The sequence below is a fragment of the Sunxiuqinia sp. genome (assembly GCF_055140945.1).
Map to the genome: position 1 here is coordinate 1 of NZ_JBSQYS010000041.1, position 42941 is coordinate 42941.

General features: G+C 40.0%; 38 protein-coding genes. 17 read left to right on the top strand and 21 right to left on the bottom strand.

All coding sequences use genetic code 11. The annotated features are described in order from the left end of the window. The 3 genes from ACTB00_RS16210 to purE form a co-directional block, all read right to left on the bottom strand. Positions 1-700, bottom strand: a 700-nt coding sequence (locus ACTB00_RS16210; protein ID WP_463300956.1) for a ComEA family DNA-binding protein, incomplete at its 3' end; no start/stop codon positions are given. Beyond that, a complete protein-coding gene (locus tag ACTB00_RS16215) occupies positions 697-1512 on the bottom strand; it encodes a hypothetical protein (RefSeq protein ID WP_463300957.1) in 816 nt (271 codons plus the stop codon). The genes ACTB00_RS16210 and ACTB00_RS16215, both read right to left, overlap by 4 nt. A gap of 75 nt (positions 1513-1587) precedes the next feature. Continuing rightward, positions 1588-2103 (bottom strand): 5-(carboxyamino)imidazole ribonucleotide mutase, encoded by a 516-nt coding sequence (gene purE / locus ACTB00_RS16220; RefSeq protein ID WP_449655404.1) that lies wholly within the window; start codon positions 2101-2103, stop codon positions 1588-1590. A 99-nt stretch (positions 2104-2202) separates the two neighbouring features. Here purE and hpt point away from each other — a divergent pair, with 99 nt between their 5' ends. From hpt to ACTB00_RS16245, 5 genes are all read left to right on the top strand, one after another. After that, on the top strand, positions 2203-2742 hold the full coding sequence (gene hpt / locus ACTB00_RS16225) for a hypoxanthine phosphoribosyltransferase (RefSeq protein ID WP_463300958.1): 540 nt from the start codon (positions 2203-2205) through the stop codon (positions 2740-2742). A 44-nt stretch (positions 2743-2786) separates the two neighbouring features. Beyond that, positions 2787-3359 carry an adenylate kinase gene (locus ACTB00_RS16230; protein WP_463300959.1) on the top strand — a complete coding sequence of 191 codons (573 nt, stop codon included), beginning with the start codon at positions 2787-2789 and terminating at the stop codon, positions 3357-3359. Between the two features lie 84 nt (positions 3360-3443). Continuing rightward, on the top strand, positions 3444-4436 hold the full coding sequence (gene obgE, locus ACTB00_RS16235) for a GTPase ObgE (RefSeq protein WP_321288531.1): 993 nt from the start codon (positions 3444-3446) through the stop codon (positions 4434-4436). Further along, positions 4436-5122 carry a phosphatase PAP2 family protein gene (locus ACTB00_RS16240; RefSeq protein ID WP_463300960.1) on the top strand — a complete coding sequence of 229 codons (687 nt, stop codon included), beginning with the start codon at positions 4436-4438 and terminating at the stop codon, positions 5120-5122. Before obgE ends, ACTB00_RS16240 begins: the two co-directional genes overlap by 1 nt. 7 nt (positions 5123-5129) lie before the next feature. Continuing rightward, positions 5130-6923 (top strand): MutS-related protein, encoded by a 1794-nt coding sequence (locus tag ACTB00_RS16245; protein WP_463300961.1) that lies wholly within the window; start codon positions 5130-5132, stop codon positions 6921-6923. Positions 6924-6926: 3 nt separating this feature from the next. Here ACTB00_RS16245 and thiL read toward each other — a convergent pair whose 3' ends face one another. Beyond that, positions 6927-7976, bottom strand: a complete 1050-nt coding sequence (gene thiL, locus ACTB00_RS16250) for a thiamine-phosphate kinase (RefSeq protein ID WP_463300962.1) — start codon at positions 7974-7976, stop codon at positions 6927-6929. A gap of 147 nt (positions 7977-8123) precedes the next feature. Here thiL and sufB point away from each other — a divergent pair, with 147 nt between their 5' ends. From sufB to sufD, 3 genes are all read left to right on the top strand, one after another. Then, a complete protein-coding gene (gene sufB / locus ACTB00_RS16255; RefSeq protein WP_463300963.1) occupies positions 8124-9569 on the top strand; it encodes a Fe-S cluster assembly protein SufB in 1446 nt (481 codons plus the stop codon). A 76-nt stretch (positions 9570-9645) separates the two neighbouring features. After that, positions 9646-10395 (top strand): Fe-S cluster assembly ATPase SufC, encoded by a 750-nt coding sequence (sufC, locus tag ACTB00_RS16260; RefSeq protein WP_463300964.1) that lies wholly within the window; start codon positions 9646-9648, stop codon positions 10393-10395. Continuing rightward, on the top strand, positions 10392-11753 hold the full coding sequence (gene sufD / locus ACTB00_RS16265; RefSeq protein ID WP_463300965.1) for a Fe-S cluster assembly protein SufD: 1362 nt from the start codon (positions 10392-10394) through the stop codon (positions 11751-11753). Before sufC ends, sufD begins: the two co-directional genes overlap by 4 nt. Before the next feature lie 62 nt (positions 11754-11815). Here the strand turns inward: sufD and ACTB00_RS16270 are convergent, their stop codons facing one another. Beyond that, the gene (locus ACTB00_RS16270) at positions 11816-12430 is read right to left on the bottom strand and encodes a transposase (protein WP_463300966.1); all 615 of its coding nucleotides are present in this window, start codon (positions 12428-12430) and stop codon (positions 11816-11818) included. A 192-nt stretch (positions 12431-12622) separates the two neighbouring features. Here ACTB00_RS16270 and ACTB00_RS16275 point away from each other — a divergent pair, with 192 nt between their 5' ends. From ACTB00_RS16275 to ACTB00_RS16290, 4 genes are all read left to right on the top strand, one after another. After that, positions 12623-13843 carry a cysteine desulfurase gene (locus ACTB00_RS16275; RefSeq protein WP_463300967.1) on the top strand — a complete coding sequence of 407 codons (1221 nt, stop codon included), beginning with the start codon at positions 12623-12625 and terminating at the stop codon, positions 13841-13843. Between the two features lie 129 nt (positions 13844-13972). Beyond that, a complete protein-coding gene (locus ACTB00_RS16280) occupies positions 13973-14173 on the top strand; it encodes a hypothetical protein (protein WP_463300968.1) in 201 nt (66 codons plus the stop codon). Then, on the top strand, positions 14170-14442 hold the full coding sequence (locus tag ACTB00_RS16285; protein ID WP_463300969.1) for a type II toxin-antitoxin system RelE family toxin: 273 nt from the start codon (positions 14170-14172) through the stop codon (positions 14440-14442). Before ACTB00_RS16280 ends, ACTB00_RS16285 begins: the two co-directional genes overlap by 4 nt. Positions 14443-14453: 11 nt before the next feature. After that, positions 14454-14627 (top strand): aminotransferase class V-fold PLP-dependent enzyme, encoded by a 174-nt coding sequence (locus ACTB00_RS16290; protein ID WP_463300970.1) that lies wholly within the window; start codon positions 14454-14456, stop codon positions 14625-14627. Positions 14628-14646: 19 nt separating this feature from the next. Here ACTB00_RS16290 and ACTB00_RS16295 read toward each other — a convergent pair whose 3' ends face one another. The 5 genes from ACTB00_RS16295 to ACTB00_RS16315 all read right to left on the bottom strand — a co-directional run bounded on the left by ACTB00_RS16295 (position 14647) and on the right by ACTB00_RS16315 (position 20999). Further along, positions 14647-16713 (bottom strand): ArnT family glycosyltransferase, encoded by a 2067-nt coding sequence (locus ACTB00_RS16295; protein ID WP_463300971.1) that lies wholly within the window; start codon positions 16711-16713, stop codon positions 14647-14649. A 22-nt stretch (positions 16714-16735) separates the two neighbouring features. Then, positions 16736-17791 (bottom strand): hypothetical protein, encoded by a 1056-nt coding sequence (locus ACTB00_RS16300; RefSeq protein ID WP_463300972.1) that lies wholly within the window; start codon positions 17789-17791, stop codon positions 16736-16738. Between the two features lie 3 nt (positions 17792-17794). Next, positions 17795-19219, bottom strand: coding sequence for an MBOAT family O-acyltransferase (locus ACTB00_RS16305; RefSeq protein ID WP_463300973.1), 1425 nt, complete (start codon positions 19217-19219; stop codon positions 17795-17797). 3 nt (positions 19220-19222) lie between these two features. Further along, positions 19223-20056 (bottom strand): polysaccharide lyase, encoded by an 834-nt coding sequence (locus tag ACTB00_RS16310; RefSeq protein ID WP_463300974.1) that lies wholly within the window; start codon positions 20054-20056, stop codon positions 19223-19225. A gap of 205 nt (positions 20057-20261) precedes the next feature. After that, positions 20262-20999, bottom strand: a complete 738-nt coding sequence (locus ACTB00_RS16315) for a hypothetical protein (protein WP_463300975.1) — start codon at positions 20997-20999, stop codon at positions 20262-20264. Between the two features lie 375 nt (positions 21000-21374). On the opposite strand from ACTB00_RS16315, the gene ACTB00_RS16320 reads away from it, so the two are divergent. The 3 genes from ACTB00_RS16320 to ACTB00_RS16330 are packed head-to-tail and all read left to right on the top strand — an operon-like array spanning position 21375 to position 24434. Then, the gene (locus tag ACTB00_RS16320) at positions 21375-22007 is read left to right on the top strand and encodes a hypothetical protein (protein ID WP_463300976.1); all 633 of its coding nucleotides are present in this window, start codon (positions 21375-21377) and stop codon (positions 22005-22007) included. 7 nt (positions 22008-22014) lie between these two features. Next, positions 22015-23961, top strand: a complete 1947-nt coding sequence (locus tag ACTB00_RS16325; protein WP_463300977.1) for a thiol protease/hemagglutinin PrtT — start codon at positions 22015-22017, stop codon at positions 23959-23961. Between the two features lie 2 nt (positions 23962-23963). Continuing rightward, a complete protein-coding gene (locus ACTB00_RS16330; RefSeq protein ID WP_463300978.1) occupies positions 23964-24434 on the top strand; it encodes a hypothetical protein in 471 nt (156 codons plus the stop codon). 280 nt (positions 24435-24714) lie between these two features. On the opposite strand, the gene trxA is transcribed toward ACTB00_RS16330, so the two are convergent. The 3 genes from trxA to ACTB00_RS16345 form a co-directional block, all read right to left on the bottom strand. Then, positions 24715-25020 carry a thioredoxin gene (trxA, locus tag ACTB00_RS16335; protein WP_463300979.1) on the bottom strand — a complete coding sequence of 102 codons (306 nt, stop codon included), beginning with the start codon at positions 25018-25020 and terminating at the stop codon, positions 24715-24717. Continuing rightward, on the bottom strand, positions 25007-25234 hold the full coding sequence (locus ACTB00_RS16340; RefSeq protein ID WP_463300980.1) for a DUF6132 family protein: 228 nt from the start codon (positions 25232-25234) through the stop codon (positions 25007-25009). Before ACTB00_RS16340 ends, trxA begins: the two co-directional genes overlap by 14 nt. An 83-nt stretch (positions 25235-25317) precedes the next feature. Continuing rightward, entirely contained in the window at positions 25318-25971 is a 654-nt protein-coding gene (locus tag ACTB00_RS16345) for a Crp/Fnr family transcriptional regulator (protein ID WP_463300981.1), read from the bottom strand. Positions 25972-26121: 150 nt separating this feature from the next. On the opposite strand from ACTB00_RS16345, the gene ACTB00_RS16350 reads away from it, so the two are divergent. After that, positions 26122-27375: a metallophosphoesterase gene (locus ACTB00_RS16350; RefSeq protein ID WP_463300982.1), complete on the top strand. Its 1254-nt coding sequence runs from the start codon at positions 26122-26124 to the stop codon at positions 27373-27375. Here the strand turns inward: ACTB00_RS16350 and ACTB00_RS16355 are convergent. Next, complete coding sequence (locus ACTB00_RS16355) at positions 27353-28027, bottom strand: VOC family protein (protein WP_463300983.1); 675 nt, start codon at positions 28025-28027, stop codon at positions 27353-27355. The genes ACTB00_RS16350 and ACTB00_RS16355 overlap by 23 nt on opposite strands. A 152-nt stretch (positions 28028-28179) precedes the next feature. After that, positions 28180-28779 (bottom strand): superoxide dismutase, encoded by a 600-nt coding sequence (locus ACTB00_RS16360; RefSeq protein WP_463300984.1) that lies wholly within the window; start codon positions 28777-28779, stop codon positions 28180-28182. 196 nt (positions 28780-28975) lie between these two features. Here ACTB00_RS16360 and ACTB00_RS16365 point away from each other — a divergent pair, with 196 nt between their 5' ends. After that, complete coding sequence (locus ACTB00_RS16365; protein WP_463300985.1) at positions 28976-30274, top strand: MATE family efflux transporter; 1299 nt, start codon at positions 28976-28978, stop codon at positions 30272-30274. A gap of 15 nt (positions 30275-30289) precedes the next feature. Here ACTB00_RS16365 and ACTB00_RS16370 read toward each other — a convergent pair whose 3' ends face one another. From ACTB00_RS16370 to ACTB00_RS16395, 6 genes are all read right to left on the bottom strand, one after another. Next, positions 30290-31954, bottom strand: coding sequence for a uridine kinase family protein (locus tag ACTB00_RS16370; RefSeq protein WP_463300986.1), 1665 nt, complete (start codon positions 31952-31954; stop codon positions 30290-30292). Between the two features lie 87 nt (positions 31955-32041). Beyond that, entirely contained in the window at positions 32042-34915 is a 2874-nt protein-coding gene (uvrA, locus tag ACTB00_RS16375; RefSeq protein WP_463300987.1) for an excinuclease ABC subunit UvrA, read from the bottom strand. Beyond that, positions 34902-35852 carry a lytic transglycosylase domain-containing protein gene (locus ACTB00_RS16380; protein WP_463300988.1) on the bottom strand — a complete coding sequence of 317 codons (951 nt, stop codon included), beginning with the start codon at positions 35850-35852 and terminating at the stop codon, positions 34902-34904. The genes uvrA and ACTB00_RS16380 overlap by 14 nt, the downstream gene beginning before the upstream one ends. A 285-nt stretch (positions 35853-36137) precedes the next feature. Continuing rightward, on the bottom strand, positions 36138-37979 hold the full coding sequence (locus ACTB00_RS16385; protein ID WP_463300989.1) for an OmpA family protein: 1842 nt from the start codon (positions 37977-37979) through the stop codon (positions 36138-36140). 21 nt (positions 37980-38000) lie between these two features. After that, positions 38001-38948, bottom strand: coding sequence for a PorP/SprF family type IX secretion system membrane protein (locus ACTB00_RS16390; protein ID WP_463300990.1), 948 nt, complete (start codon positions 38946-38948; stop codon positions 38001-38003). A gap of 11 nt (positions 38949-38959) precedes the next feature. Further along, the coding region (locus ACTB00_RS16395; protein WP_463300991.1) for an Ig-like domain-containing protein at positions 38960-42941 on the bottom strand (3982 nt) is incomplete at its 5' end.

A 42941-nucleotide genomic window follows, 5' to 3' on the forward strand; every position in this document is an offset into this window, starting at 1 on the left:
CTTGCCAGGCTGTTAATCCTTGCCCAAACCGAACCAGATAGTCGCCCAAATAAAGACGATGCTTTCCGTCCTGAAAGTCGAAATTCAGATAGCCGCTGTAGTAATCAAACCCGACGGGATTCGCTTCACAAAAAAAAGATTCGCCGGCATCCTTCTCCGCAGTTAAGCCAGCATGTAATCCGGTCCCCGAGTACCGATACCGGAGATACAACTTTTCAGGTGAGCCTAGGTATTTTCGCGGTTCTTTATACCCCTTTTGCTTTTCTAAAAGCCGAATCGCTCTTAGCATCACTTCCTGTCTTGGACGAAATCGAAAACGCTTTTTATCTGACTCTCCAAACGACACAAAAGCCTGCAACACCCGAATTAAATCCGGGTCAAATCCATCAATGCTGTTTAATTCGAATGGTGAATAAATCTGACCATATCTTTTGCGGTAATCCAGCAAATTGGCGATTTGTAGTCCCGATAAGAAATAGAGCCTTTCGAAATCTTCACGAGTAGCTTGATTAATGTTGAACGGCTGTTCCCTAATCAATTGCAATTCTTCAGTCAACTGTGCTACATCGGCATTTTCGTTCTCCGCAACGACCGCCTCTATCATGCTTTCCAATGCAGCTTGAAATTCATAATCGGGAACCTGCCCTAAAGCCAAAGTCTGGACAACTGAAAAGGCGATATAAAGAATCAGTCTTTTCATGGCAATTGGTAATAAATTGAAAATGACGGCGTGTATCCCAAAACCTGATGATAAGTAAAGGTTAAGTCGGTTTGAAAGTGCTGTAGAGAATAACCCACTCCCATTGCGAATTGTCGTTGACGGCTGTCAGCCCCAAGACGTAACTGAAATTGATCTTTCAGCTGGATCTCCATTCCGGCACAAAACCCGACAGCCTGCTTTTCCCATTGCTTCATCTCGATAGTAAAAAGCACCGTCTTCTCAAAAAGTTTGTGCGCTCCTACTCGCCAAATCAAAGGGAAATCATAACTCATGGCCAAGTGCTGAAGACTCACTTCCGAAGGATTGAACAGTTGAGCACCAAGCCAAAAATCTTCCGATAGTTGAAATTGAATACCCAGATCGACAAGCAGGGCTCCTGATCGCAGATCATTTTCAGCCAGAGATAGCTGATGATAATGAAATTGAGCCCCTCCAAGTAAGCGTTCAGCCAATCGTTTGGACACCGAGGCGGACCACTTATTCTCGCGATAAGCGTGATAGCCAAACTGATAAAATGAAAATCCGAAGTTGGTCTTTGCTATGGGAATTACAAGAAAAGCAGAAGTTGTTTGAAGTTCGTCCAGTAAAAATCGCCTTTCGTAGTTTAAACCGACCGATGTTAATTTTACCAAGGCAATTCCCGCAGGGTTGGACCACACGGCAAGCGGCGATTGCAAACTTACACTGGCATTGCCTACTGCTTTAAATCTCGCCGGAGTATGAAAGACTTCCTGCCCTTCGGCGTCAACACACAACAATACAAAAATAACAAAAACGACTTTTTTAATCATAACAAAAGGGTGTAACAGGTACACCCTTAAGCACAAAAGCAACGTTAAGTTACAATATTTTAGCTTAACAAAAAACTAATTTGTTTTGAATTTAAACTTTACCTCTGACAAATCTTTATTGGCCTTTACAATTTTGTCTTTTAACTCCTCTTTAAAATTCTCCAATTTGCCCATCAACTCTTTGTCGCCCAGCGACATCATCTGAACAGCTAAAATTCCGGCATTGCGGGCTCCGTTTATGGCCACCGTAGCAACCGGAATTCCCGGAGGCATTTGCAAAATGGCTAACATCGAGTCCCAGCCATCCAAACTTGCTTTTATGGGGACACCTATAACCGGCAGCGTTGTCATTGCTGCAATTACTCCAGGCAAGTGGGCAGCCATTCCTGCTCCTGCAATAATCACTTGAATTCCCCGCTCCTTTGCACCCTTTGCAAAACGCTCCACTTCTTCCGGGGTGCGGTGCGCCGACAAGGCATTAATTTCAAAAGGAATTTCAAACTCGTCTAAAATTTTTGCAGCACCTTCCATCACACTCAAATCAGAAGTGCTTCCCATTATGATACTTACTTTCGCTTCCATCTTTTCAATTAATTTTTGTTTCTTTGTAACTTTTTAAAATCAGAGCTAAAATAATCGAAAATAAACAGATTAAAAACTCTTCTTTCCAATAACAAAAAAATCGGGGCAATGAGTAACATTAAAATATTAGATAAAGAGTTCGAATTATTTATCCCTTACGAGAAAATTCGTTCGGTAATTGAGGAAATGGCTGATAAAATGAATGAAGAGCTGGAAGGAAAAAACCCACTGTTCCTCTGCATTTTAAACGGATCGTTTATGTTTGCAGCCGAAATTTTTAAACGAATTACCTTACTCGATGCTGAGATTTCTTTCGTGAAACTCGCTTCATACTCCGGAACTCAATCAACCGGAAAAATAAAAGAATTAATTGGCTTGAATGAAAGTCTGGAAGGAAGAACGGTTGTTATTTTAGAAGACATTGTGGATTCGGGGATAACAATTGACAATACGATTAAACAGCTTCAGGATCACAAGCCGGCAGAGGTTCAAGTTGCCACTCTGCTACTAAAGCCCGATGCACTTGTAAAAGAAGTAAACCTGGACTACATCGGCCTCGAAATCCCAAACGATTTTATTGTTGGATATGGGCTGGATTACGACGGACGTGGTCGCAATCTGATCGATATTTTCAAAGCAGTAGAGTAGTTAAAGAAGGATACTCAAAAAAAACCAAAATAGATATTACCAACATGTTAAATTTAGTTTTATTCGGTCCGCCGGGTGCAGGAAAAGGAACCCAGGCCGAGTTTTTAATTGAAAGTTTCGGGCTTATTCATTTGTCAACCGGAGATATATTACGCAATGAAATTGCCGCACAAACCGAGCTTGGCCTACAGGCCAAAAAGTTTATGGATAAAGGAGAACTTGTAACCGATGAGGTCGTAATTGGTATGATCAAAAATAAACTGACAGCCAATTCAGAAGCTAAAGGTTTTATCTTCGACGGATTTCCAAGAACGGTAGCGCAAGCAAATGCACTGGATGCAATGCTTGACGAAAATAAAACTCCGATTTCTGCCATGCTATGCCTGGAGGTTGAAAAACAAGAGTTGATTAACCGACTGCTCAACCGAGGCAAAACATCTGGACGTTCCGACGACCAGGACGAATCGATTATTGAAAACCGAATTTCAGTTTATCACGAAAAAACAGCCCCCATCAAAGATTACTATGCTGCACAAAACAAGCATTTTGATATTGACGGAATGGGATCTGTTGAAGAAATTGCAGCGCGCCTGAAAGAGACCGTAAAAACACTTTAATAGAAACAACACAACTTATAAGACGAATGTATTATAATACGTTCGTCTTTTTTTGTTTATTTTGCACTGTAACAAAATGATACCATGGCTGAAAATAACTTTGTTGATTACGTAAAAATATTCTGTCGCTCTGGAAATGGTGGCTCAGGATCAACTCACCTGCGAAGAGAAAAGTTTGTCCCTAAAGGTGGCCCTGACGGTGGTGACGGAGGACGTGGCGGCCATGTAATTGTAAGAGGCAATGCTCAAATGTGGACACTGCTTCACATGAGGTACAAAAGACACATTTTTGCCGGACACGGTGCATCTGGCGGAGGGCACGGCAGCTTTGGCGCTGATGGTGAGGATATTACCATAGAAGTTCCGTTAGGAACTGTTGCGAAAGATGGTGAAACCGGTGAATTTCTTTTTGAGATTACGAAAGATGGCGAAACCCAATACCTGGTGAAAGGAGGACGAGGTGGCTTGGGAAACACCCACTTTAAATCGTCGACAAACCAAACACCACGCTATGCTCAACCGGGCGAAGACGGTGCTGAAGGCTGGAAGATTTTGGAGCTTAAAATTTTGGCTGACGTTGGACTTGTTGGGTTTCCGAGTGCAGGAAAATCAACACTCCTGTCGGTTGTTTCGGCGGCCAAACCTAAAATTGCTGACTATCCGTTTACCACGCTTGTTCCAAATCTGGGGATCGTTTCATACCGCGATCAGCAATCGTTTGTTATGGCCGACATTCCCGGAATTATTGAAGGGGCACATGAAGGAAAAGGCCTGGGACTAAGATTCCTTCGGCACATCGAACGAAATTCTATGCTTTTATTTATGGTTCCGGCCGATAGCAAAGACCACCGGAACGAATATGGTGTTCTATTAAATGAACTTGAAAAGTACAACCCGGAGTTGCTGGACAAAGAACGCTACCTGGTAATCAGCAAATCGGATTTTCTGGATGAAGAACTGAAACAGGAAATTAGTTCCGAATTGAAAGATATTCCGCATCACTTTATTTCGTCGGTAGCCAATCAGGGAATTATAGAGTTGAAAGATAAAATCTGGCAAATTTTGAATCCTTCGTAATGGCATTTATCGAATCCATAAAACAACTTGATCAATCCATATTCTTTTTTTTCAATGGAATGCACAATTCGTTTTGGGATATTGTCATGTCACTGCTGACCAAAACCGGAACCTGGGCTATTTTTTATCTTACGCTAATTATTTTCATTGTTCGCAAGTACAAAATGAAGGCACTTGTAATCCTCATATTACTTGCGCTCACAATTGTCATTAGCGATCAGGTGTCTGTTTTTTTTAAGGAAACTGTTAAGCGGTTTCGCCCTACTCACGAACCTGCTATTCAGGATTTGGTGTACTATGTGCACAGCAGAGGCGGCTTATTTGGTTTTTTCTCATCGCACGCCACCAACTCGTTTGCAGTTGCTGTTTTTACGGCTCGGCTGTTCAAAAATACTCGTTACCAGTTTTTAATCTACTTTTGGGCTATTCTGGTGAGTTATACCCGCATCTATCTTGGAGTTCATTATCCTTTCGACATCCTGACAGGAATGTTGGTTGGCATTTTAATCGGTCATTTTATCTACAAGTTGCTCGTTATTGTCGAAAATCGGTTTTTACTGCTTAAACTCCCCAAGCTGGAACACACCGGACTCACCAACGAGGAAAGCTATATCATCATGCTGGTCTTTTCAATTTTCATTACCACGATATTATTGTCGGCAAGCCAGCTGGTCCGACTTCAATAAATAAAACATGAACCAAGACCTTTTTCATGAATACGAGAAATTTTTGACCTACGACCAGCAAAAGCTGGCAACTCTAAAAAAGCAAATCAGACAATTGGCGCTCTTTCGCTTTTTAGCATTTGTTGGAATTATTCTATCCCTGATTTACCTACCTAAAGTTTCAGGCTGGATTGCCTACCCGCTCGCAACAGCCGGCACCATATTATTTTTTTATTGGATTAAAGTTTTTCTGAAAAAGGAAAAAGAAAAAAAGCTCTTCACCAATCTGGTCGATATTAACCAAAAAGAATTACTGGCTCTGGGTGAAGAATATAGTCAGTTCGAAAGTGGAAAAGAATTTATCGATCCACATCATCATTTTACTTTTGACTTGGACATTTTTGGCCCGGGATCATTGTTTCAATTTATTAACCGGACAGTTACTCAACTAGGGAAAAAGAAACTGGCAGCATTTTTAGGTCAACCGGAAAGAGACATTACGACTCTGCAAGAAAGACAAGCGGCTCTGGTCGACTTGGCGAAACACACAAGATGGCGCCAGTTTTTTGCCGCCAAAGGGCATAGCCACGATGAGGAAGACTTTTTCCTGCTGCAAAAAATTACTCAAAAGTCAACCATTCAGAACCCGAAAACGATCAAACGTTTGCTCATAATTCTCCCGATACTTTCGTCCGTTTCGTTTTTGGTTTGTCAGTTCACAACCATTCCATGGGCACTGTTTATTTTATCATTAGTCATTAATGGCGGCGTATTGGTTTATCATCGAAAAACAATACAGTCATTTTACAAGCTATTTGGCAGTCAGTCTAAGTTATTGGCCAGATATCAGGAATTGTTAATTCTTATCGAAGACAAAGAGTTCAGTTCTCCAAGGCTGAAAGAGTTGCAAAACAAGCTATCCTGCGAAAACAAAAAAGCGAGCACTCTAATCGACAAGCTTCAGCGCACAATGGCTCGATTCGACTATCGCCAGAATATTATAGTGGGGCTTGCATTAAACGCCATTTTACTTTGGGATTTACGCTGCAGTTATCAGCTTTACCAATGGCAAGCGCACTATAAAAATTCAATCAATCTTTGGTTTGATGTGATTGCAGAATTTGACGCTTTATCAAGCTTTGCCAACTTAAATCATAATCATCCGGAGTGGACGATTCCCAAGTTTGAAGATGGCGAATTTCATGTCACAGCCAACGACCTGAAGCATCCGCTAATTAAGTCGGCAAAATGCATTGGTAATGATTTTCGGCAAAACGGGTTGGGGCAAATTGCGATAATCACCGGAGCCAACATGGCCGGAAAAAGTACGTTCCTGCGCACCATCGGCGTCAACATGATTCTTGCAATGAACGGCTGCCGGGTTAATGCCAGCTGGCTGAGCTTAAAACCCATTCAGCTTTTCACCAACATGCGAACGACCGACAACTTGCAAAACGATGAATCATACTTCTTCGCCGAACTACTGCGGCTGAAAGCCATCTTGGATGAAATCAAGTCGGGGCAGGAAGTTTTTGTTATTATTGATGAAATGCTGAAAGGAACCAATTCCGAGGATAAGCTTTCCGGCTCCATCAAATTAATTGAGCAACTCATCAGTTTAAATGCTGTTGGCATTGTTGCAACACACGACCTTAAATTAACTTCGTTAGCAGAGAAGTACTCAAAAAACGTCAGCAACAAGTGCTTCGAAATTCAACTAAATAACGACGAATTAATTTTTGACTACAAACTAACCGATGGAGTTACGTCAACCATGAATGCCAACTTCCTGATGAAAAAAATGGGAATTATTCCAAACTAAGTTTTATTTCTCTTCTTCTCCAATCGGATTCCATCCTTGCGCTTGCAGTGGAATCGCAGCACCGGCTCCTGTTACCAGGTTCGTGCCTGAGCTTTCTTCAACAATATGCCCAATAATGGTAATGTCGGGGTCATTTTTAATCCGATCGTGATCAGTTAGTGGAACCGTAAAAAGTAGTTCGTAATCTTCGCCACCATTCAACGCCGAAACCAGTGGGTTGATGCTCAACTCATCGGCAAACTTCCGGGTTTGATAGTCCAACGGAATTTTCTCCTCATAAACACTACACCCAACTTTTGATGCTTTGCAAATATGAATCAGCTCCGACGACAGACCATCTGAGATATCAATCATGGCGGTTGGTTTTACACCAATATTCTTCAGCGCACGAATCACGTCGCCACGGGCTTCAGGTTTCAACTGACGTTGTAAAATATAGTCGTAACCTTCGAGCTTGGGTTGCTCTTTCGGATTCACTTTAAATACCTCATTTTCGCGTTCCAGCAATTGCAGTCCCATGTAGGCACCACCCAAGTCACCCGACACACATACCAGGTCGTTTAATTGAGCTCCGTTCCGGTAAATCAAATCCTCCTCTTTGGCAACACCAATCGCCGTTACACTAATGGTAAGTCCGGTTAACGAGCTGGTCGTATCGCCACCAACCAAGTCAACTTTATATTGCTCACAGGCCAAGTGAATTCCGGCATAAAGTTCATCCACTGCCTCAACCGAAAATTTATTGGAAATAGCAACCGAAACCGTAATTTGGGTTGGCGTTGCATTCATCGCAAAAACATCAGACAAATTCACAATCACCGCTTTGTATCCTAAATGCCTCAACGGCACATACATCAAATTAAAATGAATGCCTTCGGTCAGCAAGTCGGTCGTTACAACAGTATGTTGGTTTTCAAAGTGAAGAACAGCAGCATCATCGCCAACTCCTTTCATCGTGCTTGGTTGGCGAAGCTGAATATCCTTCGTCAACCGTTCAATTAATCCAAATTCTCCTAATGTCGACAGTGCTGTTTGTGTGCTTGTATTATCCATGTTTTAAATATCAGACCTTTGGGTGTGTATATATTGTTTTCAACTGCAAAAATAGCTTTACTTGCTTATCTTTGCAATTAATTTAAACAGTCTATTTTATCGTTTGTTAATACAAGCGTACAATTAGAACGAACTAAATAGAGGGATATGGAAGAACAAGATAAGATTTTACACGAGGTAACCTCGCAAGAATATAAATTTGGATTCGTCTCGGATTTTGAGTCGGACTCCATTCCTAAAGGACTGAGCGAAGATGTAATACGACTAATTTCGGCCAAAAAAAATGAACCGGAGTTTATGTTGAATTTTCGGTTGGATGCTTATCGGAAATGGTTGGAAATGCCAATGCCAGACTGGGCATATTTAAAAGTTCCACCAATCGATTTTCAGGAGATCATTTACTATTCAGCTCCAAAGAAAAAACCACAGTATGAAAGTTTGGATGAAGTCGATCCTGATTTGTTAGAGACATTTAGCAAATTGGGTATTCCTTTGGAAGAACAAAAAGTGTTGGCCGGAGTTGCCGTTGATGCTGTAATCGACAGTGTTTCAGTAAAAACAACATTTAAGGAAACATTGGCCGAAAAGGGAGTCATCTTCTGTTCATTCAGTGAAGCAGTGTTGGAACACCCTGATCTGGTTAAGAAATATCTGGGAATGTCAGTTCCTACATCAGATAATTTCTTTGCAGCATTGAACTCAGCGGTTTTCTCTGATGGGTCATTCTGCTACATCCCAAAAGGAGTTCGCTGTCCGATGGAGCTTTCAACTTATTTCCGTATAAATGCTGCCGGAACCGGACAGTTTGAGCGTACCTTGATTATTGCTGAAGACTCCAGCTACGTGAGCTATCTGGAAGGATGTACAGCACCAATGCGCGATGAGAACCAGCTTCATGCAGCAGTAGTTGAAATTATTGCACTCGACAGAGCCGAAGTAAAATACTCAACCGTACAAAACTGGTATCCGGGAAATAAAGAAGGAAAAGGCGGAGTTTACAACTTTGTAACCAAACGTGGCATTTGCCGTGGTGAGTCTTCAAAAATTAGCTGGACACAAGTCGAAACCGGTTCAGCCATCACCTGGAAATATCCAAGTTGTATTTTGATGGGTGATAATTCGGTTGGCGAGTTTAACTCGGTTGCTTTAACCAACAACCACCAACAAGCCGACACCGGAACCAAAATGGTGCACATTGGTAAAAACACCAAAAGTACCATCATCTCTAAAGGTATTTCAGCCGGCGTTAGCGACAACTCTTATCGTGGTTTGGTAAAAGTATTGCCCGGCGCTATCAATTCGCGAAATTTCAGCCAGTGCGACTCCTTGCTTTTAGGTTCAACTTGTGGTGCACATACTTTTCCCTACATCGAAGTGGGTAATAAATCATCCATCGTTGAGCACGAGGCGACCACTTCTAAAATTGGTGAAGATCAGATTTTTTATTGCAACCAGCGAGGCATTTCAACTGAAGATGCTATTGGAATGATTGTGAATGGATATGCAAAAGAGGTGCTGAATAAATTGCCAATGGAGTTTGCTGTTGAAGCGCAAAAGCTACTGGCTATCAGCCTTGAGGGAAGTGTTGGATAATCTTGAATATTAATATAAAATTTTGAGTTTGTTCCGGAGAGGAGCTCAAAACTCAGAACTCGAAACTACAAATAATATGCTTACAATAAAGAATTTAAGAGTTGCTGTTGAAGGGAAAGAAATCCTGAAGGGAATCAACCTTGAAATTAAAGCTGGCGAAGTACATGCCATTATGGGACCAAACGGTTCCGGGAAAAGTACGCTCGGCAATGTGCTGGCCGGAAAAGAAGAGTACGAAGTTTTAGACGGAGAAGTGATATACGAAGGCGAAGACTTGTTGGAACGCTCGGCTGAAGACCGTGCCCGCATGGGAGTGTTCTTAGGTTTTCAATATCCTGTTGAAATTCCGGGAGTGCCAATGGTCAACTTCATAAAAACATCGGTTAACGAACACCGCAAGTACAAGGGTTTAGAGCCCCTAACAGCGGGAGAGTTCCTGAAGCTGATGCGTGAAAAGAAAGAACTGGTACATCTTGATTCTCAGTTGACGAACCGCTCGGTAAACGAAGGATTCTCGGGTGGAGAGAAAAAGAAAAATGAAATCTTCCAAATGGCGATGCTGGAACCCAAATTAGCGATTTTGGACGAGACCGATTCCGGTTTGGATATTGATGCCTTGAAAGTTGTTTCAGACGGTGTTAATGCCTTGAAAGATCCAAGTCGTTCAACCATTGTTATTACTCACTACCAGCGTTTGCTCGACTACATTGTACCCGACTTTGTTCATGTATTGTACCAAGGGAGAATTGTAAAATCAGCCGGAAAAGAACTGGCGTTGGAATTGGAAGAAAAAGGATACGATTGGCTTAAAACAGAAAATGTATGACATTGACCGCAAAAAAGATAGCACTTAGCGAAAAATACACGGAGCTGTTTTATGCAAACCAAAATAAGTTGGATGAAGGTTCATCGAACTTGTTTAACCGAATGCGTGAAATTGCTTTCAAGCGTTTTGAAAAAGCCGGAATTCCCGGATTCAAAAACGAAAACTACAAATACACCAACCTCGAACGAGTATTTGGCAAAAATTATCGACATGTTTTCGAATACGAGAAAGTTGATGTTGATCTGAATGAAGCATTTCGTTGCGACGTTCCTCAACTGGATACGCATGTTGTGCTTTTAGTAAACGGATGGTATTACGCTAAAAATCAGCCTTTGGAGAACTTACCAAAAGGGGTGGTGGTTGGAAGCATTAAACAGATTGCCAACGAAAAACCCGAATTGGTAGAAAGCTACCTAAACCGTCAGGCTGGTTTGTCTGACGACCCGATGGTGACCTTAAACACCGCTTTTGCACAGGATGGTTTTTTCATGTACGTGCCCGATCATGTTGTTTTCGAAAAACCGATTCAGGTCATCAACATTATGCGATCTGAAGATCCTGTTTTTACGACGCAGCGAAATTTGATTGTTGCCGAAAAAAATAGTCAGACCAAAGTCGTTTTCTGTGATCACACCATGAGTGATTGTGAGTTTTTGGCAAACAATGTTACGGAAGTATTTGTCGGGGATGATGCAGTTGTTGATGTTTACACCATTCAGAACCAAAACAATAAAGCGAACTCGGTCAACTCGTCGTTTTTCAAACAAGGAACAAATTCAAACTTGTTAACGAGTGTTGCAACCCTGCATGGAGGTTTGATCCGCAACAACCTGAAAGTTGAATTTGCAGGAGAACATGCCGAAGCCAACGTTTATGGCATCTCGTTTACCGATAAAAAACAGCATGTTGACAATTATACCAACATTGAGCATGCTCAGCCAAATTGCTTGAGTAATCAGGTGTATAAAAATGTGTTGGATGAAGATTCTGTTGGAGCTTTCACCGGACGGATTCATGTGGTTCGCGATGCGCAAAAGACCAATGCGTTTCAGCGAAACAATAATGTGTTGCTAACCGACTCGGCTCAAATGAACACGAAACCTCAGCTGATTATTGATGCTGATGATGTGAAATGTAGCCACGGTGCCACTATCGGACAAATTGATGAAGATGCTTTGTTTTACCTGCGCGCCCGGGGAATCGGTGAAGACGATGCCCGAATGATGCTGATGAATGCCTTTGCACACGAAGTGGTGCAAAAAATCCGCATCGAACCACTTCGCGATCGTATTGACGAACTGGTTGAAAAGCGACTAAAAGGTGAATTGGCGAAATGCCACTCTTGCGATAAAAATTAATTCGATCTATTTTAACAGATGAGGGTCTCACTCAAAGTGAGACTCTCATTTTTTGTCTCCATCTATATCAATCCAAACTCTTCTGCCCTCTGTCTATTTACCAACTTTCCATTTCGACCGTCACAATAATCTGGAACAGAGCAAAATTCCCAACTTGTCGACTCATCACATAGATTTGCAGCAACCGGATTTTGATGAATATACTTGAAGCAGACTGCCGGATATTCTTTTTCAGAACTAGACTGACTAATAATCGTTCCATATTCCATATCGAACCAAGCTTTGTCAATACCATCGTGCCGGGTAAGGCAGATAGCTTTGGTATGCTCTTGAAAAAGTGATCCATTCGTTTTTTCTTGCTTCTGAATCGCTCTTGTATAAGTTCGAAGCATGATTCCAATAGATTCATTAAATGTTCTGTTTTTAGCTGAACTTTTATTGAGAATTTCACTTCGAGTGAGCCTCTCAATAAAAGCGGGAAGCTCAACATGATTCACATACACCATTAAGTGAAAATGATTTGGCATTAAACACCAAGCTAAAATATCACCATACGGTGTGACGTATTGCTTAATCTTTTTTAAAAAGAAAAGGTAATTATCGCGTTGATAAAATATCTTTTGTGAGATATTACCTCGATTATAAATATGATAGAGGTGGTTCTTTTCAAAGTGCATCTTAATTTTAAAGTTATGAAAATATTAGTAATAGTACCTTTCTCATAAATGATCCGCTTCAATAAAGACTTTCGCAAAATAGATTACCTAAAAACATTAGTTTTGTACGACTGTTAATTTATAAAACACATTAAGAGCCTCACTTAAAGTGAGACCCTTAGTTGCAGACGCTTTCATTTTAATCCAACAATTATGACACTCGATATTGCCAACATACGGAAAGATTTTCCCATACTCGACCAAAAAGTTTACAATAAACCATTGATTTATTTCGACAGCGCAGCATCCTCACAAAAGCCTTTGTGTGTTCTGAAAAAAGAGGAACAGTTGCATGTAGAGTATTATGGAAATATTCATCGGGGAGCTCATTATTTAGCCGACCAGGCAACGAACGATTACGAAGCGGTTCGCGACTCGGTAAAAGATTTTATTCATGCTGAATCCAGAGAAGAAATCATTTTCACCAAAGGAACAACTGAAAGCATTAACCTGGTTGCCTTTTCGTTTGGCGAAGCTTTTGTAAGCAAAGGCGACGAGATTATTGTTACCGAAATGGAGCATCATGCCAATATTGTTCCGTGGCAAATGATGGCTGAACGCAAAGGAGCCAAAATTGTCAAATTACCTTTTGCAGATGATGGCCGGTTAGAGATTGAGAAACTAAACGAACTGATCAGTGAAAAAACGAAACTAATCGCACTAGCTCATGTGTCAAACACATTGGGAACGGTCAATCCTGTGAAAGAAATCATTAGCAGAGCTCATGCAAAGGGAATAAAAGTATTGGTTGATGGCGCACAGGCAATGTCTCATCTTAAAGTTGATGTGCAGAAACTGGATGCTGATTTTTACGTTTTCTCGGCACACAAGATTTATGGCCCCAATGGCGTTGGCATAATGTATGGCAAAAAGGAACTGCTCTACAAAATGCCACCCTACCAAGGTGGAGGAGAAATGATTTCGGAAGTGACCTTTGAAAAAACAACCTACAACGAACTTCCTTATAAGTTTGAAGCCGGCACGCCGCACATTACCGGAGTAATTGCCTTTGGAGAAGCAATCAGCTATCTCCGGAACTTAACCATTGAAGCGGTTGCTGCTCACGAACATCGGCTATTGGAATATGCCACAACGAAAATGCAAGAAATTGCCGGCATGCAGATTTACGGCACCCAAAAAGAAAAGTCGGGCGCAATCACCTTTAATATTGATGGGATTCATCCATTCGACCTGGGGACGATGCTGGATAAAATGGGCATTGCCGTTCGCACTGGCCGCCTCTGCGCCGACCCGGTTATGGACCACTACCAACAGCCAGCCATGATCCGAATTTCATTTGCGGTTTACAATACAATGGAAGAAATTGATCAGTTTATTACTGCTTTGAAAAAACTGGTGGTGATGTTGGGGTAAAATAACCATTCTCACTCTCCCTTTCTGTCCAAAGTTACTTCCGGTGCTGAAATCCATAAAACATTTGCAGCCATAGAATTTCGCCTTTTCCGGGTTAAAATTTGTAAGTTTGTTGAAAACAAAATATAGATGAAAACAATCGTGATAAATATCAAGGAAGGATCCAATGCAAAACGCATACTAGAAGCGATCCAACTTTTAAAAGGGGTTGAAAACGCGACAATTGCCACTGATGAAGAATTGGAGAATATCTCCATGTTGAAAGCATTGAAAGCAGGTCGCAAAACCAGAAAGGTCAGCAAAGAAGAAGTGTTAAATGCCTTGAAATGAAAGTGGAATTCCGCAATTCTTTTTTAAAGGATATCAAAAAAGTAAAACAAACCGCGATCAAATCCCTGATCAAAAAGGTTATTGAAGATTGCGAACAAGCTGACACAATTAGCGACATTCCTCATTGTGAGCCGCTTCATAGCAGGGGTAAATTTTTCAAAATTAAACACGGACAATACCGACTTGGGGTATATATCGACAAAGGAACTGTTGAATTTCTAAAATTTGGCACCCGGCAAAATTTCTACAAAGACTTCCCTCCTTTTTAAGCCTATCCTCCATGCCCGACAAAATGGGAATCGCCGTACGTACCGGTCGACTGTGTGCCGATCCGGTGATGGACCACTACCAACAGCCAGCCATGATCCGAATTTCATTTGCGGTTTACAATACGATGGAAGAAATTGATCAGTTTATCGCTGCACTGAAAAAGTTAGTGACCATGTTGGGATAGCATAAAATTTCAACAAAGTCTAGTCAGAAAAAACCATCAATTTAACAGCGAAGTCGTCCAGGTACATTTCAGCTTGCTCCGGGTTGAAAATATAAATCTTCAGCACCGACCCGGACTCTATTTTGTCCAGATCAATTTGCTCGTTGATATAAACAGGCATCCAATTACCAAATGATTTGATCTGATTTTTGAACGAAATTCCCTTCCAGAGTGAGTGTTCTTCTTCTCGTTCAACCGAAATAACGATAGATGGATCAGCATCATCAATCATATTGATGTAGAAAGCTGATTCGATGATCAACTGATGTATATTTTCTAAACCTAAAGAATCCAACTTGATTGCTATCGTTGATGAATATTCGCCGACCCGGGAAGAAAAACTGCCTGAATAAACATGCTGCTCATCCTTTTGAAAACCGGACCAAACTGAATTAGCCGATTCAAAATTGTTAGTCGACTGAAAGATCACCTCAGGTTCACTGAATTCTTCAATTCGGAAAAGCTGAATGTTTAAAACTGAATCTTCAAAAACAACTTCTCCTACCTGGTTTTCTTGTGCATAGAAAGGTAAGTTTTGTTTTGTCAAATTACTCAGATAGCTGGTGTACCAGTTCTTCAATACAAAAACAGGAACTCCAGGAACGGTATCCGCCGGTTCAAATTCAGAATAAGTATAAAACTTACAAACTGAATTGTTATTAAAACCGTCAAGGTATTTAGCCAGATTTTTCTGTACCTGATCTGTAATGACGACACAAGGTTCTGTTTTGGATAGAAGCTGCTCCTTAACGATTCTTTCTTGCTTGCTGAAGTTTACTTTCCGGGCATAAACAACCATTTTTATTGGAGCTATTAATAAAGCAACAAGCAATAAACAGGTAAATCCAACTGCTTTCCATTTCGATTTATTGAACACAAACCAAATCAACAAAACAATGAGTAGTGGAAAATAGAGCGTCCAACTTATTTCGTATTTCATCAAAACAGAGATGCCAAAAATTACCAAAGTGATCAGGATTAAGCGCAAAGGTGCTCTCTGCTCCAGGAACAGTTCTTTCATTGCCAAGGCGGCAGCAATAGCAGCAATTGGGACAATAAACAAATAGTGGCGCGGATCGAGACACATTGGCGAGTAACTTGTTGCTGAAATACTCAAAAAATTAGAAGACAACAGTAAAACAATTGCCGAACCAGTAAAAAAACTAGCCTTATCATGCTGTAAAAAAAATCGCCTATTGAACAGCTTTCTGGGCATGGCAAACAGAAAGATAAACGGCACAAGCATCGATTGCTTAATCAACAAGAGCACAAATTCGTATGAAATTCGCTTTAAAGTAAACATTAAAGGCTGCTCTGAGTAACTGCATAAATTGAGGTAACTGTTTTGAAAAATGGACTGAAACCGAACGAGAGCTTGCCCGGCATAAATCTGCCAAAAAGCAAGGTACAAGCCGATAAGTAATATTGTTGATAATGAAAAAAAAATCCAGAATCTAACATGTCTTTTATTTAGCAGGTCAGTGAGGATAAAGTAGGTAAACAGCGGTAAAAGCAAGATGATGGTTCCCTTAGTGTTAAAACCCAAAAACAAACTAAACGCAGCTGCAAACGCATACCACCCCAAAGAAATGCTACTTTTTCGGAACTTAAATTGATAGACAAAAAAGACCGCCGAAAGAGAAAACAATGCTACAAATGAGTCCGGCATCAATTTATCTGAATAAAACAATGTCCACGAACTCAAACTAAAAAGTGCCAGTCCGATCGTAATAATTGCAGGTTTCTCCTTCTTTAAAATGAAGAATATAAGCAGCAAGCTTACAATTGTTACCAACAATGCAGGAAGTGCTGAAGCAAAATCATTAATCCCAAAGAATTGATAAGACAAACTTGTCAGTCCAATTAAGGTAATTCGAAATGAAAAATGATCTTCAGCGTTGAAAATGCCATTTGACAAATCGTTGGCCAGCTTCGCGTAGTGCAAATCATCGTAACCGAAATGTCCTAAGTAACCCAAAAAATGGTGTAGAATCAGAATTCCCACGAATCCAAGTAATATCGGCAATTTTATAGTTTGATCTTTCACTCTCCTGTAGTTTCAAATATTATTATTGATTTTGCTTGAAAACATCCTCAAGCACTTCTGGTTTCAGATGTACACCATCATAAAAATCAGCCGCTGATAAATTCAATTTACTCGGGTTAGTAGCTCCAGCAACTTTCAGTTGATAATTTTTTGCTACTCTCAACAAATAATCATCAACCTTAAAAACACCCTTGTATTTTGGCGATTGCTGCATCAGCCTGTATGTTTCGGGGTGGTAGGGTGGAATATAAAGAATCACCTCACATTTTTTAGCTTTCAAGTGGTTGACAAAATCTTCAAATAACTGGCATTGCAATACCGATAGTTTATTGAAATGCTCGTCACCACTGGAGTAAAAATAGTCAGTTGCCCTTTGTTTTATTTCATCTTCGGAAGCGTTAACCACATCCTTCGGAAGCAAACGCACACCGCTTGGCAAAAACATCATCTTATTGTCAGCAATAGAATTGCAAATCTCAAAGGTTTCTGTTTTTCCCCGTTGCCTGAACGATCGAACCAAGTAGCGAACTGAAAAAAGCTCCTTTATCCATTCTTTTTGAAGCACCCATTTTGATGGGAATTGACTTGCAGATAGATCTCCTGTTGTCTGAAGCATTTCCACAAAATCTCCCCGATAATTCAGCCAGCGCTTTTCTGAAAAAGAACTGCCAAACAACCATTGGTCGGCACAAATAATAATGGTTTGGGGCATTATTGGCTTTTGCTTTTTCTCAAACAGGTTCAGAAAAGCATACATATCCTGAAAAGTGCAATTGCTAACCGAAGCGTTAAAAAAAGTTTTTCCCGGAAAAGCTTCTTTTGAAAGCCCCAATGTACGACTTGAGCCCAGTACCAAAACTTCAGGATTTCCCGGCAATGTTTCAATCCAATATTTTTTGAGCAACCTGGAATTAATATTCACCGGCCCACTTATCATCTTTCCATTTGAAAGCGCTTCAACCAACTTAGGAATATAGTCCCTTCGCAGTGTATAATCAGGATCAAGCAAATAGTTTGTTCCTCCAATAAGAACCAAAGGAAGCAAAAGAATGATGAATATTTTTTTGGCAACTTGCATACGTTAAAACTGGAAATAAATAAAAATTCGATCGGTTTGAAAAGCAAATAATATCGATAAAATTACAAAATAATAAGCCACGTATCGCACCAAAGGTCTTGCAGATCCGATATCGAGCCCATGTCTTTTATCTCGCTGAATCCATTCTCCACAAAACAAGATGGCAGAAAAGAAAACTCCAACTAAAACATGTTTAGTTTCAACAATCCGATTTAAGCTAATTCCATCTTCGATACGAATGATCCGTGCAATAAATTGAAAAGCCTGGCTGATATTTTCGGCTCTGAAAAATATAAAAGCGAAACATACCAAAGCAAAAGTTAGAAAAATTACTGGCAACTGATTAATTCTAATTGGCGTGTCCTTTTTTTCTTTTGAGAATGGCTTCGTTATTAAATAGAGCAGTCCGTGTATCGCTCCCCAAACAAGAAAAGTCCAGTTGGCTCCATGCCACAATCCGCTAATAATGAAAGTTGTCATCACGTTTAGTCCCTGCCTGATTTTTGAACAACGATTTCCGCCTAAAGGAATGTACACATAATCGCGAAACCATGTTGACAGGCTAATGTGCCAACGCGTCCAAAATTCTCGAATATTTCGAGAAAAATAGGGTGAGTTAAAATTCTGCATTAAGTCGAAGCCCAACAAGGAAGCAGTACCAATAGCAATATTGGAATAGCCTGAAAAATCGCCATAAATCTGAACAGCAAAAAAAATAGCTCCCATGCACAACCAAGCGGAGCTCATCGTTTCTGAATTCGCAAAAATTTGATCAACTATAGGGGCTATACTATCGGCCACAGCCACTTTAGCAAAGAAACCCCATAAGAGCTGACGAAAACCATTGCTGGCCAGTTCGTAGTTAAATTGATGACGTTTTGCAAATTGAGGGAGCAGGTGTTTTGCCCGCTCAATAGGACCGGCAACCAACTGAGGGAAAAAGGCCACAAAAGTAAAAAAAGCGACCGCATCGTGTGTTGGCTGCAACCTTTTACGGTAAATATCAATGGTGTAACTGAGTGTTTGAAAAGTATAAAAGCTAATGCCAACCGGAAGAATAATATTTAGCGTTGAAGGATGAACAATATACCCGAACTGCTCCAGTAAGCTGGCTAGCTCAGCCGCAAAAAAACCGTAATATTTAAAAAAGAATAAAACGCCAAGATTAGCTCCCAGACTTATTCCCATAAATAATCGTTTCCGAACCTGAGTATTGGCTCTGAAAATAGAAATGCCGCAGAAATAATCGACCACTGAACTCAAAATAATTAAACCCAAGAAACGATAATCCCACCAGCCATAAAACAGGTAGCTAGCGGTTAAGAGAAACAAATTGCGAAGCTTTCCGGAATAACGGTTGAAAATTCCCCAATAAAGGATCAGTACAAGAGGGAAGAAAAGTACAAATTCAATCGAATTAAAAAGCATGCGTTATGGATTGGTCATTTGAGTAGAAACGCGAAAATCATCAAAACAAATATATTGATCTTTTGCCGAAGTCCAGCTTAAATCATCACCTCCCATAAAGACACTATAAAAGACTTGATCGATTTGAAGTTTTATGTCACGTCTAAAAAGTAAAGTGTCTTGAGAATAGGCTTTTTGCCCATCAAACCATGCTTCAATAATTCCATCCTTCTTTCCGGGAGTATTCATCTTGATGTGCTGTGTAATGGTATGCCATTTACCACGAGCAACCTGCAACGTATCTTTATCTGAGTTTTTCAAAAATAATCGTTCTCCCCATTTTGAAGATTGGTCAGGATAATAAAGATAAAAACTAAGCTTTCCCTCATCCCAAAACATCATTCGGGCGCTCCATCCGTCATATCCATCAGGGACATCTCCTCCACAGTTAGCCTTACCCCCAGCCAAACCAGGGAGTTTCCCACCTTTAATAAAGTCAAAGTCTTTCTCAAATTTGACCCGGTAACTAAAATAGTATTCATCTTGGGGAACAAGCGGGATTTTCCATTGGGCACCGACGATCGGATCATAACATCTGGCAGGAATCATCACCTGTAAAAAACGATTCCCGTCTTCCTCCTTGATAAAATGAGGATGAGGGGTAATTCCCAATTTGTAAAAAACAAAATCCTTTTTGCCACATACCAAGCTGGCTCCGAGCCAGATATCCTTAGTCGCTTTGTCTGTTAGTTTTCCGGTATCTAGTTGGCTAAAATCAATATTGAAATTAGTGTCATTTACTTTTTGCTCGGAACACGATGTTGCAATTAATAGTATATATAAAAATAGTCGTTTCATTCCTACCACATATTGATAATCAAAAAGATAGAAGCATTAAATCTATTTACATGTGTGAATCATTGCACATGTAAATGTACAAACATAATAGATTACATTTGACTTTCCCATTCTATTATAATTATGTAAGCATAAAACGTTAATTTTATCCCAATTACCTGTACGACAATTTCAAGAATATTGAATTTATGAAAAAAATCAAAGTTTATTCTCCAAACCGATTTCGAATGTACTCCCAATCTCTAATCTCTTCAAATTTACAAAAGCTCTCAATGGTGGAAGGATGTTGCAACAATGACTCAACGGTTACTTCAGGGATTTCACCACTGACCAGATCATTTCTTACAAAAATAAAGTTAAACCCCATTTCGTTCGCTCCCACAAGTCTGTAACCTTTCTGACGAGCCAAATTTCTCATTGCTACTGGAGAAGCTCCATGATAAACCGGATGTTTCCCGGGGAAGAAATAACCCGGATCATAAGGAACAACAATATCCTCATAGCCAAATTCATTGTGTGTTTCAATAATCACAACTTGAGGACTGACAACCTCCAAAGCATCCCAAATCCAATAGTCATTTCCGTCAATATCAATAGACAATAAGCCTATCTCTCCTTCAAATCCAGCCTCTTTGATAAGCTGATTAATATTTTCCCGTTTTACTTTATCACATACAAATTTTGGTGAGTAGTTCCATGGATGTGGATATTTTGAATAGAACTTTTTGCCTCGTTTTATTGCCTTTGCATTCCCGTCAATAAAAAGACCATGCCAACCAAAGTTAAAATGCAGGTTTGCGCTATTACTATTCACTCCATCATCTGACCCAATCTCAACAAAAGTTTTATTCGTCATTCCGATTATTGAAAATACAAATAACAGCTTCCCATCTTCTTCGAATTGAGAAAAAACACGAAACCCGGTTTCGTGCAGCTTTGGCATATTATTACTTTTCATACAGTCTTGGTAATAATGATATAATTGCCGTTGGCTGATTTGTGTTGAAGGATAGAACCGGTTTCTAATCTTTGTGATTAGAAAAATGTCTTTAAGTAGATTCCTTATTAAGCCCATCGTCTTTACTTGTTTTTGCGCAAACATATTTATGCAGTAAAGATAACAATCCTAATCTCTTTTTTTGAGACTATAATCTCATTTACCAAAGAAACACCCAGCGACGCATATATATGACATAATAAAATTCTATGAATATTAAAATCACATCGAAATATTAGATATGTTAAAACTAACAATTGAGGATTACTTCTTATTTCTATCCAGAATAAAGAGTACATAATAATCCTAAAATTTTATCGTATGAAAATTAAATTGTTATCCTTAGTTATTTTATTGTTTGTTTTTTCTCAACAAGTATTTTGTCAATGGACGGACAGTGGAAGCTCCATCTATACCTATGACAGAGTTGGAATAGGTACCAATTCACCCCAATCAACTCTTTCAGTTGTTGGAACTGCGAGATTCGATCTATCGAATCAGGTACGTTTTAAAATTACTGACTGGACCTTAGCAGGCCCAAATAGCCTTACTATTTCTACTGCAAACTTTGCCGAAACAGAACATACCCCATTGACACTTGCCGCATCATTATTCTATTTCCATAGCGGAGATGTCGGAATTGGAACAAATGACACTAAAGGTTACAAACTTGCTGTTGCTGGGAGTATGGTTGCAGAAGAGGTAAATGTAAAACTGCAAAGCAATTGGCCTGACTTTGTGTTCAACGACAATCACAATCTGATGTCCTTAACAGAACTGGATAGTTTTATAAAAACAAACAACCACCTCCCCGACATCCCCTCTGAAACAGAAGTTAAAGAAAACGGCCTCAACCTAGCCGATATGAATGCCAAACTTTTACAAAAAGTGGAAGAACTCACCCTTTATGTTATTGAGCAGCAAAAGCAGATTGATGAATTGAAAAGTAAATAATGGCATAATGAGAAGAATATACATTTGTTTAATATTTCTCATCGGTTTTGGCCTCTACTCTGTTGCTAGTGATGTTAATAAACAAACGGCACAGGTAGTTGCACAAGGCTTTATGAAATCTTCGAACCCTACCTTTTCTACCTCTATCATGGATTCTTATGAAGTAAAAGATAATGGAGACATTATGTTTTATATTATCAATTTTACAGAAGGTGGATGGGCTATTATATCAGGGACAGAGTCTACAATTCCTGTTTTGGGTTTTTCTTATGAAGGATCTATTAGTGAATCATCTCAATTCACTGAGTCATTTGAATATTTGCTAAATGGATATAAAAATCAAATTAAGAAAGCTAAAAAAATTACTACCCCTAGTGAAAAGGCGAAAAGTAAATGGAATGAGCTATTAAAAGGAGCAAAATTAAGCCTAAAATCCTACTCTCCAGGCACATATTTATTAAACACAACAAGAGGTCATGTAAAATGGTTCCAAGAAGAAAACAATGATGGGGGCTGTTCCCCAACATACAATAAATTCTCGCTTTCGGGAGATATCGATGATACTGACTGTGATGATAAGAAACCAGTAGGATGTGCTGCGGTTGCAATGGGCCAAATCATGTGGTATTGGCAGTATCCAAACTTTTCGGAATATAACACGTATGATTGGAAAATTATGCCACCAGAACTTAGAAATTCGACAGATATTGATTCAGGTGATGAAGTAGCAAAGCTTTTGAGAGATTGCGGCAAGGCTGCAAAGATGAATTATACATCTATTCTAACTGATTTCTCCTGGGCAACAACAAATAATGTTAATGACGGTTTTCATGATTATCTAGGTTATAAAGGTACCGCGAAGATAGTACGGACACACTACCCTTACGGGAATGTTTGGAATGATCTAATTAGAGCTGAAATAGATGCAGGACGGCCAGTTCTAATTCGAGGTGATAAATCAGACTTAAATGATGAGAAACATATGTTTGTTTGTGATGGATATCATCCAACATATGCAGATTACTTTCATTTTAATTTTGGATGGGGTTATCCTGGAAATTCCTATAATACTTCTTATCAATATTTTAATGATTTAAATCCAGGTAATCACGAATACAATGAAAATCAACAAGCAATCATAGGAATTTCCCCTTCTCTTTCCAATATTGCGTCAAGTGTAAATGATGTTACTTACAACTCCGTTTCTGACACAAGAAATATTGAAGCTAGGAGTTCAGTTTCGTTGCCTGCCAATGGAAAGTCCCTTAACGTAACTAACAGCGGAAGCCTTAATCTTTTTGCAGGAGATGCTATTGTGTTAAAACCAGGCTTCAGTATACAAAATGGAGGAAACTTTAAAGCAATGACTACCCAAAATGATTTTAGTGATGATTGCGGAATTTCTATTGATGATGCAAATTATTCTAATGGCATTCTTAGTTTCGAGCCCCACAATGCAAACACATTTGAATTTGAGGTTTACACTGCGGCGGCTCAATTGGTTTTTCAGAGTGCTGGCACAATTGATCAAACCCCTTTAGATGTCTGGGATGGAACAGGAGCATACGTCGCTGGTTACTACATTGCTAAGATCACCTTTAGGAATAATTGCGGTGAGCTATTAAGCGACTCCTATAACATATTCTCAGCAGGTAAAAAGTCAATATCAATTTCACAGGGAGTGTTAACAGACACCGAGGAATTTGAGCTTGATGAAGAATGTGTTTTCGATGTGTATCCCAACCCCAGCGAAGGATGTTTCTCTATTCGAACAAATTATCAAAATACTTGGAAAATTGAAATTTATGATACTGGAGGGCACAAGGTTTACAATAAAAATAATCTTTCTTCGTTAAATGAAGAATTCAATACGATTAAATTAGCTGCAGGAATTTACTATATCAAAGTAACAACAAAAGAAAAAATCTTTTCGGAGAAACTCGTTATTCAATAAATATGAAAAATAAAATTCGGATCTCATCAGTCATCTTTTTATTATTTACCATGCAATCCTGCTGGTGGTCTGGTAGTGAAGATGATACAATATGGGTATACAAAACGAAGGAGGATTATTCGGACAAAGTTACCATAGAGCTTTCCAAAGATAAAACGCGGATCACGTCTTTTTATGGGCCACCTGATGTTCAACTTAGGTGGCCCGAGAAACTGGCCGATGGTTATTATTTAAACGGGACGTTGGGGGTTAATTCAGCGATCCTGTCTGTTACCAAAGAGGAATATATGAAACAGAAGCTTCCTTTTAGTATCGACAGCATGTTTAGCTTAATAATTGACAAAGACCCTTTTCTTGAGTTTTATCAATACCAGGGAAATGAATTTGTCATAGAAGGAGGGTTTGACACAGTCCGGATTAACACGCTAATCAAAAACAAAGAACTGACAAGGTATTTTCACCGGATAAAATAATTACACGTCACCTCTGCCATTGCACAAAATGCACCTAAGTTTCCTCTATAGAACGAAGGAAGTTTGGCTTTTTACAGCGAAACAAGATTAAAATAAAAACAGGAACTTTGGATTGTTCCTGTTTTTTTCTTCCCTCTTTTTGTATAGTTCTCAGCTTCGGCTTTCCCCAAAAAGCCTGTGAAAAAACGCCTGTCACCCTGAATTTGGTTCAGGGCCTACTCGTGTTACCTTTTCCTTATTTTATTAAGATCCTGAAACGAGTTATGGATGACTTGAGATGCTAAATTACCTTTACAACTGACCGAATGACCGATGACAACTGATCAGCCTGCATGACTCCACTCCCCGTCCATTTTTGCTGTCCGTTTTGAAAAATCATCATGGTGGGAACGTTGCGTATTTGGTACTTCATCGCAATTTCCTGATTCCGATCCACATCAATTTTAAGAATCCGAACCTGGTTACCCAGTTGTTCTTTTACCTGTTTCAAAATGGGAGCCATCATTTTGCAAGGGCCGCACCATTCAGCTGAAAAATCAATCAAAACAGGTGTTTCTCCTTGAATAATTTGATTAAACTTCTCCATGTTCTTCTGATTTTTTCGGTTTCTTTTTCAAGTCACTAACCAAATAGCCCATCAGTCCGCCATACAAGGAACTAGTATGCCAATTCGATTGAATCGGACACGTTCCCGATGTGCAACCAATATAATACCAATACAGGTATCCGGCTATACCACCAATAAAAACGCCAACTAATCGCCACTTATATTTCAGAATAAACTCTTTCACTTTTTCCATAGTACAAAAAAACAATTCAGAATAGTTTTTCCAAGTGACCCAGGTCACACAGCTTCAATTTTAAATACAACTTTAGTTAGATTTTATGAATTGAGGGAGCTCAAATTGGAAAAGTCCACTTTATTGCGACTAAGTTTCACCATGCCATTTTGCTCCATTTTTTTAAGCAGGCGCGAAATGACTTCGCGTGAAGTGTTCAATTGATAGGCAATATCCTGATGTTTGCCATGAAACAGCTTTTCTCCTGTCGCTTGAAATCGTGCTTTAAAAAAACGTTCCAAACGCTGATCCAAATCCATAAAAGCAATGGCATCGATGGTATCGAGCAATTCATCGAACCGCTTGCGGTAGGCGTACATCATGTATGATTTCCACTCCGGATAATGAATCATCCATTCATCCAACAGCTCAACCGGAATGCGAACAATCAAACTATCCTGCTCGGCCAATGCGCTGATATTACTTTGCTGCTGCCCCATGCAGCAGGTTAATGCCATACTGCAAGCCTCTCCCGGGTTTAAAAAATAGAGTAGTAACTCACGAGCTTCATCATCGTGGCGAATAACCCGCAGACTCCCTTCTAAAACCAAAGGGAACGATTTTATGAACTGACCTTCCCGAATCAGCTGTTCACCGATTTTGATTTCCTGAACAAATCCTTTTTGCTCAATTTCGCCCAACAATTCGTTGGAAAAAAAGGGGAAACGTTCATTTAATATGCTGCGAAGTTCTAACATGATAGTCTTCAAAAATAGCAAGAAAGTCGCATTTGCAGCAACGAATCACACAAAATCATCGGAACTCCGGCTCTCTATTCAACGGACGAAAACCTTAATCGGGCGCAAAGTGTTTGTATAAAGAGCGCTTAAAATTGAAAACAGAAAACAATGATTAGTAAACAACTCTTATTTTTCGGACTGTTTGTTCTTGCAGTCGAATATTATGCTTTTACAGCCATTAAAACCGTTCTGAAAAACACATCAGGATCTTGGGCCTGGGTACTTTTCGGATTTTACTTTGTACTTGCTTTAGGAGCAGTGTGGAGTTTGTATGCGTTTCCACACTGGGCTAAAACAAGTTGGCCTTCAACAAGCATGAAATATGTCGTAAACATTTTTATTGGTGTTTTCTTAGGCCAGGTACTGATGGCTGTCATCATGTTTCTGGGCGACATTCTGATTGCTGTCCCAAACCTGTTTAAGTACCTGACTTCGTTTCGGTCGGCATCACCGGAAGCAACAAGTGGTGAGCGATTCATCAGCCGATTTACATTCATTGCTCAAACAGCTCTGCTCCTTGGAGGAGCACTTACCGCAGGATTGGCGTATGGCATGACAAACCGTTACAGCTATAAAATCAGACGAAAAAACGTTTCCATCGATAATTTACCTGAATCATTAAAAGGGTTGAAAATTGCGCAGATTTCGGACATTCATTCAGGCAGTTTCGATGATCCGGAGGCTGTAGCCGAAGGAGTAGCAACCATTATGCGTGAAAAACCTGACCTGATTTTATTTACCGGCGATTTGGTGAATGATAAAGCAGAGGAAATAAAACCTTACCTCGACATCTTTAAAAAACTTGAAGCCCCAATGGGTGTCTATTCGATTTTGGGAAACCACGATTACGGTGATTACCATAAATGGCCATCAGAAGAAGCGAAGCAAGAAAACCTAAAACAATTGAAACAGCACCATGCCGAAATGGGATGGCGGCTTTTACTTGATGAGCATTTGATTTTAACTAAAGGAGACCAAAAACTGGCATTAATTGGGGTAGAAAATTGGGGAGCCAAGGGTTTTACGCAATATGGCGATTTAGATCGTGCCATGCAGGGACTGGAAGAATCTGAAGTTCAATTGAAGATTCTCATGAGTCATGATCCATCGCACTGGGAGGCGCAGGTTCGAGAAAAATACCGAGACATTAATCTGACCTTGAGTGGACACACGCACGGCATGCAGTTTGGGATCGAAATCCCCGGATTGAAATGGAGCCCGGTTCAATACATGTACAAGCAATGGGCAGGTTTATACCAGCAAGAGAATCAATATCTGTACGTTAACCGCGGATTTGGCTTCATTGGCTATCAGGGGCGTTTGGGAATATTACCCGAAATTACGATACTGGAATTGGCTTAACCTCTTCGTTCAAAAACTGAAACGCAATCGATTCACCATCGTTTTCAAACTTAATTTCGAACGCTGAAGAAAAAGCATCATCGTCGGTAGGAAACCATTTCTTTGTGTTTTTATCGATCAGAATAAACAAGCCATTTTCGTCTCCCACTGCGCAAAATCGGTTAAAATCACCATCATAAATTGGGAAATTTCCTAGCTGCTGAATTTGTCGGTAACACTTTTCAATATTCGATGTTGGCATTCCAACTTCGCTGATACTCAAAAAAGCATGATGGTCAAAAGTATCGAGACTTTGGATGCTTAAACTTTTACGCGCAATCAGTTCAATGATATTTTGGTCGGCATCGTAAAAGTAGATAGCTCGGGCGTTCCAATTGACAAAATCAACCAGCCCCTTTCCCTCATGCTTTATTACCGGAATTCGCTTTCGCAACCAAGCCAACGCTTCCGGATCTTGATACGATGGAATATTGATTGCAATATGGTAAGGAGTAACGTTCTCGCGGTATTTTAATATCAGAATTGAAGTTCCCACCGCCAATGAAAAAGAGGTACCGCTTTCGTTGAGCAGCGGTAATTTTAGAGTCTCGCAATAAAACTCTTTTTGGGTCTGTAATTGAGAAGTGTAAATAGTAAGCTCTTTAATATTCATAGTCAAAAGTTTAGAAGTAAGCTTTTTTGAAATCTATAATAAAAAACAGCTGAAGTATTCAGAAGTTCGCCTCTTAATATTATGTTTTACAGATAAAAAAAGGCAATAAAAACCCCGAAGCCTCTGCTTCGGGGAAAAAAACCAAAAATCAACTAACCTTTAAACCGTTTGGCTACTTCATCCCAATTAATGACTTTCCAAAAAGCATCAATGTAATCGGGTCGTTTGTTCTGATACTTTAAATAATAAGCATGTTCCCAAACGTCAATTCCAAGAATTGGAGTCCCTTTTACATCAGCGACATCCATTAACGGATTATCCTGATTGGGTGTTGATGAAACAACCAAACTATCACCCTGCTTTACCAACCAAGCCCAACCTGAACCAAATCGGGTTGCAGCTGCATTGGCAAAAGCTTCTTTAAATTTATCAACAGACCCTAACGAGTCGTTTATAGCTTTTAATAAATCTCCTTCTGGCTGGGAAGCACCACCGGGTGCCATAATTTCCCAATATAAATTGTGGTTGTAAAAACCACCACCGTTATTTCTAACTGCTGTAGAATGGTTAGACACGTTGGCTAACAATTCTTCTATCGATTTTCCTTCGAGCCCCGAACCTTCAATAGCACCGTTTAACTTGCTGGTGTATGCTGCATGATGCTTGCTATGGTGAATCTCCATAGTCTGTGCATCAATGTATGGTTCTAAAGCGTCGTATGCGTAACTTAATTTTGGTAATTCAAATGACATAATCTGTTATCGTTTTATATGATTTTAAGATTCGTTTATCTTTAATACAAATCTAAGGGCAAAATTGTTTCAATCCAAATCGTATTAATTCATTTTTTATTGATTTTATTGATTGCTAATAGGAGTAATCAATAGCTTTAAGGCACGCTGGTTCGGCATTCAGTGATTATTTTAGTTTCTTTGCGAAAAAAATACCGTGAATCGAGAAATACTCCGTTTAGCCATTCCCAATATTATCAGCAATGTGACCATTCCCTTATTAGGATTGGTGGATATCGCATTAATGGGGCATTTGGATTCAGCGGTTTTTATTGGGGCTGTATCACTCGGAACGGTCATTTTCAATTTTATTTACTGGGGCTTTAGCTTCCTGCGAATGGGAACCAGCGGATTTACGGCTCAAGCTTACGGCGAAAAAAATGAAGGAGAGAGTTTTCATATTCTTTCGCGAGCCATGCTAATTTCCACCTTGATTAGTGTTGTCATCATCGTACTGCAATTTCCCATTGAATGGATCAGTTTTAAATTGATTAACGGAAGTCAGGAGGTAGAATCGCTGGCTCGTGAATATTTCAGAATTCGGATTTGGGCTGCACCTGCCACACTCGGCCTTTACGTTCTAAATGGTTGGTTTTTGGGAATGCAGAATGCGAAATTCCCCATGATTACGTCAATTGCTGCAAACGTTTTCAACATCGGATTAAGCTTTTTCTTTGTGAAATCGTTGCACATGAATTCGGCAGGAGTAGCACTGGGAACTGTTCTAGCTCAATATCTTGGAGTTGTTGTTGGACTGATATTTCTTTTCAAGAGCTACCGACATCTCACGATTCACTGGAACTGGCAATCCATCATCAATCCGACTAACTTAAAAAGTTTCTTCCAGGTAAACACCGATATTTTTATCCGTACTTTTTGTGTCATTTTTGTATTTACCTTTTTTACTTCGAAATCAGCCGGAATCAACGACCACATCCTGGCTGTCAATTCCATTCTGATTCAATTTTTATTGTTCTTCGCCTTTTTTATTGATGGCTTTGCCTATGCCGGCGAAGCAATTACCGGACGTTTTGTTGGTGAAAAAAACCGAAGCCAGTTTCTTAAAGTTACCCGTTTGCTTTTTTATTGGGGAAGTATATTAGCACTTGCTTTTGGAGTATTTTACTTGTTTGCCAACCGAATCGTCTTAAGCGTGCTCACCAATCAACAGAGTATCATTGAAACAGCATTGAATTTCAAATTATGGGTGGTCATCACTCCTATCGTTTCTTTCGCCTCCTTTATTTGGGATGGCGTTTACATTGGAGCCACGGCTTCGAAAGAAATGCGAAACAGCATGATTGGAGCAAGTATATTGGTGTTTCTTCCCTCCTACTTCCTGCTACAGCCAATCATCGGGAACCATGCTCTTTGGCTGGCCATGATGCTGTTTATGCTGAGTCGTGGAGTGATTCAAACGTTCTTGTTTCCACGAATTATCAGTCGTAATTTCTAGTTGCCACTTATTCATTTAGTACAGAAAGCTACTGCCTCCTAAAAATTCCCGAATAAGCGAAGTTGGCGGAATCTCAAGATCATCGATACTTTTGATGTAGCTGAAAAATTTCAATAATCGATTGGCCTCGCAATATTCAACTTGATTTTCCGGTACATTTTTCAAGAGCGGTTCTGCATACTTTTTCAAAACAGCCAACTCATATACCAAGGCCGAATTAAACATTACATCAGCATTGCCCTGATACGGGAAAATATTTTTCTCTTCGCCTTGTTTAACACTCGGCCAGCGTTTTATGGTTTCTGCTGCCGAATAGCCGCGATATAAACTGTCCCGGATCATTCTTCGAATTAAGCGATTGTCGGTTGTTGAAATGTGATTATGATCGTCAAATGAAACCTGGGTCAGCGCTGACAAGAAGATTTTAAAGCTTTGTTTTGGGACGATATGTGGAGTAAGTCCGGGATTGTTACCGTGAATTCCTTCAACAATCAGCAGGTGACCTTCTCCCAATTTCAGTTTTTTACCCGCCTTAACCCGTTTGCCAATTGCAAAATTGAATTTCGGTAAATCCACTTCCTCTCCATTAAAAAGCTGCACCAGCTGCTTATTGAAAAAACCGATATCAATCGCTTCCAGTGATTCAAAATCATATTCACCATGCTCATCCAAAGGTGTTTTTTCCCGGTCAACAAAATAGTCATCCAACGAAATCATGTGCGGAACCAACCCATTAACAGCCAATTGAACAGCCAATCGTTTACTAAATGTTGTTTTACCGGAGGCTGACGGACCTGCAATAAGGATGATTTTCACCTCATCTCGCAAAGCGTCAACTTGGTTCGCAATTTCCGCAATCTGTTTTTCATGTAAAGCCTCCGAAATTTTAATAATGTCTCCGCTTTTCCCCATTGCGGTGTACTCATTCAATTTTCCCAAATCGGGAACATCTAAAATACTGACTCGCCTTTTATGCTCTTTAAAAACATCGAAGAGTTTATCCTGCTTGACGACCGGATAGAGATTGTCGAAATCATCGGGCTGTGGAATTTGAACCAAAAGACCGTCAAAATAAGGAACTAATCCGAAATTAGTTAAATAACCGGTTGACGGCACATGATGCCCGTAAAAATAATTGGCATAGCCATTGATGAAGTACAAATAAGAAAACAGTGTACCCTGTTGCTCAAACAAACGAGCTTTTTCCTCCATTCCCTGTTGTATAAGAATATCGACCGCTTCGTTCGTTGGGATTCCTTTTTTCTCGAACGGAATATTTTGCTTAACCCACTGATGCATTTCATTCTTCAACTCAAAAATATCAGAATCGGTAATTTGTCTTTCCAGCCCGACCAATTCACAATAATACCCTTGAGAAATGCCATTCATAATTTTCAACTTCACCTGTGGAAAAGTCTCCCGAACAGCCACATAAACCAGGAATAATAAAGATCGGGTATACAAGCGGCGTCCGTCCGGATGCGAATAATCGATAAAACGAATGCGCTTAGCTTTAACAACTGAAAAGGACAATTCCTTAACTTTGTGATTGACTAACGCTCCGCAAACGGGATTTTTAAGATCAATTTGCAGATCTTCTTTTATTTGATCGAGAGTAGTTCCTAATGGGTAAGCTTTTGTTACCTGATTATTCTCGCAATAGATTTCAACTGTTTTCATGATTATCAAAGTCAAAATCAATCGTTTGATCATTCACCAATAAAACAATTGATCTTGTAATTTCTTTAGCCTGCTATTTGAAATAAGTTATTCTGACGATAAAGCTAACTCTTTTTTCAGATACCTGGCAGTATGAGACTTTTTGATTTTTGCTACTTCCTCCGGAGTTCCCGCGCAAAGCAGCTTTCCGCCTCCCTTTCCACCTTCCGGCCCAAGATCAATGACGTGATCTGCAACTTTAATCACATCCAGGTTGTGCTCAATTACAATTACCGTATTACCACGATCGACAAGTTTATTGAGCACTTCCAGCAAAACACGAATATCTTCAAAATGTAACCCTGTTGTTGGCTCATCCAAAATATACAAGGTTTTGCCCGTGTCCTTTTTGGCAAGCTCAGATGCTAACTTTACCCGCTGCGATTCGCCGCCCGACAAGGTTGTAGACGATTGGCCCAATGTAATATACCCTAAGCCAACTTCCTGCAACATTTTCAATTTGTGAACAATAGAAGGGATGCTTTCAAAAAACTCAACCCCCTGATTGATGGTCATGTCGAGCACATCACCAATTGATTTTCCTTTGAAACGAACCTCAAGGGTTTCGCGGTTATAACGTTTACCGTTGCAGGTATCACAATGCACATAAACATCAGGCAGAAAATTCATCTCGATGAGTTTCAATCCACCCCCCTGGCAATCTTCGCAACGACCGCCTTTTACATTGAATGAAAACCGACCCGGTTTGTATCCTCTTATTTTCGCCTCTGGTAATTGGGCAAACAGTGCGCGGATATCAGAAAAAACGCCGGTATAAGTCACCGGATTTGACCGCGGAGTGCGCCCAAGTGGAGACTGATCGACCTGAACAACTTTATCAATATTATCCAGTCCTTCAATTTTTTTGTATTCCAACGGATCTTTAACCGATTTGTAAAAATACTGGCTTAAAATGGGTTGTAAGGTTCCGTTAATCAAGCTTGACTTACCGCTCCCTGACACCCCTGTCACACAAATCAGTTTTCCCAACGGAAAATCAGCATTGACTCCTTTTAAGTTATTCCCGCTACATCCTTTCAATTTAATTGACTTTCCATTTCCGGGTCTTCTAATTTCGGGAATTGCAATTTGATGTTCACCAGTCAGGTATTTTGAAGTAAGTGTATGCTGTTTCAGCATGAATTCCGGAGTTCCTGCTGCTACAACTTCGCCACCATGACGACCGGCATAAGGACCCATGTCCACAATATAATCCGCCGAAAGCATCATATCTTTATCGTGCTCGACCACAATGACCGAATTACCGGTATCGCGTAATTTTTGCAGGGAGTGTATGAGGCGAATATTGTCGCGATGATGCAAGCCAATACTTGGTTCATCCAAAATATAAAGCACATTAACCAATTGCGAGCCAATTTGTGTTGCGAGACGAATACGCTGCGATTCTCCTCCTGACAAGGTTCTCGACGTCCGATCAAGTGACAAATATTCCAAGCCTACATCAATTAAAAAACTAACCCGGTCACGAATTTCCTTAATAACTTCCGTTCCAATTTTACGTTGACGCTCAGTCAATCGATCTTCCAAATCAATCAGCCATTTGCTCAATTCAGAAACATCCATTTTGGCGACTTCCGAAATATTGAAATCATCAATCTTAAAGTGAAGCGACTCCTTTTTCAACCGTTGTCCGTTGCACTCGGGACAAGTCCGTTCTTTTACAAACTGGTTTGCCCATTTCTTCGCCTTTTTTGATGGATTTTCATCGCGCTGACTATCGATGTATTTAATCACCCCTTCGTAAGTCATCATGTAATTGACCGAACTTCCGAGAGGCGAATTTTTCAACTGAATGCGTTCATTCGTTCCATTCAGCACGACACTCAATCCATCTTCAGGAATATCCTTTATAGGTGTTTTTAAGTCGAATCCGTATTTTTCGCCTAAAGCTTCAATCTGCCAAAATATCAAGGTGTTTTTCTGAGTTCCAAGAGGTGCAATTCCACCTTTGGAAATGCTCTTTCCCGGATCCGGAATAATTTTTTCCAGATCAATTTCAGCGACCTGCCCCAGGCCATTGCATCTCGGGCAAGCTCCTTGTGGTGAGTTGAATGAAAAATTATGGGGTGCCGGCTCAGCATACGATATTCCGGTAGACGGACACATTAATTGCCGACTATAATACTTCATATTATCCGAATCGTGTTCCATAACCAAGGTAATCCCATGGCTCTGTTTCATAGCCGTTTGCAACGATTCTTTCAATCGCTTTAGACTTCCCGCTTCCACTTCCAAGCGATCGATCACAATTTCAATGAAGTGATTCTTATAACGATCCACTTTCATGTTAGGAACCAACTCCTTCACTTCTCCATCAATTCGGGCATATAAAAATCCCTTTCTCCGAAACTGCTCAAACAGCTCTCGATAATGACCTTTTCGGCCACGAACAATTGGAGCCATCACCAAAATACGTTGGTCTGCGAATTTTTCCTGAATCAGCTTTAAGATTTGATCATCGGTGTATTTCACCATCTTTTCTCCCGTCTCGTAGGAAAATGCCTCTCCTGCTCTGGCATAAAGCAATCGCAGAAAATCATAAATCTCAGTAACCGTTCCAACGGTTGATCGGGGATTTTTATTGGTGGTTTTTTGCTCGATGGAAATCACCGGGCTCAAACCCGTAATTTTATCGACATCCGGACGCTCCATATTTCCCAGAAAAGAGCGTGCATAAGCCGAAAACGTTTCAATATAACGACGTTGCCCTTCTGCATAAATTGTGTCGAATGCCAATGACGATTTTCCACTACCACTCAAGCCGGTAATTACCGTCAATTGGTTTCGTGGAATCTCCACATTTATATTTTGAAGATTATGCACCCGTGCACCGTGCACAACTACCTTTTCTTCATTTTCAATCAGCTCTTCATCAAGAACTGCTGTATCAGTTTTCTGCATTTTCTTGTTTTCTTAATAACCTAAACCCCTCTGCCGGAAGTTTAATCTCGTAAGTTTTACTCGCATTGTTCGTTAGGTAAGCTTCGCGCAACCACGGATTCAACATTTTCAGAATTTTGTAGTTGGTATTATGCTCCTGGGCAAAATCAGCAAAATTGGAAACCGGCTCCGAAATTTTTATCGTTTTGGTTTCCCACAAGGGGTAAAATTCATCTTCCGGAATATCAAACCCATACTTACGAGGATTCTCCATCACCAATTTGAGTGCCAAAATTCGGAAAACATATCGGCTGGTTTCTTCTCCCAATAGCAAGTCGTAATAATTGGTCTCTTGTTGCCGCTCAATTTGGGATGCAATAAAGTTTCGCCCGGCATTGTAGGTAGCTGCAACCATCGTCCAACTGCCATACTTTTCGTATGATTCATGCAGGTATGCACATGCCGCGTGAGTCGATTTTTCAATATTATAGCGCTCATCGATTTCGCCACTCACTTCCAAGCCATAATCGCGGGCAGTTCCTTTCATAAACTGCCAAAAACCAACTGCCCCTGCCGGTGAAACAGCACGTGGATCAAAACCACTCTCAGCCAGGGCCAGATATTTAAAATCAGAAGGGATACTGTCCTGTTTTAAAATTGGTTCGATGATGGCAAAGAAACGCGGAGCCATTTTTATAAAACGAAGTGTTTGAGAGTGAAAGTACGAATTGACCAACAACTCCCGATCAAGACTCTCAAAGACGTCGAAATATTCAAGTGGTACCTCCTCGCCGGCAAAAACTAATGAATCAGGCACTTCTACTGAAGTGTAAAAATGCCTTTTTACTAGCTCTGGAGCTTGTTCCGGATAAGCTGATGATTCCAAAAGCTGGTAACCACCAAGTACTAATGCAACTATAAATACGGTGTAAACTATTCGCCTCAAATTCCTCTTCATATTCCCTTATTCAAATTCATCAAACGGCAAAAATAAGTGTTTTGTATTTGGCTTTCAACTTAATTAATAATAAAAGCAAATCAACCCACTATTTGTTTACACTGAATTTATGAATGTCTTACTTGCACTTTCTTTTGCTTTATGACCTGAGATTAGTTTTCTCTTAAAAAAGTACACTTATTTTCTTCGGTAAATCATAAAACGAAAAAAAGCGGGCTGAAAGTTAATTCAGCCCGCTTTTTTCAACAACCAATATATTAGAACATGCTAAGAGAAAATCCTCGATTAGAAGTAGAAGATATTCCCCTTACTTCTTCGTGTAACTTTAGCTTTCAGGATTTCAACAACTGTACGACGGTTTTCGGCGTGTTCCGCTTCCGTGCAGCTTACCCCATCGTCACATTTATTCACTAACTGAGATTCACCAAATCCAACGTGTTCAACCCGGCTAGGATCAATTCCTCGTGATATCAGATAATCAAACGCTGATTTGGAACGTTTTCGGGACAGTTCCATGTTAAACTCATCTCCACCACGGGAGTCAGTATGCGACTCTAAACGAATTTGCAAGTCAGGATATTCTTCCAGTACGGAAACCAACTTATCCAGTTCCTGCGCCGCATCAGGACGAATATTCCATTTTGCCAAGTCGTAGTAGATGTTTTCAAGCTCGATTCGAGTTCCTGCATCCAGTGAGTACAATTGTACCAGGTAATCAATAAGTCCCGGTTTCATTCCAACAGTATTGAAATCGATATCAGTTCCAAAGAAATTATAAGCCGTTACATTCACTTTATAGTCTTTTTCTGGCTCAATATTATGCTTAAACTGACCTTGATAATCGGCATAAATCGTGTCAATGTCGGTACCGTCATTAATTGTTAACATCGCATCAGGAATTGGAATATTCCCCAGGATATCGACCACTTGCCCTTGAAATACAAATTCCGGATCCAGATAAACCTTGTAGTTCTTATCAACAAAATTTCCTTCATCGGTCAAATCCAAATCAACTACCTGATCCAGATAATTATCAATAGAAGCAATTAACGTATATTTTTTATCGACATCCAGTTTAACTAACATTTTACCATCGCTGTCCGACTGCCCGGTTGCGGCAACCTGTCCATCCCCGTCAATAATATTTACATTCGCACCAATTAAAGCACGTTTGGTATAATTTGAAAGCGTCATGATATTAAATCGGTAATCTTCCATTTTCAGATAATAAATATCATCATCGCCAACTCCACCCTCACGATTGGATGAAAAATAACCGGAACGTTGATTGGGGTGAATCACCAATCCAAAATCGTCAGCAGATGAATTTATATTATTTGTGAAGGTTGAACGTTGACTATACTGGGTAATTGGAAAGTCGATGTAAAACAGATCCAGGTTTCCCTCACCTGCATGACCATCCGATGAAAACACCAAGCTACCATCGCTATTCAAAAAAGGAAACATTTCTTTTCCTGCTGTATTTACCTTCGGCCCAAGATTAATTGGCTTTGACCAACCAGTATCCTGGCGAACGCAATAGTACAAATCAGTCATCCCCATTCCTCCGGGCATATCGCTTACAAAAATTAAGGTGTCACCTGATTCGCTAATGGTAGGATGTGCCACCGAGTATTCGCTGCTATTGTAGGGGAACTTTTCTTTAAACTGCCAGGTTAAAGCAGTCTTTTCGTAAATGACTATTCCCAAACGAATATTTTTCTTTTTGAAAACAATATTCAACTCCTGTGGGTTTTCCCAATTTGATTGGGTTAAAAACAGCTCTCCGGTTTTCTCGCAGAAGGTTAATGGTCCTTCATGATATTGCGAAATCATAGTTGTCAGTTTCCTTCGATCAGTAATAATATTACCCATCAGGTTCAAATCGGAAGAAAAAAGATCGTAAAAGGCTTTATTTTTCTTGTCTGACTTCTTCCCGGCTTCTTCGGTATAAGAAGAAAAGATTAACTCATCTTCAATAATTGCAGGCCCAAAATCGCTGTATGGTGTATTAACATTTTGCAATGTGTCAATTGACATATCAACATCGTCAAAAAGACTTTTTTGTGCATGCCCGCTAAACGCAATCAAGATGAATATAAATATCTGAATGTATCTTTTTTTCATATCATTAGGATTTTTCTATTGTTAGAAATAACGTGGTGATGTGTAACGGGTTTTCACAAAATTCAATTCATAGGATATCATAACCTCATGCGTTTCCTTACCATACGAACTAATATTCGTTGTATTGAAATCGATGGCGTAACCTAGTCGTAGTTTTCGGTTAATAATAAACTGAGTATTAAACCCAAATGCTCCCGCACTTCGGTACATCGCTCCAAGCCAAAACTTGTCGTTAAACAAAAAACTAGCATTTACATCAGCAACAATTGCTGTTCCAGCTACATATCTGGATGCAAATGATGGTTTAAATTTGACCATATCACTCATTTCGAAAACGTATCCTCCAATCAGGGTCATATGCCTCAATTCATAATTGGTATCATAATTTTCCACTCCTGTTTCAAAATCATTTTGTAGAATTTTGGGGATGGAAAAACCGAGATAAAAATTATCAGCATATAAGAATGCACCGACACCAAAATTAGGCATAAACTTTTTATCAATTACGCCTTCAAAAGCGGGATCTCCACCACCTCCGGGAAAATACAGCGTATAATCGTATAAGTTATTCTCGTAATTGGTAAAACCTGCCTTTAATCCCAGTCTCAAAGAAACTTCATCACTCATTTTTAACTTGAAAGAATAGTCTGTAAAAACAGCAAATCGTTTTTCAAATCCTAAATCATCACTCATGATTGATAAGCCTAAGCCTACATTTTTGCCTCTTAACGGAGCCTGAGCAGTAAACGTGTACGTGTGAGGTCCATCTTCAAAGCCGGTCCATTGCTGACGACCAAGAGTCATCAAACCAAGGCTTTCCCATGTTCCTGCATAAGCGGGGTTGTAGGCCTGAATATTAAACATGTATTGACTATACATTGGATCTTGCTGACCAAACGATGCAGTAACTGAAGATACTAACAACAGTAAGCTTAAAACGTATTTTGATATATTTTTCATCATCTTCATGTCAGTGCATTTTATCGGTTAATATAAACGATTCCTTTGTGTATGGTTGAACCATCCAATATCAAAACCACAAAATAAGTTCCCGAAGGTAAGATCTCAGAGTTTGAACTTCCTCCTACATTTGCACGTCCATCCCACCAAGCATCCGGATCGCCATATATAGGAATATTTCCGAAGTTTTCTTTTTCAAAGACTTTCGTACCCCACCTGTTATAGATTTCAATGTTTGCATTTGGATATTGGTAGATTCCTCTCACCCGGAAGTAATCATTAATACCATCACCGTTTGGAGAGAATCCGTTGGGGATTAATAAATCACAGGATTCTTCATCCAGATAATTCGGGATACCATTATAATTACAGTCATCGTTGGTTGGATCACCGTCGCCATTATCGTCTTCGTTCAACGAGGTTTCAATTCCATCATTATCGTCATCAGTGTCCCTCCAATCTGGTGTGCCATCACCATCACTATCCTGAAGAGGTACATTAGTTCCGACCGAATTGCCTGCATTCCCCGTACCGGCAACGTTGTCGTTAGAATCATCGAGTCCGTCGCCGTCTGAATCAGAATCTGTATAAGCAATATCCGGTTGACCATTTTTATCAGTATCCTGAGCTTCTACATAATCTGGCACATGGTCATTATCACTATCTTCATCCAAGTAATCCTTAATTCCATCGCCATCAGTATCTGTAAATCCAATTGGAGTTCCTCCGGTGTCTGGATCATAGGCATCATCCAATCCGTCTCCATCTGAATCAATTCCTGTTGGTGAAACCAAGCTGGTCAAATTATTTTGTCCTTCAAAATTGTCAACAATACCATCATTATCAGAATCAATATCCAAGTAATCGATAACACCATCATTATCGTTATCCGAAGAATTATTGACTTCATCTGATGTTAATATTCCATCGTTATCATCATCAATATCTCTCCAATCCGATAAAATATCATTATCAGAGTTAGGACTTGAAGTATTCGCTCCTATCACGTTTAACGGATCATTAAAATCATTTGTCGTATCATAGGCATCGTCCAGTCCATCACCATCACTGTCTGTCCCAGTTGGGCTTGTATCAGCAACTCCATCACCATCGGCATCATGTGCTTCAACACTATCCGGGATCGAATCATTGTCTGAATCTTCATCCAAATAATCCGGATCACCATCGTCATCGGAATCGATTGATGCGATAGGTGTTCCTCCGCTGTCTGGATCGTAGGCATCATCGATACCATCACCATCGGTATCTTGACCTGTTGGAGGAACGTAAGCTCCTTCCGGTTGGCTTTCCTGGTTATCGGTAATTCCATCGCCATCCGAATCAATATCCAGATAGTTAGCCAACCCGTCATTATCCGGATCATTGCTTTGTGCAACTTCTTCAGCATCGGTCAGCCCATCATTATCCGAATCAGTATCCCGGTAATCTGAAACCTGATCACCATCTGAATTGTCGGTCGGTGCGTTTGAGCCTGTTACGTTTGCTACCGGATCGTCGCCGATAGCAACTGTATCATAAGCGTCATCCAATCCATCACCATCACTATCTGTTCCTGCTGGCACTAGATCGGCAACACCGTCATGATTTGCATCATGCCCTTCAGTTGCATCATCGATTCCATCATTATCAGAATCCGTATCAACAAAGTCAGCGGAACCATCATCATCGGAATCAACAATCACAATTGGCGTACCGCCAGAATCATCATCATAGGCATCATCCCAACCATCGCCATCGCTGTCAGTTCCTATTGGAGCGATGTAATTATTTTCATCCTGACTTTCCTCATTATCGGTAATTCCATCGTTGTCCGAATCAATATCCAAGCTGTCAGGTATTCCGTCATTATCCGTATCTACCGTTTGGTCTCCTTCATCAACATCAAGGATACCATCATTATCATCATCGATATCGATAACATCGGCAGCTCCATCTTTATCTGTATCAAGGAAAATAACTACAGTTGCCTGATCACATAATGGAACCAGTGCGTTGTCGCATACCTCATAGGTAAACGAGTCTAATCCAAAATAGAATTCATCCGGTGTATAGATATAAGTTCCGTCAGAGTTTATAACCAAACTTCCATTAGTTACATCAACAACCGGAGTTGTATTCAAAACCAGCTCATCACCATCGGGATCGCTATCATTGTCCAACACATTTGCGGCTTCATCTTCACGGTTAAACCAATCATCAACTGCATTTGGTGCATGGTTAACTTCTGAAACGTTAACATACACTGTGGCGTTGTCGCAAGCCGAAGGATTTCCATCATCGCAAACTCGATAAGAAAACTGGTCTGGACCAATGTAATCGGCGTTTGGTGTATAAGTAAAGAACCCATCCGCATTTAAAGATACTGTTCCATGCAGTGCAGCATCCTTCAAACTATAGGTTGTATTATCGCCCTCAGGGTCAAAGTCGTTCGCCGAGACATCTCTTATTAATTTACTATTCACCTTTGTGAAGAATCCATCGTCAACAGCAACTGTGATATTATCATTCGCATTCGGATCTATAATGATAATGACATCTGCGGTATTACACATCGCAGGGCTAAGATCATCACACACCTCATAAGTAAAGTTAACTTGTCCGGTAAATCCATCTTCTGGAATATATTCAAATGAACCATCTACAAATACCTGAATTGTTCCAACTGCTGGCTGTGCTACTAACTCCCTATTAAATACCAATGGATTTCCATCCGGATCATAATCATTCTCCAGCATATTACCCGTCACAATCACATTTTCTTTAGTAACATAGGCATCTTCATTGGCAACCGGTGGTTGATTAGCAGTTGAATGATCGCTAATTACAGTAATATATACACTCGCCATGTCGGTTCCACCTTGCCCGTCGCTTAGCAGGTAAGTGAAAACATCTTCCCCAAGATAACCAGCGTTTGGTGTATAAGAATAAGTTCCATCTGTATTGAATACCAAGGTTCCGTTTGAAGGATCAGACTGCAACGTGGTTGACAATGAGTTTCCATCAATATCATAATCATTGGTCATTACTTTACCTGTTGTTTCCTGATTGACGAATGTGTTATTCAAATCATCAACTGCTACAGGTGGATCGTTTAAAGGTGTCACATTGATTGTAACAGTTGCCTCATCGCATTGACCATCGGCATCACATATCTGATAGGTAAATTGATCTGATCCATTATAGTTGGTACCTGGTGTATATTCTACTGTTCCATTTGAATTGACAACCACAACTCCATTCGTTGGATCTGAGGTGATTTCCAACGAACTATTCACCAAATTATCATCACAATCCAAATCGTTTGCTAATACTGAAATTGTAATTGGAGCATCTTCCGGAGTAGATCGGCTATCATTGATCGCCTGAGGTTCGGCGATCACGTTAATTGTTTGCGTACAAGTTTCTGTATTTCCACTATTATCAGTCACCGTCCATATTACAACCGTTTCTCCCGCAGGATAATTTCCACTTGCATTTGATGAACTGTTAAAGTCGTTTATTACTGAGGCGACTCCACAGTTATCTGAAACTGTTGGTGAAGGAACACTAACAATGCCCGTGCAAGTTCCGTTAGATTGAATAGTAGCTGTGACGTCTCCAGAACAAGTAATTGTTGGAGGAATGGTATCAACTACAGTGATTGTCACATCACATGTTGCTGTATTTCCTGCTTCATCTGAAACTGTTACTGTCACTGTTTGCGCTCCAAGAGTTGCACATGTGAATACCTCGGTGTCGAGAGAGATAGATATTTCCCCGTCAATGCCAGAGCAATTATCTTCCAGATCAGTAACAATTAATGCAATATCGTCCTCAGTAACTGAGTATTGATCACTTTCATCCAACTCAACTGTAATATCATTACAAGTAAAGGTTGGTGGAGTATTATCGACAACGGTTACATCAAAGAAACAGGTGTCGGCATTGCCTGCTCCATCCGTGAAAATATAACTTACGGTAGTCGTGCCTGCACTGAAAGTA

Excerpts from the sequence above, each read along its gene's own strand:
- ACTB00_RS16330 (WP_463300978.1), top strand. The coding sequence starts at position 23,964 with ATGAAAAATAAAATTCGGATCTCATCAGTCATCTTTTTATTATTTACC.
- sufD (WP_463300965.1), top strand. The coding sequence starts at position 10,392 with ATGACATTGACCGCAAAAAAGATAGCACTTAGCGAAAAATACACGGAG.
- ACTB00_RS16355 (WP_463300983.1), bottom strand. The coding sequence starts at position 28,027 with ATGAATATTAAAGAGCTTACTATTTACACTTCTCAATTACAGACCCAA.
- ACTB00_RS16380 (WP_463300988.1), bottom strand. The coding sequence starts at position 35,852 with ATGAAGAGGAATTTGAGGCGAATAGTTTACACCGTATTTATAGTTGCA.
- sufC (WP_463300964.1), top strand. The coding sequence starts at position 9,646 with ATGCTTACAATAAAGAATTTAAGAGTTGCTGTTGAAGGGAAAGAAATC.
- ACTB00_RS16345 (WP_463300981.1), bottom strand. The coding sequence starts at position 25,971 with ATGTTAGAACTTCGCAGCATATTAAATGAACGTTTCCCCTTTTTTTCC.
- obgE (WP_321288531.1), top strand. The coding sequence starts at position 3,444 with ATGGCTGAAAATAACTTTGTTGATTACGTAAAAATATTCTGTCGCTCT.
- ACTB00_RS16290 (WP_463300970.1), top strand. The coding sequence starts at position 14,454 with ATGCCCGACAAAATGGGAATCGCCGTACGTACCGGTCGACTGTGTGCC.
- ACTB00_RS16385 (WP_463300989.1), bottom strand. The coding sequence starts at position 37,979 with ATGAAAAAAAGATACATTCAGATATTTATATTCATCTTGATTGCGTTT.
- hpt (WP_463300958.1), top strand. The coding sequence starts at position 2,203 with ATGAGTAACATTAAAATATTAGATAAAGAGTTCGAATTATTTATCCCT.
- ACTB00_RS16305 (WP_463300973.1), bottom strand. The coding sequence starts at position 19,219 with ATGCTTTTTAATTCGATTGAATTTGTACTTTTCTTCCCTCTTGTACTG.
- ACTB00_RS16325 (WP_463300977.1), top strand. The coding sequence starts at position 22,015 with ATGAGAAGAATATACATTTGTTTAATATTTCTCATCGGTTTTGGCCTC.
- ACTB00_RS16370 (WP_463300986.1), bottom strand. The coding sequence starts at position 31,954 with ATGAAAACAGTTGAAATCTATTGCGAGAATAATCAGGTAACAAAAGCT.
- uvrA (WP_463300987.1), bottom strand. The coding sequence starts at position 34,915 with ATGCAGAAAACTGATACAGCAGTTCTTGATGAAGAGCTGATTGAAAAT.
- ACTB00_RS16350 (WP_463300982.1), top strand. The coding sequence starts at position 26,122 with ATGATTAGTAAACAACTCTTATTTTTCGGACTGTTTGTTCTTGCAGTC.
- ACTB00_RS16270 (WP_463300966.1), bottom strand. The coding sequence starts at position 12,430 with ATGCACTTTGAAAAGAACCACCTCTATCATATTTATAATCGAGGTAAT.
- ACTB00_RS16310 (WP_463300974.1), bottom strand. The coding sequence starts at position 20,056 with ATGAAACGACTATTTTTATATATACTATTAATTGCAACATCGTGTTCC.
- ACTB00_RS16360 (WP_463300984.1), bottom strand. The coding sequence starts at position 28,779 with ATGTCATTTGAATTACCAAAATTAAGTTACGCATACGACGCTTTAGAA.
- ACTB00_RS16300 (WP_463300972.1), bottom strand. The coding sequence starts at position 17,791 with ATGCAAGTTGCCAAAAAAATATTCATCATTCTTTTGCTTCCTTTGGTT.
- ACTB00_RS16230 (WP_463300959.1), top strand. The coding sequence starts at position 2,787 with ATGTTAAATTTAGTTTTATTCGGTCCGCCGGGTGCAGGAAAAGGAACC.
- sufB (WP_463300963.1), top strand. The coding sequence starts at position 8,124 with ATGGAAGAACAAGATAAGATTTTACACGAGGTAACCTCGCAAGAATAT.
- ACTB00_RS16215 (WP_463300957.1), bottom strand. The coding sequence starts at position 1,512 with ATGATTAAAAAAGTCGTTTTTGTTATTTTTGTATTGTTGTGTGTTGAC.
- ACTB00_RS16390 (WP_463300990.1), bottom strand. The coding sequence starts at position 38,948 with ATGAAGATGATGAAAAATATATCAAAATACGTTTTAAGCTTACTGTTG.
- ACTB00_RS16245 (WP_463300961.1), top strand. The coding sequence starts at position 5,130 with ATGAACCAAGACCTTTTTCATGAATACGAGAAATTTTTGACCTACGAC.
- ACTB00_RS16340 (WP_463300980.1), bottom strand. The coding sequence starts at position 25,234 with ATGGAAAAAGTGAAAGAGTTTATTCTGAAATATAAGTGGCGATTAGTT.
- thiL (WP_463300962.1), bottom strand. The coding sequence starts at position 7,976 with ATGGATAATACAAGCACACAAACAGCACTGTCGACATTAGGAGAATTT.
- ACTB00_RS16240 (WP_463300960.1), top strand. The coding sequence starts at position 4,436 with ATGGCATTTATCGAATCCATAAAACAACTTGATCAATCCATATTCTTT.
- ACTB00_RS16320 (WP_463300976.1), top strand. The coding sequence starts at position 21,375 with ATGAAAATTAAATTGTTATCCTTAGTTATTTTATTGTTTGTTTTTTCT.
- ACTB00_RS16275 (WP_463300967.1), top strand. The coding sequence starts at position 12,623 with ATGACACTCGATATTGCCAACATACGGAAAGATTTTCCCATACTCGAC.
- ACTB00_RS16280 (WP_463300968.1), top strand. The coding sequence starts at position 13,973 with ATGAAAACAATCGTGATAAATATCAAGGAAGGATCCAATGCAAAACGC.
- ACTB00_RS16315 (WP_463300975.1), bottom strand. The coding sequence starts at position 20,999 with ATGCCAAAGCTGCACGAAACCGGGTTTCGTGTTTTTTCTCAATTCGAA.
- ACTB00_RS16285 (WP_463300969.1), top strand. The coding sequence starts at position 14,170 with ATGAAAGTGGAATTCCGCAATTCTTTTTTAAAGGATATCAAAAAAGTA.
- trxA (WP_463300979.1), bottom strand. The coding sequence starts at position 25,020 with ATGGAGAAGTTTAATCAAATTATTCAAGGAGAAACACCTGTTTTGATT.